This window comes from Halobiforma nitratireducens JCM 10879, assembly GCF_000337895.1.
Classification (GTDB): Archaea; Halobacteriota; Halobacteria; order Halobacteriales; family Natrialbaceae; genus Natronobacterium; species Natronobacterium nitratireducens.
This window is the reverse complement of the sequence record NZ_AOMA01000049.1, coordinates 1-57,671: the sequence shown is the minus strand read 5'-3', so window position 1 is coordinate 57,671 and position 57,671 is coordinate 1. Positions and strand designations below refer to the sequence as shown.

Annotated in this window: 52 protein-coding genes; 40 read left to right on the top strand and 12 right to left on the bottom strand. The window is 65.7% G+C overall.

The features are described from left to right. Positions 1-599 precede the first annotated feature (599 nt). Complete coding sequence (locus tag C446_RS03990) at positions 600-1,607, top strand: transcription initiation factor IIB (RefSeq protein ID WP_006671779.1); 1,008 nt, start codon at positions 600-602, stop codon at positions 1,605-1,607. 176 nt (positions 1,608-1,783) lie between these two features. Here C446_RS03990 and C446_RS03985 read toward each other — a convergent pair whose 3' ends face one another. The 4 genes from C446_RS03985 to C446_RS19235 form a co-directional block, all read right to left on the bottom strand. After that, a complete protein-coding gene (locus tag C446_RS03985) occupies positions 1,784-2,233 on the bottom strand; it encodes a universal stress protein (RefSeq protein ID WP_006671778.1) in 450 nt (149 codons plus the stop codon). A 373-nt stretch (positions 2,234-2,606) separates the two neighbouring features. Then, positions 2,607-3,014 (bottom strand): helix-turn-helix domain-containing protein, encoded by a 408-nt coding sequence (locus tag C446_RS03980; protein ID WP_006671777.1) that lies wholly within the window; start codon positions 3,012-3,014, stop codon positions 2,607-2,609. A 301-nt stretch (positions 3,015-3,315) separates the two neighbouring features. Beyond that, positions 3,316-4,347, bottom strand: a complete 1,032-nt coding sequence (locus tag C446_RS03975; RefSeq protein WP_006671776.1) for a sulfite exporter TauE/SafE family protein — start codon at positions 4,345-4,347, stop codon at positions 3,316-3,318. 3 nt (positions 4,348-4,350) lie between these two features. Then, positions 4,351-4,500 carry a DUF7512 family protein gene (locus tag C446_RS19235; protein WP_006671775.1) on the bottom strand — a complete coding sequence of 50 codons (150 nt, stop codon included), beginning with the start codon at positions 4,498-4,500 and terminating at the stop codon, positions 4,351-4,353. A 355-nt stretch (positions 4,501-4,855) separates the two neighbouring features. Between C446_RS19235 and C446_RS03970 the strand changes: the two genes are divergently transcribed. Together C446_RS03970 and C446_RS19020 are read left to right on the top strand one after the other, a co-directional pair. Continuing rightward, entirely contained in the window at positions 4,856-5,698 is an 843-nt protein-coding gene (locus tag C446_RS03970) for a universal stress protein (RefSeq protein WP_006671774.1), read from the top strand. A gap of 251 nt (positions 5,699-5,949) precedes the next feature. Continuing rightward, entirely contained in the window at positions 5,950-6,087 is a 138-nt protein-coding gene (locus C446_RS19020) for a hypothetical protein (RefSeq protein ID WP_160162953.1), read from the top strand. 335 nt (positions 6,088-6,422) lie between these two features. On the opposite strand, the gene C446_RS03965 is transcribed toward C446_RS19020, so the two are convergent. Beyond that, positions 6,423-11,060, bottom strand: coding sequence for a S8 family serine peptidase (locus C446_RS03965; protein ID WP_006671773.1), 4,638 nt, complete (start codon positions 11,058-11,060; stop codon positions 6,423-6,425). 330 nt (positions 11,061-11,390) lie between these two features. Here C446_RS03965 and C446_RS03960 point away from each other — a divergent pair, with 330 nt between their 5' ends. Next, positions 11,391-12,107, top strand: coding sequence for a DUF2391 family protein (locus C446_RS03960; RefSeq protein WP_006671772.1), 717 nt, complete (start codon positions 11,391-11,393; stop codon positions 12,105-12,107). A gap of 183 nt (positions 12,108-12,290) precedes the next feature. On the opposite strand, the gene C446_RS03955 is transcribed toward C446_RS03960, so the two are convergent. From C446_RS03955 to C446_RS03940, 4 genes are all read right to left on the bottom strand, one after another. After that, positions 12,291-13,100 carry a MaoC family dehydratase gene (locus C446_RS03955; RefSeq protein WP_006671771.1) on the bottom strand — a complete coding sequence of 270 codons (810 nt, stop codon included), beginning with the start codon at positions 13,098-13,100 and terminating at the stop codon, positions 12,291-12,293. A 151-nt stretch (positions 13,101-13,251) separates the two neighbouring features. Beyond that, positions 13,252-14,118: an alpha/beta fold hydrolase gene (locus C446_RS03950; RefSeq protein WP_006671770.1), complete on the bottom strand. Its 867-nt coding sequence runs from the start codon at positions 14,116-14,118 to the stop codon at positions 13,252-13,254. A gap of 259 nt (positions 14,119-14,377) precedes the next feature. Then, positions 14,378-15,997, bottom strand: coding sequence for a uracil-xanthine permease family protein (locus C446_RS03945; protein ID WP_006671769.1), 1,620 nt, complete (start codon positions 15,995-15,997; stop codon positions 14,378-14,380). A 92-nt stretch (positions 15,998-16,089) separates the two neighbouring features. Continuing rightward, entirely contained in the window at positions 16,090-18,300 is a 2,211-nt protein-coding gene (locus tag C446_RS03940) for a VWA domain-containing protein (protein WP_006671768.1), read from the bottom strand. Between the two features lie 34 nt (positions 18,301-18,334). On the opposite strand from C446_RS03940, the gene cobN reads away from it, so the two are divergent. Genes cobN through C446_RS03925 form a run of 3 tightly spaced genes read left to right on the top strand, consistent with a single transcriptional unit; the run spans position 18,335 to position 23,867 of the window. Next, positions 18,335-22,294, top strand: coding sequence for a cobaltochelatase subunit CobN (gene cobN / locus C446_RS03935; RefSeq protein WP_006671767.1), 3,960 nt, complete (start codon positions 18,335-18,337; stop codon positions 22,292-22,294). A gap of 11 nt (positions 22,295-22,305) precedes the next feature. Then, the gene (locus tag C446_RS03930) at positions 22,306-23,049 is read left to right on the top strand and encodes a precorrin-8X methylmutase (RefSeq protein WP_006671766.1); all 744 of its coding nucleotides are present in this window, start codon (positions 22,306-22,308) and stop codon (positions 23,047-23,049) included. Next, the gene (locus C446_RS03925; protein ID WP_006671765.1) at positions 23,046-23,867 is read left to right on the top strand and encodes a cobalt-precorrin-7 (C(5))-methyltransferase; all 822 of its coding nucleotides are present in this window, start codon (positions 23,046-23,048) and stop codon (positions 23,865-23,867) included. Before C446_RS03930 ends, C446_RS03925 begins: the two co-directional genes overlap by 4 nt. Before the next feature lie 4 nt (positions 23,868-23,871). Here C446_RS03925 and C446_RS19230 read toward each other — a convergent pair whose 3' ends face one another. Beyond that, positions 23,872-24,027, bottom strand: a complete 156-nt coding sequence (locus C446_RS19230) for a hypothetical protein (protein ID WP_006671764.1) — start codon at positions 24,025-24,027, stop codon at positions 23,872-23,874. 210 nt (positions 24,028-24,237) lie between these two features. Here C446_RS19230 and C446_RS03920 point away from each other — a divergent pair, with 210 nt between their 5' ends. The 24 genes from C446_RS03920 to C446_RS03805 all read left to right on the top strand — a co-directional run bounded on the left by C446_RS03920 (position 24,238) and on the right by C446_RS03805 (position 49,864). Continuing rightward, positions 24,238-25,587 (top strand): cobyrinic acid a,c-diamide synthase, encoded by a 1,350-nt coding sequence (locus tag C446_RS03920; protein WP_006671763.1) that lies wholly within the window; start codon positions 24,238-24,240, stop codon positions 25,585-25,587. Between the two features lie 310 nt (positions 25,588-25,897). Beyond that, on the top strand, positions 25,898-26,494 hold the full coding sequence (cbiT, locus tag C446_RS03915; RefSeq protein WP_006671762.1) for a precorrin-6Y C5,15-methyltransferase (decarboxylating) subunit CbiT: 597 nt from the start codon (positions 25,898-25,900) through the stop codon (positions 26,492-26,494). Then, entirely contained in the window at positions 26,491-27,405 is a 915-nt protein-coding gene (locus C446_RS03910) for a cobalt-factor II C(20)-methyltransferase (protein ID WP_006671761.1), read from the top strand. The genes cbiT and C446_RS03910 overlap by 4 nt, the downstream gene beginning before the upstream one ends. Further along, positions 27,405-28,304, top strand: a complete 900-nt coding sequence (locus C446_RS03905) for a cobalt-precorrin-4/precorrin-4 C(11)-methyltransferase (protein ID WP_006671760.1) — start codon at positions 27,405-27,407, stop codon at positions 28,302-28,304. Before C446_RS03910 ends, C446_RS03905 begins: the two co-directional genes overlap by 1 nt. Before the next feature lie 30 nt (positions 28,305-28,334). Then, positions 28,335-29,330, top strand: a complete 996-nt coding sequence (gene cbiG, locus C446_RS03900) for a cobalt-precorrin 5A hydrolase (RefSeq protein WP_006671759.1) — start codon at positions 28,335-28,337, stop codon at positions 29,328-29,330. Then, complete coding sequence (locus tag C446_RS03895; protein WP_006671758.1) at positions 29,327-30,202, top strand: precorrin-3B C(17)-methyltransferase; 876 nt, start codon at positions 29,327-29,329, stop codon at positions 30,200-30,202. Before cbiG ends, C446_RS03895 begins: the two co-directional genes overlap by 4 nt. Before the next feature lie 6 nt (positions 30,203-30,208). Continuing rightward, positions 30,209-31,252: a precorrin-3B C(17)-methyltransferase gene (cobJ, locus tag C446_RS03890; RefSeq protein WP_006671757.1), complete on the top strand. Its 1,044-nt coding sequence runs from the start codon at positions 30,209-30,211 to the stop codon at positions 31,250-31,252. 1 nt (position 31,253) lies between these two features. Then, a complete protein-coding gene (locus C446_RS03885; RefSeq protein WP_006671756.1) occupies positions 31,254-31,520 on the top strand; it encodes a ferredoxin in 267 nt (88 codons plus the stop codon). Further along, positions 31,517-32,362 carry a hypothetical protein gene (locus C446_RS03880; RefSeq protein WP_006671755.1) on the top strand — a complete coding sequence of 282 codons (846 nt, stop codon included), beginning with the start codon at positions 31,517-31,519 and terminating at the stop codon, positions 32,360-32,362. Before C446_RS03885 ends, C446_RS03880 begins: the two co-directional genes overlap by 4 nt. Continuing rightward, positions 32,359-33,579 (top strand): CbiX/SirB N-terminal domain-containing protein, encoded by a 1,221-nt coding sequence (locus tag C446_RS03875; RefSeq protein WP_006671754.1) that lies wholly within the window; start codon positions 32,359-32,361, stop codon positions 33,577-33,579. Before C446_RS03880 ends, C446_RS03875 begins: the two co-directional genes overlap by 4 nt. 76 nt (positions 33,580-33,655) lie before the next feature. Beyond that, positions 33,656-34,033 (top strand): DUF3209 family protein, encoded by a 378-nt coding sequence (locus C446_RS03870; protein ID WP_006671753.1) that lies wholly within the window; start codon positions 33,656-33,658, stop codon positions 34,031-34,033. Beyond that, on the top strand, positions 34,030-35,322 hold the full coding sequence (locus C446_RS03865; RefSeq protein ID WP_006671752.1) for an outer membrane protein assembly factor BamB family protein: 1,293 nt from the start codon (positions 34,030-34,032) through the stop codon (positions 35,320-35,322). The genes C446_RS03870 and C446_RS03865 overlap by 4 nt, the downstream gene beginning before the upstream one ends. Positions 35,323-35,404: 82 nt before the next feature. Further along, on the top strand, positions 35,405-36,604 hold the full coding sequence (locus C446_RS03860; protein WP_006671751.1) for a hypothetical protein: 1,200 nt from the start codon (positions 35,405-35,407) through the stop codon (positions 36,602-36,604). Between the two features lie 2 nt (positions 36,605-36,606). Further along, positions 36,607-37,230: a hypothetical protein gene (locus tag C446_RS03855; protein WP_006671750.1), complete on the top strand. Its 624-nt coding sequence runs from the start codon at positions 36,607-36,609 to the stop codon at positions 37,228-37,230. Between the two features lie 27 nt (positions 37,231-37,257). Continuing rightward, positions 37,258-38,220 carry a putative sodium/potassium/calcium exchanger gene (locus C446_RS03850; protein WP_006671749.1) on the top strand — a complete coding sequence of 321 codons (963 nt, stop codon included), beginning with the start codon at positions 37,258-37,260 and terminating at the stop codon, positions 38,218-38,220. 45 nt (positions 38,221-38,265) lie between these two features. Continuing rightward, positions 38,266-39,258 (top strand): hypothetical protein, encoded by a 993-nt coding sequence (locus C446_RS03845; protein WP_006671748.1) that lies wholly within the window; start codon positions 38,266-38,268, stop codon positions 39,256-39,258. A gap of 59 nt (positions 39,259-39,317) precedes the next feature. Further along, the gene (locus C446_RS03840; RefSeq protein ID WP_006671747.1) at positions 39,318-39,818 is read left to right on the top strand and encodes a universal stress protein; all 501 of its coding nucleotides are present in this window, start codon (positions 39,318-39,320) and stop codon (positions 39,816-39,818) included. Between the two features lie 51 nt (positions 39,819-39,869). Beyond that, the gene (locus C446_RS03835) at positions 39,870-40,361 is read left to right on the top strand and encodes a universal stress protein (protein WP_006671746.1); all 492 of its coding nucleotides are present in this window, start codon (positions 39,870-39,872) and stop codon (positions 40,359-40,361) included. Between the two features lie 87 nt (positions 40,362-40,448). Next, on the top strand, positions 40,449-42,422 hold the full coding sequence (gene acs, locus C446_RS03830) for an acetate--CoA ligase (protein ID WP_049920013.1): 1,974 nt from the start codon (positions 40,449-40,451) through the stop codon (positions 42,420-42,422). Positions 42,423-42,546: 124 nt separating this feature from the next. Continuing rightward, positions 42,547-44,880: a bacterio-opsin activator domain-containing protein gene (locus C446_RS03825; protein WP_006671744.1), complete on the top strand. Its 2,334-nt coding sequence runs from the start codon at positions 42,547-42,549 to the stop codon at positions 44,878-44,880. Between the two features lie 311 nt (positions 44,881-45,191). Further along, on the top strand, positions 45,192-47,168 hold the full coding sequence (acs, locus tag C446_RS03820) for an acetate--CoA ligase (RefSeq protein WP_006671743.1): 1,977 nt from the start codon (positions 45,192-45,194) through the stop codon (positions 47,166-47,168). Between the two features lie 66 nt (positions 47,169-47,234). After that, complete coding sequence (locus C446_RS03815; protein WP_006671742.1) at positions 47,235-47,675, top strand: DUF4212 domain-containing protein; 441 nt, start codon at positions 47,235-47,237, stop codon at positions 47,673-47,675. Next, positions 47,675-49,339 carry a solute symporter family protein gene (locus C446_RS03810; protein WP_006671741.1) on the top strand — a complete coding sequence of 555 codons (1,665 nt, stop codon included), beginning with the start codon at positions 47,675-47,677 and terminating at the stop codon, positions 49,337-49,339. Before C446_RS03815 ends, C446_RS03810 begins: the two co-directional genes overlap by 1 nt. Before the next feature lie 66 nt (positions 49,340-49,405). Next, positions 49,406-49,864: a universal stress protein gene (locus C446_RS03805; protein WP_006671740.1), complete on the top strand. Its 459-nt coding sequence runs from the start codon at positions 49,406-49,408 to the stop codon at positions 49,862-49,864. 91 nt (positions 49,865-49,955) lie between these two features. On the opposite strand, the gene C446_RS03800 is transcribed toward C446_RS03805, so the two are convergent. Beyond that, a complete protein-coding gene (locus tag C446_RS03800; RefSeq protein WP_006671739.1) occupies positions 49,956-50,174 on the bottom strand; it encodes a hypothetical protein in 219 nt (72 codons plus the stop codon). 146 nt (positions 50,175-50,320) lie between these two features. Here C446_RS03800 and C446_RS03795 point away from each other — a divergent pair, with 146 nt between their 5' ends. The 5 genes from C446_RS03795 to C446_RS03775 all read left to right on the top strand — a co-directional run bounded on the left by C446_RS03795 (position 50,321) and on the right by C446_RS03775 (position 53,611). After that, positions 50,321-51,058, top strand: a complete 738-nt coding sequence (locus C446_RS03795; protein ID WP_006671738.1) for a tRNA (cytidine(56)-2'-O)-methyltransferase — start codon at positions 50,321-50,323, stop codon at positions 51,056-51,058. 73 nt (positions 51,059-51,131) lie between these two features. Further along, complete coding sequence (locus tag C446_RS03790) at positions 51,132-51,389, top strand: amphi-Trp domain-containing protein (protein WP_006671737.1); 258 nt, start codon at positions 51,132-51,134, stop codon at positions 51,387-51,389. 143 nt (positions 51,390-51,532) lie between these two features. After that, positions 51,533-52,072 carry a transcription factor E gene (gene tfe / locus C446_RS03785; protein WP_006671736.1) on the top strand — a complete coding sequence of 180 codons (540 nt, stop codon included), beginning with the start codon at positions 51,533-51,535 and terminating at the stop codon, positions 52,070-52,072. Beyond that, entirely contained in the window at positions 52,072-52,743 is a 672-nt protein-coding gene (locus C446_RS03780; protein WP_006671735.1) for a DUF2110 family protein, read from the top strand. Before tfe ends, C446_RS03780 begins: the two co-directional genes overlap by 1 nt. Before the next feature lie 94 nt (positions 52,744-52,837). After that, on the top strand, positions 52,838-53,611 hold the full coding sequence (locus C446_RS03775; RefSeq protein ID WP_006671734.1) for a DUF5803 family protein: 774 nt from the start codon (positions 52,838-52,840) through the stop codon (positions 53,609-53,611). 116 nt (positions 53,612-53,727) lie between these two features. On the opposite strand, the gene C446_RS03770 is transcribed toward C446_RS03775, so the two are convergent. After that, positions 53,728-54,273, bottom strand: coding sequence for a chemotaxis protein CheW (locus C446_RS03770; RefSeq protein ID WP_006671733.1), 546 nt, complete (start codon positions 54,271-54,273; stop codon positions 53,728-53,730). Between the two features lie 172 nt (positions 54,274-54,445). Here C446_RS03770 and C446_RS03765 point away from each other — a divergent pair, with 172 nt between their 5' ends. The 4 genes from C446_RS03765 to C446_RS03750 form a co-directional block, all read left to right on the top strand. Beyond that, positions 54,446-55,285, top strand: coding sequence for a chemotaxis protein CheW (locus C446_RS03765; protein WP_006671732.1), 840 nt, complete (start codon positions 54,446-54,448; stop codon positions 55,283-55,285). A 133-nt stretch (positions 55,286-55,418) separates the two neighbouring features. Further along, entirely contained in the window at positions 55,419-55,781 is a 363-nt protein-coding gene (gene cheY / locus C446_RS03760; RefSeq protein ID WP_006671731.1) for a chemotaxis protein CheY, read from the top strand. Then, positions 55,778-57,067: a chemotaxis-specific protein-glutamate methyltransferase CheB gene (gene cheB / locus C446_RS03755; protein ID WP_006671730.1), complete on the top strand. Its 1,290-nt coding sequence runs from the start codon at positions 55,778-55,780 to the stop codon at positions 57,065-57,067. The genes cheY and cheB overlap by 4 nt, the downstream gene beginning before the upstream one ends. Beyond that, the coding region (locus C446_RS03750; protein ID WP_006671729.1) for an Hpt domain-containing protein at positions 57,060-57,671 on the top strand (612 nt) is incomplete at its 3' end. The genes cheB and C446_RS03750, both read left to right, overlap by 8 nt.

Sequence of the window (57,671 nt, the reverse complement as noted above, 5' to 3'; positions counted from 1 at the left end):
GACGGGCTCTCCGGACGCGTATCGGCTGGCGATACTGACCGTGTGCAACGGCTGCCAGGTACGATTAGCCTCGAGCCGAAACTCGGTTGGAGTATTGGTTTGGTGTGAAAAACCGATCTGCGGGAGACGGCACATAGCCGCCAGTAACCGACTGCCGATCCCCGATCGGCCGACAGCGCGGCCCTCACCGTCTGAATCTCCCGGTTACGGCGGCGTGGACCACTCGAGGACCACCATCTGTCGGTCCCGCCGGGGTGATCGCCTGTCAGTCGTCGGAGTAGTCCATTAGACGAGTCGGACCGCGAATACGGCATGTCGGGAGACGTCCCCGACGTGAGACGGACCACGAGGAAAGTATATTCCTCCCTTGGTCCCGGCCATCGATCCCCTGGCACTCGAGCCGTCAGGGACGCTTTCGGACCGAAGTTTCGGGTCCTGAACGCTTCGATCGGTATCCGTCGATATATTTCCCCTATGTGACAAAAGATTTAAACACTTTTCGCCATTACTTGTGGTTAGTAAGAGCGACTTCCGGGTTTCTTCGGGCTTTGCCGTCCGGTAGTCCTCGCCGACCTGCCCTCCACCCGCAGGTGAGTCCCATGACAGAAGCACGTCTCCGAACCGACGACGAGCAGACGCACGAATCGCGTCCCGAATCGACGCGAACGACGACCGACCGCGAACGCGAGAGCCAGGACGACGAGCGACGCTGCCCCGAGTGTCGCGGCCCCCTCGTCACCGACGACGAACGCGGCGAGACCGTCTGTGACGGCTGCGGTCTCGTCGTCGAAGAAAACGAGATCGACCGTGGCCCCGAGTGGCGCGCGTTCGACGCCGGTGAGAGAGACGAGAAGAGCCGCGTGGGCGCGCCAGCGACGAAGCTGATGCACGACGACGGGCTCTCGACGAACATCGGCTGGCAGGACGAAGACGCCTACGGGAAAGCGCTGTCGGGCCGCCAGCGCCGGAAGATGCAGCGGCTACGAACCTGGAACGAGCGGTTCCGTACCCGCGACTCGAAAGAGCGCAACCTCAAGCAGGCGCTCGGCGAGATCGAGCGGATGGGGAGTGCACTCGGACTGAGCGAGTCGGTCCGTGAGACCGCCAGCGTCATCTACCGGCGCGCCCTCGAGGAAGACCTCCTGCCGGGCCGCTCGATCGAAGGCGTCGCATCGGCGGCGACCTACGCGGCGGCACGCCAGGCGAAGACTCCGCGAAGTATCGACGACGTCGTCGCGGCCAGTCGTGTCGACAGGATGGAGTTCAAACGCACGTACCGCTATATCGTCCGTGAACTCGGTCTCGAGGTTCAGCCGGCCGATCCCGAACGGTACGTGCCGCGGTTCGTCTCGGAACTCGACCTCTCCGGGGAGATCGAGCGACGCGCTCGAGCGCTCCTTCGGGCGGCGAAAGAAGAGGAGGTCCACGTCGGCAAAAACCCGGTCGGCCTCGCCGCGGCCGCCGTTTACGCGGCGACAGTCGACGCCGAGGAGACGGTAACGCAGTTGGCGGTCAGCGAGGTATCGGAGATTAGCAAAGTAACCATTCGAAACCGTTACCAGGAACTGCTCGAGACCGAATCGAACGCGGCCCGTGAGAGTGACTGAGCGACAGCACAGCCCCGATCGCACGACGGCAACGTCGAGTGAGCGGGGTGTCGGGCGAACGGAGAGCACCGATCCGTCTGGCGAGCAGGTGCGCACTGACTTGCAGTGTTACTGTAGTGTCTGCATCGCTTCGTGTGTCAGTGAGAGCTTCGATCAGAGTCCACCGAGACGAGACATCAGCGGACGACCGTCACCGGAACCGTCGCCCGCTCGACCAGTTGCTTCGCGACGCTGCCGACCAGCAGTTCGGTTCGCCCGGATCGTCCCCGGTGGCCGACGAAGATGGCGTCGAACCCTTCGTCGTCGGCGAAGGCGGCGATTTCCTCGACCGGGTCCCCGTACAGCAGCTCCGTTCCGACATCGCTCCCGTGTTCTGACGCGAGGTCGACCGCCTCCTCGAGAACATCCAGCCCGCGCTGTTCGGCGTCCTCGACGCTCTCGAGGATCAGCCGCTCGTCGGCGTCGGACGCGGACGCGATGGGATCGCTGCCACCGACGTCGAAGACGGACGGATCGATGGTATGGACGGCAGTGACGGTGCCGTCCATCGCCTCCGCCACGTCGATGGCGTGAGCGAGCGCGTTTTCTGACGCATCGGAACCGTCGACCGCGACGAGTACGTTCATACACGTATCGTCGCTCCGGATCGAAATAAATCGAACGCGCTCTTCTAATTCCGTGGGAAGACGAAATCACGGCAATCGTAGCTGAAAGCAACGGGAAACGCTGACCGCCGTCCGCTCTGCTCTGCTCTGCTCTCGGTCGCCCACCGTCCCGGAGACGACGCTCGAGACGGACCGGTATCCGCACAACTGTGATCGAACGTCGGTCTCGGTCTTTCTCTTACCGAACAAGACAGTTCGGACGAGGGGTGGCTCACGTATCGATCAGCGCGCGTCGAAGCGTCGACGGGGAAGGCCAGACGGACCGAGAACGGTAAAGGGAGGGAGAGACAGTCGGACCCTTCGAGGGTGAACTTCGCGGAGCTGGACACTGTGGTCAGCTTTCGACAGGCGTCGGGTCGTCGGCGTCGACTTGCTCGTACTTGTCCTCGAACTCCTGAATGAGCTGTCCCATCTTCGCGTACCAGTCGTTCAGTTTACGCTGCATGTCGTCGGCGATCTGGGAGGGGTCCGACGGGTAGTAGACGTGGTAGTACCCGCCTTGGTCGTAGTTGATCTGTTCTTTCTGGATGAATCCCGCCTGGAGCAGCCGCTGGATCGAACGGTAGGCGGTCGAACGCTCGCGGTCGACCCGGTCGGCGACCTCGTCGATGGTCAGTGGCTCGTCGCTCTCGACCATCACCCGAAAGCACTCCTTGTCCAGTTGCTTGAGACCGTGAATACACTCCAGCAGCCCCTCGCATTCCATATCCTGCTGGAGTTGCTCCGCCATCGAGTTAGCCATGATCTGTCCGAAGATAGGAGACGCGCCGATAAAAGGATTGTGTGAATATTGTGCAACCCCGAATAGCAGCCGCGGAAAGGCTGATCTGGGCGGATCACACGACGCTTCTGCCACCCAGGTCTGGGTCGGTATGCGAGCACGATCGAAGACTCTGTGCCGTCGCGACACTCGCGTGTGAGCCATCCGGATCGCGGATTCCCTGAAAGAGAGTCGCTTACCGTCGGCCCGGTCGCGCTCGAGACTTCGCCGACCGCGAGACGACCTCGAGAAACACGACGGTCGTGGCAGCCGTCTCGAGCAGCTAATCGTCCCCCCTCGCCGTTGCAGTCGGGTCGATATCGTTCGTTCGAACCGCTTGTGCACCGTAGTAGAAGATGACGACCGTGACGAACGCCGACGAGCCGACGAGCAGGACGAAACTCATCGTATCGAGGATCGGCATCTCGAGCCAGGTTGCAAACTCGCCGAGCGCGACGGCGAAACTCGCCAGCAACAGCATGACGCCGAAGTAGATGGTTACGTCGTCCTCGTCGACGTAGGCCGTCGCCGCCGAACCGATACGGGCACCGAGCGCGCTGCCGGCCAGCAGCCCCGTCACGACTCCGAGGTCGACGACACCGTCGAGTCCGTAGGTGAACGCGCCGACTGCACCGGACATGAGCGCGCCGAAGAGGCTCGTGCCGACGGCAGCAGCGAGTGGGACGCCGACGAGATAGTAGATCGCAGGCATACGGATGAAGCCGCCGCCGACTCCGAGGAACCCGGAGACGACACCGACGCCGCCCCCGACCCCCGAAATCGTCCACATGGAGGCCTTGCTCCCGTCAGCCAGTGTGACCATGGGCGGAAGGTTGTACGACTTGATTTTCGTCGCGATCTCGGGGATTTCCTCTTCGTTTCCGTCACCGCTGCTGTCGTCGGTAACCTCACTTCCCGTCCTGAGCGCGCTCCGAACGAACAGCCCACCGATCGCCGCCAGCAACAGCACGTACGCCGTCCCGACGACGAGTTCGGCTCGACCGATCGCCTCGAGACCGTAGACGAGGACTTTCCCGGCTTCGATCCCGAGGGCGATCCCGACGAACATCAACGCGCCGAGTTTGTAATCGACCTCTCCGACATCGTGGTGTTTCATCGTCGCGATGACGGCCGTGCCGAAGACGAACGCCATCGAACTCCCGATCGCCACCGGTGCGGGGTAACCGAGGATCAACAGCGCAGGGGTGACGAGAAACGAGCCTCCCATTCCGAAGAACCCGAAGAAGACTCCGACCATGAAACCGAAGGCGACGAACAGCGCCAACAGTCCAAGACTCAGTCCGAGTGGCTCCATTGACTATGCGTTTTCGATCGTCTCGATGAGCGGCGGTGCGACGGCCCGTTCGACGACGCCGTAGCCGGCATACAGGGCGACCGCCTCGACGAGAACCACGACGAGGAGTACCGTTGCCTGTACCGCTGGCGAGAGCGACGCGAACTCGATCACGTGTCGATCACCCGGGTCGCCTCCGATCGTGTGCGGATCATGGATTTCTACTCAGTTCTCCCTACCCGAAGAGTGCGTATAATGCTTTTGGGATTGGTACACAATATTACTGCAGAGTATGTAACGGCTATCCAACGAGAATATCTCCATACGTTTTCCGAATATAGCGACCGAGAAAGAGATGAAGAACGGATTCGATACCAGCCAGCGCGCGAAGTTACCGCCGTGGTCTGGTCGGCCCGTTCGGGAAAATGAGTGGCGAGAGACACGACAGCGATCCCGCCCGACCGGAGTCACTGTGGTATTTGTATTGGCCTATGAAAACAATATTATTGTAACAGGGACTACGACGAGTATGAGAGCGGTACTCGCAACCGACCTGTCGGCCGCCAGTGAGGCGACCATCGAGAACGAAACCTGCCTCGCGTGTCTCGGTCGGATCGGTATCGAGGAGATGCATCTGGTGACGGTGATCCCGTCTAACGTCCACGCGGGGATGCCCGGTATCGACTTCGAGAACCGACGCAAGAAGGCGATCGAGACGTATCGACGCGTGATCGAGCGTGCGGAGTTCGACGTCGAGGTACACGTCGTTCGCGGGACCCCCCACCGACGGATCAGGGGGATTGCCGAGACGATCGGGGCGAGTCTCACGGTCGTCGGCTCCCGCGGAAAGAGCCCTCTCGAGAACCGCGTGATCGGATCGACGGCACGCAACCTGGCACGGACGACCGAGACGCCGCTGCTCGTCAATCGAATCGAACGCGGGTCCGAGGAACCGGACGTGCTCAGACAACACCTCTTTCGACGGCTGCTGTACGCGACCGATTTCTCCGAGAACGCCGACCGCGCGTTCGAATCGTTCTCGTATCTTCGTCACGCGACACAGGAGGCGACGCTGGTCCACGTCGAGACGCCGAAAGACCCGGACCCGACCGAAGACGATCCCGAAAGGCGGCTGGCCGAGCTGGCCGAGCGACTCGAGGAGTGGGGAATCGAGACGCGGGTCGACGTGCGACGGGGAGATCCATCCGGCGAGATCCTCGCTGCCGAAAGCGAGTTCGAGCCGACGACGATCCTCGTCGGCTCGCGTGGACACAGCCGGCTTCGGCGTCTCCTGCTCGGAAGCGTCTCCGAGGAGGTCGTCGCTCGAGCGGACGGGAACGTGATGCTCGTCCCGCCGACGCGGACGGCGTAACTGCCAGTCCACACTGCCACGAGGAGAACAACAGACGGCGGGTGATCGACACTTATACTAGCCACTGCAAGTCAGTGTGCACCCGATCGCCAGACGGATCGGCGATCAGTGTGCAAATCGTTGCAGTTGTTACTCGGTGTCGGTCTCTCCCTCACTCCCGTTTGGCCCTCGTGGGTGACTTCAGGGCCTGAGAATCGTCGGAACCTATGATGGACTCGAACGCAAAGAGAAGACCAACCCGAGTCCCGACGATGAGCGAACAGGAACCCACCGAAACGAGACAGTCCCCCCGCGCTTGTGATCGGAACGACCGGCTCGAGGAAGCGACCGATTCGGACGTCGCGAACGCGATCGCGGAACTCGAGAGTAGCGATCCGGACGACGAGTAAGGGCCCGCCGGAGGACTCCCGTTTTCGCCCCGTTTCCGTCGTCGGCCGTCTCGCGAGACTGGGGCTCTCGTCTCCCCTCGCTCCGTCCGGTCTACTTTCGCTGCCGACCGGAACGAGCCGACGTGTACTCCTGTACCCTCGAAAGACAACCAACGCTTCGACGTGGCTTCGATTGGGTCGGACACAACAGTGACCCGAGCAGCGCCAGTTCGGGGTGCTATCGACATCTGTGGCCAGTGCGACCGAGCCCGAAGTGGCTCCGATCGGCGGCTGAAGACTCCAGACTGCCCCTCCTCTCGAAGGGGCACGGAACCACGACGGTCGTGCAGGCCCGCCTACTTCCGGCGGACCTTGTGGAGTGCGAGAGTCACGACCATCGCAACGATTGTCCCCGCGACACCGAAGCCCGGAATTCCATCCGAGTCGTCGGAACCACCATCTACGTCGGACGATGGTTCGTCTCTCTCATCGGAAGCGATATCTTCGGCCTCGGCTTCGGATTCGGATTCGCCGGTCGTGGAGTCGTCAATGGCATCGGTACCGGTATCAGTTTCCGACGGATCGTCCGTCGCTTGGTCGTCAGCTTCGCCTGCATCGGTCGTTTCGTCGGTCTCGTTCGCTTCGTCGGTCTCGTCGCCCCCACCACCGAGACTCCCGCCGCCGCCGATACTACCACCACTGCCGCCGTCGTTGTCACCGCTGTCACCACTATCACCATCGTCGCCACTCCCGTCCCCGTCCCCGTCCCCGTCTTCGTCGTTGTCGTCGTCCGCAGCGACATCGAACATGGTTTCGTAGGTTGCCTCGTTGCCGGCCTCGTCGGCGATCTCGAGGACGATCTCGTACGTCTCGTCCGGAGTGACGGCGAAATCCTCGTGAGTCGTGTGCGTCGACGTGATCTGTGTCCGTTCGCTATCGGTAACGTCCTCGCCGTCGATCGAGAGCGCGATCGACGACGTATCGACGCCGGAGTGATCGTCCGCATACTCGAGTTCGATCGTCCGGGTCTCCGTCTCGGACGCGAGCGTCTCGCCGTCCGCGGGGTCGACGCTGACGAGTTCCGGCGGCGTCCCGTCTTCGGCTACCACCCCGTACGTCGAGAAGTGATCGACGGTCGCGGTCCAGTAGGTGCCCTCGATCGTCTCACCGTCCTGCTCCATGTCGATTTCTCTCGTCTCGAGGTCACGATCCTCCCATTGCTCCGCCGATTCGTTGTACCACTGGAGACCGACCGCGTCGGCGTCGGGGGCGACGCCGTCGGGCAACCGTCCCTCGTCGACCGGCATGCCGATCGTCGCGTTCGAGAGCGACGCATCGAGGTTCTCGGCCAGTTCGGCCGTCAGGAAGTCGACGCCACTGGTGCCGCGATCGAGCGGGTGCGGTGCCGATCGCGTTTCCGAGATCGTCACGAACGTCTCCTCGACGTCCGCGGTCGTGTTGAACGCGACGAACGTGCCCGTCCGCTCGTTGTACACCGTCACGGTCCGGTTCGTCGTGCTCACCGCGTCGATCGTCACCTGGGCGTCGTCGCTACCGGGGTTGCCCGCACGGTCCTCGCCGGTCGCCGTCACCTCGTACTGCCCTTGCTCGGACGCGTCGAACGTGCCTGCCCAGGTGGCGTCGTCCGTTCCGGTGAGCCCTGTCAGGGTCCGCTCCTCGCCGGACGGAGGCGTGACCGTGACGGTCGGTGCCTCGCGGAGCGGCTCGCTCGAGCGCACGCGAACGTCGGCGGTCTCTTCCCCTGGATCGTGATTTCGGATGGTCGCGGCGAGTCGCGGTGCGGTCCGATCGTACCGGACCTGCTCGGTGGCCGTCGTCGCGGCCGTATTGTTCGCTGTGTCCGTGACGGAGACCGCAATGTCGTAGGTCCCTTCGTCGGGGACGGCCTCGAGGTCGACGGTACCGACCCAGGTACCGTCTGCCTCGTGCTCGACGGTGGACGCGTGCCGGTAGTTCGTCTCGGTTGCCCGGAGATCGACGGCGACCGACTCGAGGCCGTCCGGATCGCCGAGTCCGTCGTCGGCCGTGATCGTCACGGAGATGTCGTCCGTCTCGTTCCCATAGCGGCTATCCTCGTCGAGGTGGCCGCCATCGATCGACTCGATGGCGAGCGTCGGTGGCGTCGTGTCGACGGTGGCCGTCTCGTCGACCTGGGCCTCGTTGCCGAGGTCGTCTGCCGCAGTCACGACGATCTCGTACTCGCCGCTCTCGACCGGTTCACCGTCCACGTCGGTGGCGTTCCACTCGAGGGTCGTCAACTCGCCGTCGCCGGTCTCGGCCGACCGGTCCCACTCGCGGACCTGTTGTTCGTCCGGCCCGACCACTACGACGGTCGTCGACGCGTGGCGCGGATCGGTCACACTGACGTCGACCACCGCCGGGTTGTGTGCCCCGATCGAGTCGAACTCGTCGCTCGCGGGGCCGACATCGGCGTCGATGGTGGGGGGGCTCGTCTTGACGGTGACAGTTACGTCGTCGGTCGCCGACGGGAGAGACAGGTCGTCACCCTCGTCGTCGACGAGCCGGAGTTCGATCGTGTAGGTACCGTCCGCGAGTTCCGGCGTCGTCAGGTCGAACGACATCGACTCTCGAGTCGCCTCGAAGTCGGCGCTCGTCCAGTTCCCGACCGGTTCGTCGGCCGCGTCGAGAATCCGATACTCGAGCCCGGCCGCCCCCTCGAGGTCCGTGTGCTCGAGGGTATAGTCGACGCTGACCGATCCGTCGGCGAACGCCGCGCCGTCGTCGGGTGAGTCGACGGTAATGGTCGGCGGAGCGACGACCGTAACGGATTCCGTCACCTCGTGGCTGTGTCCAGCCTCGTCGAAAACGGTCAGCGTCACGGTCCGGTTGCCCGTCTCCTCGTACTCGTGGGTGACGACCGGCTCGTCGGTCGTCGTCTCCGTTCCGTCGCCGAGAGCCCACTCGTAGCGGTCGATCTCGTGGTTGTCCGTCGAATCGCTCGCATCGAACGTCGTCTCCGTGAACGCGACGGCCTCCGGGGGTGCCTCGAGTACGGCCGTCGGCGGCGTCGTATCGACGACCTCGACCGCGATCGTCGCCGTGTCTGCGTTGCCCGATTCGTCGACGACCGTCACCGTGACGGTCCTCGTTCCGGTGTCTTCGAACGTGTGCTCGATCTCGGGCCCGGTCGTCGTCTCGAGCGGCTCGCCGTCGACCGCCCACTCGTAGTGTTCGATCTCGTGGTTATCCGTCGACTCGCTCGCGTCGAGAGCGACCGTCTCGAGGCCGACCTCGACGCTCTCGGTGGCGTTCGCCGCGAGCGCGGCCGACGGCGGTACCTCGTCGACGACGTCGATCGTCGACGAGACGGGGAGCTTCTCGCCACCGATGTCCTCGAGCGTGACCGACACCTCACTCGCACCCAGTTCCTCGAAGGTGTACTCGCGTTCCGGCTCGGTCGTCGTTGCCGTCGTCCCGTCGATCTCCCAGTGGTAGCGCTCGATCGGGTGGTCGGTCTCGACGGTGATCGTCGTCGACTGCGAGACGTTGGCCGTCTCCGGGCCGATCGTCGGATCGAGGGTCTCGCGGGAGTGCTCGAGGAGCGCGTCGGTGACGTTGATCCGACCTGCACCCTGTCTAGTTGGGTCCGCTCCGAGGTCGTCGGCGGTCGTCGCGAGGAGATCGCGGGTTTCGGCCGGGGAGAGGTCTTCGTCCGCGTTCGCGTAGAGGAGCGCAATCGCGCCAGACACGTGGGGAGCAGCCATGCTGGTGCCGTCCTTCTCGGCGTAGGCGTTCCCGGGAGAGGCACTGACCACGTCGACCCCCGGCGCGACGACGTCGGGAACGTCGTACTCGTCGGGCCAGTCTTCGGGCGGGTCGGACCACTCGTCTTTGTGGACGGTTTCGCTGCTCGAGAAGCCCGCGATGGTGGTGTCGTCGCTCGCGCCGATCGAGAACGCGTCGTAGACGTCGCCGGGTGACGTACTGGTTCCTGCTCCCTCGTTCCCGACCGAGGTGACGACGGTCGTTCCTGCCTGGTTGGCGTTTCGGACGGATTCGGCGATGGCGTCGACTTTGCTTCCCCCGCCGAGGCTCAGCGACAGAACGTCCGCGTCGTTCTCGACGGCCCACTCCATGCCGGCAGCGACCGCGGTGAAGGTGCTGCTGTCCTCGCCGAGCACCTTACCGTGCATGAGTTCCGCCTCGGGGGCGACGCCGATCGCGGTTCCAGTCGTGTTCCCGCCGGCGACGGTGCCGCTGACGTGTGTCCCGTGGCCGTCGTGATCGTGTGGCTCCGAGTCGACGTGGGTTCCGCCCGCGTCGAACTCCGCCCAGTTGTCCGCGTCGAACGTGATGTCGTCGTGGTCGGGATCGATCCCGGTGTCGAGGACCGCGATCCGAACCCCCTCGCCGCGGGTGTCGAACGCCGACCACGCGGTCGGGGCGTCGATCGCCTCGAGCCCGTCGGTGTATCCGGATTCCGACCTCGGCATCGGGTCGGTCGTCGACTCGGGAACCGACGGTGCCGGACCGGCCGTAGACGACGATCCCGTGGTCGTCGCGCCGTGGGGTTCGATCTCGTAGTTCTCGTGGATCGCCGTCACGCCGTCGACGGCCCCGAGTCGCTCGAGGTCGACGCGGTCAGTATCGACGTTCACAGCGACAGCGTTGGTGAGCCAGAACTGGCGTTCGATCTCGAGGCCGGGGATGTCGGCGGCGAGTTCCGTCAAGGGTGCCTGCGTATCGCTCGCATGTGTCTGTAGCGATTCGACGCGCTGCTCCTCGGAGAGCGGTTGGAGCGCGTGCTCGGATCGTTCCTCGAACCTGACGACGACGGTCGTCGTGCCGTCGGTGGTCTGGAGCTCAGCGTCGATCTCGACGTCGGGGTCAGCGTCACGATCGTCCTCGAGCGTGGCGGGAGCGGCGTCAGCCACCACGACTCCGGTCAGGCCGAGCGCCAGGAGGGCAATGCCGACGACGAGGATGTGACGGCAAATCCGGCGTGAAGGCATATCTCGTATCACTTACACGGAGTAGTACGAAATCTTTAAACTATGGGCCGAGACAGTTTCCAGTCCGGAGAACAGTTCTACCCGATAACAGATAAGAAGACGTAACACTCGCGATATCGTGGTCGATGGCTACTCGACGCGCTATCGGATAGAGCGGAAAGAAGACAAACACGGAGCGTCGGTCTTCGTTTCCGTCGTCCTCGCTTCCCGGGCCGGACCGACGTGGGAAGGTCGAGCCGGTCCACGAGGGTACTGCGGTCGCTGTCGTCGCCTTCGAAGGACCGTCCGGCTGCGAGGAACGTTTTTGTATCGGCGCTGGTTCGTCCCGGTATGAGCGATTCGGAAGCGGACGCGGGCGACGACTACGGCCCGCGCCGCGATCACGTGGATCGGCAGTCGGGCGAGGTCGATGCCGATGTCGACATCGACGTCGACGACGTTCTCGAGCGACTGGACGAACTCGAACAGTCCGTCTCGAGCCCGTCGGAACGGGCGGACGTCCGCAGCGTCCGACGAATGCTCGAGCACGTTCCCGGCCGCCGGTCCGTCAGTAACGGGATTCAGAAGTACACGACCCGTGACGTAGCCGAGGGGTTCGTCGGGGCCGTGCTCCTGTCGCTGCCACTGCTGGTCGAGGACGGGGTCTTCGAGATCGCCGAGTGGTTCCTCGAAACGACGATCGCCGGGATACCGGTGGCGCTGGTCGCGAACGTCACCTTCATCGTCCTGCTGACGACTGGCCTGCTTTACTGGACCGACTTCAGAGACGTCGGCGTCTCGGAGCCCCTGTTCGGGGTCGTCCCTCGACGGCTCGTCGGCGTCCTGGCGGTGTCGTTTCTCACGTCGGTGTTCCTGCTGGTGCTGTGGGGCCGCCACGCGGAGGAAGACCCGACGCGACTCGAGGCGTTCGGCCGCGTGACGGTCATCTGGGCCGCCGCCGCGATCGGCGCATCGCTCGGCGACATCCTTCCGGGCGAAAGCGAGGGGACCGACGTGACTCTGGAGACCGTCGACGATCTCGTCGGTCGGGATTCAGAGGACGAGTGATACTGTCGGACAACACACTGCACACACCGATCGTCTCGAGACGCGAGCGGGTGTGTACTGACTGTTGTCCGGTAGTACGAGGACCGACTGGATATCCAGTCGCGATTGCAGGTTGGTGCGGTCGTCCGAAAACGAGAAACGAGCCGTCCCGAACAGTCCCTGCTCGACTTTGGTCAGTGGTCACTACTCGGATGGCAGCGGCCGGATCGCGACGACGGCCTCGCCGTCGATGACCGTTCGCCCACCGTCGTCGTCTGTGTCCGCGTCGTCGGCCGCTGTTCCGTCTTCCCGTTCGCTCGAGGACGACTCCGGTGCTGAACGAACCGTCGTTCGTACCCGATAGCGGTCTTCACCAAGTTCCTCGAGGATTTCACACTCCGCCGTGACTCGGTCGCCGATCTCGACGGGTGCGAGGAACTCCAGGTCCTGGGAGAGGTAGATCGTCGTCCCCGGCAGTCGGGCCAGCGCGGCGCTGATCGTGCCGGCGACGAGTGTGCCGTGAACGATTCGCCCGCCGAACTGGGTCTCGGTCGCGAACCCATTCTCGAGGTGGAGTCGGTTGGTGTCCCCGGAGACGGTCGCGAACGCGGAGACGTCGGCCTCCGCGATCCGTTTCGTGAACCGAACGTACTCGCCGACGCCGAGGTCGCTGTGGTCGCCGACGGAGCGTTCCGTCACCCACGCCTGCTCGCCGAACGCGAGTTCGGGGAGAGGGGAGTCCTCGGCCCCCGGCTCGAGGGGGACTCGTCGGTCGGTCGCTGCGTCGCTCCGATCGGCCGGAGACGGCGAGATGCCCATCGTCGCGAGAAGGGCGTTGTTCGCTTCGAGGTAGCTGTTGAACACGTGTTTCGAGATGCTGGACCACTGCTCTCGGCCCGGCGGAACGACCGCCGACTGAGACTGAGACTGAGAGTGAGACTGAGACTGGGTCTGGGTCTGGGACTGGGATTCGGATTCGGGTTCGGGTTCGGACTCCGGACTGTGGCTGCTCATGGTGTGTGGTGGTCGATCGGTCGCCGACCGAACCGATGTCGTGTATTCGTGGCTGTTCTCCTTGGGGTCGTCGCCAAATTCTGTTGCCAGCGTCGTCGTGACTGTCAGGGCAGGAGACGGGTTTCGACCCCGATCAGCACGAAAGAAGCCGTCAGACTGCGGCCAGTCCGCCGAGGAACTTTTCCCCGATGTCGTTGAACGCCCGTGGCCGGTCCTGGTTGACGAGATGACCCGCGTCGCCGAGCGTGAGGTGACGGCCGTCGTCGACTGCCGCCGCGATCCGCTCGCCCTGCCGAACGACGGGTTGGGCCTCCTGCTCGCCGTGAACGACCAGCGTCGGCGTCGAGACGCCGGTCAGCGACGGCGGCTCGTACCGGAACAGCGCGTCGAACACCTTCCGGAACTCCGCACTCGAGATTTCGCCGACGGCGTCCATCGCCGTCGAGCGAACCGCAGGGTCGACCGATAGCCACGGCCCGCCGGTCGTCGCCCGAATCGAGTACAGTAGCGACCGAAAGGTGGTCCGTGGCCCCGCCATCGAGAGGCTCGTCGACACCGCAGGCGTCGGGGACACGAGCGGTTTCATGCCGGCTGGAAGACCCACCGGCGGCATCGACCGGACGGCACCCGCGAGGATCGCGCCGGCGGCACGATCCGGGTGACGGGACAGGAACTCCTGGACGACCATCGACCCAAGCGAGAGGCCACAGAGGATCGGCGCGCCATCGTCCCGGGCTCCATCACGACGGGTCCCGTCGGCCTCGAGTCGGGCGAGCAACCGCTCGAGGTCGTCGGCGAACAACTCGATCGAGTACCGGGTCCGGTCCGTCGCGCCCGTGTTGCCGTGACCCCGGACGTCGATCGTGACGACGCGGAACTCGTCGGCGAAGTGGTCGATCTGGGGCCGCCAGGAGCGGCCGTTCATCCAGCCGCCGTGGACGAACACGAGCGGTCTGCCGTCGCCGTACTCGTCGTACCAGAGGGAGCCGGAGTCGTCCGCGAGCGGGAGGGTTGCCATCACCACTCTCTGTGGGCCCGAGAACCAAATACTATCGGTCGGCTGGCCGGACTCGAGAGTCGGGTCGGATCGACTCGGATCGGAGCGGATCGGGGCAGGGCGGTCGTATCGGATCGGATCGGATGGGCTCGACCTCGAACTCGCCCGTCGTCGCCCGTCGTCACCCGTCGTCGCCCGCCGCTCCCCTCACGGATTCCCCCGACGAGTCGACGACGGAAAAGCAAGCGATGGAAACCACACGCGGTGACAGACGCCGACGTTACCGCGAACGGTCAGTGCCAGGTTCCTCGTCGGCGTCGACCCACCGGTCCCAGAAGGTCTCGAAGTCGGCTTCGTCCTCCGTCAGCCGGCTCCACTCGGCGAGTCCACGTTCCTCTCGAGTGCCCGGGATCGTGTTGTCCAGAAACAGCGCCGCGAGTCCACCGACGGCCATCCCCGTCGAGCCGATGATGAACACGGTGTCGACGGCGGCGATCGCCGCGGCCTCGAGGCTGCTCGCCAGGACCGTGTTGGCGACGAGGTCGAACTCGAGAAGCGGCGCGATAGCCGCCTCGATGCCGACGGCGGTGCGGAACTCGAGGGTGGTCTCGAAGTTGCCCATATACGCCGGGATTGCCAGCCCGACGAACAGCGCGAAGCCGATGACGAACACGTTCCTCGAGGAGTCGAGGTCGACGTGTCTGAGGTTGCCCACGCCGACGGCGACGATCTGGGCGAACATGGCGATGAAGAGCCCGCCGACGATCGGATCGGGGATCGTCGCGATCAGCTGTCCGAAGTAGCCGACGAAGCCGACGACGAGCATGACGAGGGCACCGATCTGGACGACGTATCGGGAGGCGACGCCGGTCAGGCCGATCGCGCCGACGTTCTCGGAGTAGGACGTCGAGCCGCCGGTTCCCATGATCCCGGAGAAGACGTTCATCAGGCCCTCCATGCCGATGCCGTGGTTGATTCGCTTCTCGCTTGGCGCTGCGGAGCCGGTCAGGTTCGCGACCGCGTAGTAGTCGCCGATGCTCTCGACGATCGAGGCGAGAACGCCGGCGAACATCCCGATGGCGAACGCGGTCGTGAACTCGGGTACCCCCCACTGGAAGGGGTAGATCGGCATGAGTAGCGACGCGTCGGCGACTTCTCCGAGCGGGACGTGGCCCGGGTGGTCAGTGCCGAGAACGTCGGCGACCGAAAGGCCCGCCGCAGCGACCCAGGCGATCGCGATCGCCAGGATGACTGGATACAGCCGGAACGCCCTGTGCTTGAGCTCGAGATACTGCGAGAACAGGACGATGAGCACGACCGTCAGCCCAAGCAGCCACCAGCTCTGGTCAGTCCCCGTAATCTGGGGCGCGTCGAACAGCGACAGCCCGATGAGTGCGATCGTCGGTGCGATCACGACCGGCGAAAGGAACCGACGGAGTTTGCCAACCAGGCCGAGATAGCCCAGCAACACCTGGACGGCCGCAGCGACGATGATCGCGCCCTGTAGCTGTACCAGTGCGGCTTGCCAGTCCGGTTGGCCCGCGATGCCACCCGTGGTCACGACCGTGACGATAGCGATCGCCGGGGCGAGCATCGAGAACGGAGCCCCCTGTACGATCGGATAGCGGTTCCCGAAGGTCGTCTGTGCCAGCGTCGCGATCCCCGAGACGACGAAGAACGTCCCGATGAACTGTGCGGTCACCTCGGGGTTCTCGATCATCCCCATCGCGTCCGCCAAGATCAGCGGGACCGCGATGTTCGCACCGACCATCGTCAGGTAGTGCTGGACGCCCAGGACGGCGGATTCGCCCAGCGGCGGTTTGTCGTCGATGCCGTACTCGATGTTGTCTGCACTGTCCCTCTCGCTCCCCTCGCCGGAAGTCGTCCCATCCCCGCTCATGGTCGAGTCATCGTTCTCCCGTCGGAGAACGGCCCAGGCGACTCAAAGGCGTATTGATCCGTGATCGAGCCGGGACGGTGACGACTGTCGGGCTACCCGTCGTCCCCGGCCCGTTCGACCGCCGTTCGAACCGCCTCTCTCGACAGCCCCGACAGGGGAACGGTTCGCCCATCCGTTTCCTCGGCGACGATCCCCGTGACGCCCCCTCGGGCGTCCTCGCCCGCGTCGACGACGAGCACGCGAGTGCCGGTGGCTGCGAGTTCGCGAGCGGCTCGCCGCGTCGCCTTCGTCGGACTCCCGTCGGCGACGTTCGCTCGGCCGTCCGTCACGAGCACGACCACCGCCGCGTCCGTCGTCGCCCCACGGAGGAGTCGCGCCGTGGTCTCGAGGCCGGCCGGCAGCGGCGTCCGATCGCCCGTCGGGAGGTCCTTGAGGTGTCTGGCGGCGAGCGAGACGCTGTCGGTCGGCGGCAGCAGTACCTCGGCGTCGTCGCCCGCGAACGCGACGAAGGCGACCCGATCTCGCTGCTGGTAGCTGTCCCGGAGCAACTCGAGGACGACACCTTTCGCGGTTCGCATCGCGGGCCGCATAGATGCGCTCGCGTCGACGGCGAAGACGATCGTCGCCGCCGTTTCGTCGGTCCTGATCGACCGGCGGAGGTCCTGTTCCTCGACGCTCGAGTCGCCCCGTGTGGCCGCCGCCCGAACCGATGCGGCCGCGTCGATCCGGTCGTCGGGCGACGCCCGCTCCGTTCGAACGCGGGGCCCGCGTGCGTCGCTGTCGGAGGTCGCCGAAGATCGTCGACTTCCGCCGGCGTCGCCGGACCCATCGTCGACTTCGGGGGTGTCGAGATTCGGTGCGGTCGCCTGGCCGATCTCGGGGCGTCGCTGGCCGGGGACGATCGGTGCGGCCGTTTCGGGGTCGCCGTCGGATTCGTTTCCGTCGTCCGTGTTTCCGTCCGAGGGGCTCGAGGGGGGGTCCACAGCGTCGTCGTCCGTCGGCTCGAGTTCCCCACTCGAAGAGGGAGAGGGAGATGGAGAGGGGGCCCCGTCGCGTTCGTTTTGCCCGTCGTCGGTGTCGGAAGCGTCGCCGTCGTCCACCGGGCCGTCACCGTCGCTTTCGGCCCCCGCGTCGTCGCCCGGTTCGGGCGCTTCGCGTTCCGTGGGCGTCTCGTCGTCGTTCGCGCTCCCGTCGGCTCCGTCCCCGTCACCGTCGCCGTCCGCGCCCTCGTCGGCTTCGCCGTCGTTCTCACGTTCTCCGTCGTCACCTCCGTCCTCGTCGAACCGCTCCTCGAGCAGGTCCTCGAGAGCCGGCGTCTCCTCGAACGGCGTCGACCGGAGTCGGTGGGGCAACGCGTAGCCCGCTGCCTCGCGAACGTCTCCCTCGATGACCGTCGTTCGACCCTCGAGTGCGGCCAGCGTCATCGCCGTCCGGGCGATCGCCACGTCACCACGGTGACCGTCGACGCCGGCCTCGAGACAGAGTTCGGCAATCTCCGTCTTGAACTCGTCCGGAAGGGTAACCCCTGGAAGGCGCTCGCGAGCGGCCCGGAGGTCGGCCCGAAGTGAATCGACCTCGTCGCGGTAGGAGTCCGGCGAACTGTCGTCGCTCGAGCGCTCGAGCACGCGGTCGACCACCGTGACGCGGTCTTCGACGTCGCGACAGCCGGCTACGGTCGCCCGCAGCGCGAACCGGTCACGCAACTGTGGGCGGAGCTCTCCCTCCTCGGGGTTCATCGTTCCGATCAGCGTGAACTCGGCGGGGTGTGAGACGCTGACGCCGTCTCGCTCGACGCGGTTGACACCGCTTGCTGCCGCGTCGAGGAGCACGTCCACGAGGTGGTCGTCGAGCAAATTCACCTCGTCGACGTAGAGGAGCCCGCGGTGGGCGCGAGCCAGCAAGCCCGGATCGAAGTCGGCCTCTCCGGCCAGCGCGTCCTCGACGGAGAGCGTACCGACGACGCGATCGCGGGTCGCGCCGAGCGGGAGCGTCACGAGCGGGACGGGCCGCGTTTCGACGGGGACATCCTCGCGATCCCGGTCGCGACACGACTCACACTGCAGGGACGGCTCGTCGGGCGCACAGCCGTACGGACAGTCCGCGACCGCCCGTTGCTCCGGGAGCAGGTCGACGAGCCCGCGGACGGCCGTCGACTTCGCGGTCCCCTTCTCGCCGGCGATCAGGGCCCCATCGAGGTCGTCGTTCGCCGCAACCGCGAGCAGCACGCGCTTGAGCTCCCGCTGGCCGACGATCGCCGGAAAGGGGAGCGACGATAGCTTTTTATCTCCGGCGTTTGCAACCATGGTTGCGCTAATACAACAGAGGTTTAAAAACGCGATGACACGGATCGGGATATACACCGCGACGGAGAACGAACTCGGATCGATCGGTCGTGCGGCCGAACGGCTCGCCGAGGGGATCGGAGGTGAGAACGCTTCCGACCTCGAGTTGGTCGTCCGCTCGGAGAGCGATCTCGAAGCGGAAAGCGACGTCGAGGCGTTCGTAGACACGTTACGCGACGCCGCGGCGGCGGTCTTCTGGCTCCACGGGGCCGAAGACAGCATGCCCGGCTACGACTACGCCACGAGCGCGCTCGCGGAGGCCGGGGTTCCCCTGATCGTCAAGGCCACCGGCGACGCCTTCGCCTTCGAGGATACGACGGTAGCCGAGGACCACCGGGAGCTCGCGTACGACTACCTCGAAAAGGGCGGGACGGTCAACGTCGAGAACCTGTGTCGGTTCCTCGCCGCGGAGTACACGGACCGGGAACTCGAGTACGACGAGCCGACTGCACTGCCGACCGAGGGGGTCTATCACCCCGACTATCCCGGGATCGAGTACGAAGAACTGCTCGCGACCCACGATCCCGAACGGCCGACCGTGGCGATCTGGTTCTACGAGTCCCATTGGACCCACGAGAACACCCGGTACGTCGATCGGCAGGTCCGCGCACTCGAGGAGCAGGGTGTGAATGCCTTGCCGATCTTCTGTAACCCTGCCACCGACAGCGAAAAACAGGAAGACGCCGAGTGGGTCACCGAAAACTGGTTGCTGGACGACGGCGAGGCGTCGGGGACGCCTCGAGACGGCGATGAAACCGCCACCGGTGAACCCGTCGTCGACGCCGTCCTGTCGTCGTTCATGTTCTCGCTGTCGATGGACGAGCGGGGCCGTTCGGCCAGCGACGAGGGACAGTCGGCGGAGGACGTCTTCCTCGACCGGCTGGGCGTGCCGGTGTTGCAGACGGTCACGACGATGCGCTCGCGATCCCGCTACCAGTCGAGCGACACCGGCGTGATGGGCTTCGAACTGGCCCTCTCGGTCGCCCTACCGGAGTTCGACGGCAACGTGATCACCCACCCGATTTCGGGCAAAGAGCGGACCGACGACGAGGCCGGCATCGGCTCCGCGCCGAAACACCACTTCCCCATCGAAGAGCGAATCGACCACGTCACGCGGCTGGCGGTCAACTGGGCACAACTGCGACACACGTCCAACGAGGAGAAACGGATCGCCGTCGTCCTGCACAACTACCCGCCCAGCGACGACGGCATCGGCACCGCCTTCGGCCTCGACAGCCCCGATTCGACGGTGAATCTGCTGGAAGAACTCGAGTCTCGCGGCTACGACCTTGCCGGTGAAATGCCCGACGACGGACAGACCCTCGTCGAGAGACTCACATCGCAGTTGACGCTCGAGGACCGCTGGGTCGCGCCCGAAGACGTCCGTGAGCTGTCGGTCGACGTGGTCTCGCCGGATACCTACGAGGAGTGGTTCGCGGACGCCGACGAACGGTTCCAGGAGAACGTCATCGAGGAGTGGGGCGAGGTGCCCGACCGGCCCTTCGCCATCCCCGGCGTCGAGTTCGGCAACGTCCTCGTCACCGTCCAGCCCCCGCGTGGGTTCGGGATGGACCCCTCGAAAGTCTATCACGACTCCGACCTCCAGCCGCCCCACGACTACTTCGCCTTCTACGGGTGGCTCCGGAACCAGTTCGAGGCCGACGCCGTCGTGCATCTGGGAACCCACGGCAGCCTCGAGTGGCTCCCCGGCAAGACGGTCGGCCTGAACGGCGAGAGCGCGCCCGACCAGTTGGTCGACGATATCCCGAACGTCTACCCCTACATCGTGAACAACCCCGGCGAGGGAACGCAGGCCAAGCGCCGCTCCTACGCCGCCATCGTCGACTACCTCACGCCCGTCATGCGGTCGGCGGGGACCTACGACGAACTCTCGGAACTCGAGGAACTCGCCAACCAGTACCGCGAAGCGGGCATGGAAGACGCTCGGGCGGACGACGGGGAGCATCTCGAGGACCTCATCCGGGAGAAAGTCGAGGAACTGGACCTCGCGGTCGAGTTGGGTATCGAAGGGACGGTCGACGAAAAAGCGGCCGTCCGCGGCCCCGACGAGGCCGGTTCGACCCTCGCCGAGGGTGACGTGGAAGGCGACGAGGTCGGCGTCGACGACCTCGTCGAACGAGTCCACGAGTACCTCACCGACGTCAAGACGACCCAAATCCGGCTGGGGCTGCACACCATGTCCGAGCCGCCCGAAGACGAGCGCCTCGTCGAGTACCTCGTCGCGCTGACCCGGCTCGAGAACCCCGGTGCGCCGAGCCTGCGCGAGAGCGTCGCCGGCGCGCTCGGCGTCGACTACGAGAAGATGCTGAACGCGCCCGGTGAGTACGACGATGACCTCGGGATGACCTACGCCGAGGCCGCCGACGTGGTCCACGAAACCAGCCTCGAACTGGTCGAGACGCTCGCGGCGTACGACTTCGACGTGCCCGAGTCCGAGCGCGAGGCTGGCCCCGAAGACGAGGTGAACATGAACCTGCTCGTCGTCGACCTCGAGACGATCGGCGACGCACGGGCGACGTCGGGAGCCCACGACGACCTCCGGAAGGCACTCGCCTACATCTGCGACGAGGCAAAGCCACGCGTCCAGGGTGCCGAAGACGAGGTTCCACGCACCGCTGACGCACTCTCGGGCGAGTACGTGCCCCCGGGAGGATCGGGCGCACCGACCCGCGGTGGCGTCGACTTGCTCCCGACAGCACGGAACTTCTACACGCTCGATCCACGGAAGGTTCCGGCCAAGCCCGCCTGGCAAGTCGGTCGGGAGGTCGCCGACGGCGTCCTCGAGCGTCACCACTCCGAAAACGACGGCTATCCCGAGGAGATCGGTGTCGTCGCCTGGGGAACGCCGACCGTACGCACGCGCGGCGAGACGATCGCCCAGGTGCTCGCGATGATGGGCGTCGAACCCCAGTGGACCGACGCAGGGCGGATCGACGACGTGGAGCCAATTCCGCTCGAGGAACTCGACCGTCCGCGTATCGACGTGACGACGCGGGTCTCGGGCCTGTTCCGGGACGCCTTCCCGGCCGCTGCGGGAGTCATCCACGACGCGGTCGACGCGGTCGTCGACCTCGACGAGCCACACGAGATGAACTACGTGAAGAAACACGTCGAGGAAGAAGCCGAAGAACTACGGGAGAGGGAGGGACTCGAGGAGTCCGACGCCCGCAAAGCGGCGAAACACCGCGTGTTCACGACCAGACCCGGGGGCTACGGCGCTGGGACGAACAAGGCCGTCGACGAAGGGAACTGGGACGACCGCGGCGACCTCGCTTCCGTCTACGTCCAGTGGGGTGGCTACGCCATGGGCTCGAGAGGGCGTGTCTCTGACGCCCACGACGCGTTCGAACGGCGGCTCTCGAGCGTCGACGCCACCGTGAAGATCGAGGACACGATGGAACAGGACGAGTTCGACTCCTCGGACTGGTACGCGTTCCACGGCGGCTTCATCTCCGCCGTCTCGGAAATCGCGGGCGAGGAGCCGGCCTCCTACGTCGGCGACTCCTCTGACCCCGACAACGTCGACGTCTACACCAACGAGGAGAAGATTCGCAAAGCGATGCGCTCGCGCGTGCTCAACCCGGACTGGCTCGAGTCCATGGAGGAACACGGCTACAAGGGTGCTGGTGACCTCTCGACGACCGTCGACGTGACGCTTGGGTGGGACGCGACGACCGGGGTCGTGAGCGATACCCTCTGGGAGGAGGTCGCTGCAAAGTACGCCTTCGACGAGGACCGCCAAGACTGGCTGCGTGACGTGAACCCGTGGGCGCTCGAGTCCATCACGGACACCCTGCTCGAGGCGATCGAACGGGACCTCTGGGACGCCGACGAGGAGACGGCCGACCGACTGCGTGACCTGAACCTCGAGGTCGAGGGCGACCTGGAAGCACGAACGACCAACGAAACGGTGGGAACACCGACCGACGACTGAGTATCTCTACGATGACGGACAACGAACCCACGGAGTACGCCGATCTGGGAGCAACGACGCAAAACGCGATGGACATCGCGGAGACGAGCATGGACATCGTACGCCAGTTCGTCCCCGACGAGACGTTGGCCGATCGGTTCCGGCAGAAATCGGTCCACTCGATGGGAGACATCGAGTTCCAGCACCTCCTCCGGTTTACCGGCGGAGACGAACGCGAGGCCGGCGAAGACGAACCAGCACGGGCCGGGGCCAGGGCCGTCCTCGAGGAACGCGAGATCATCACTGACATCACGATGGTGAAAGCCGGCGTGACGGGTCGGGGTCACGACTGCGATGTCCGCAAAGCGATCGGACATGGTAAGGAACTCGCCGAGCGGACGGGGATGACCCGCACCGCGGCGGCGATGCTCGAACTCGACAACGAGGGAGCTTTCGAGGACGCGATCGTGACGATCGGGAACGCCCCGACGGCCGCGCTGGCGCTCGCGGACTGCATCGAGCAGGGGACCCGACCCGCCGTCGTCGTCGCGACCCCGGTCGGATTCGTCAAGGCCGAACAGAGCCGCGAGCGAATCCGCGAGGTCAGCCGAGAGTACGGCGTCCCGGCGATCACGCACGTCGGTCGCCGCGGCGGGAGTGGCCTCGCGGCCGCGCTAACGAACGAGCTCGTCCACGTCGCCACGGACGTGCGAGCTGGCGACCTCGAGTTCGAGTTGGATCTCGACCTCGAGGCCACGACGACTCCAGACCGATGAGCGACTACGACCTCGACGCCGGGCCCGATCCGGCGACGTTCGCGGCTGCCAAGCCGGAAGCGGCTCTCGAGTCCACCAGGGCGGAGGAACGGGACCCCGTCCACGTCGTCGGCATTGGCCCCGGGAACCGCGAGTATCTCACACCTCGCGGGGAGCGAGCGATCCGAGAGGCCGACGTGCTCGTCGGGTTCGAGACGGTCGTCGACTACGTCGCGGACGTGACGACTGCCGACTGCGAGCACCTGTCGTGTGGGTACCGCGACGAGGCCGACGCCCTCGAGACGTTCGGTCGCCGGGTCGCTGCCGGCGAGACGGGAGTCGCCGTCGCGATGGGCGATCCGAACCATTCGGGGTACCAGTTCGTCGGAAAAGTTCAGGACGCCGTCGCGAGCGCCGCACCCGGGACGCCGGTCCGGGTCGTCCCCGGTATCTCCTCGCTCCAGGTGGCCGCCAGCCGCGCCCGGACGCCGATGGAGAGCACCGAGTTCGTCACGCTGCACAAAAGCGGCGACCTCGAGGCCGAGATGGAGCGTCTCGCTCGGGCCGTCGTCGACGACGGCCGACACCTGCTTGCCCTGCCACGGCCGTTCGATCGGATGCCCGGCGACCTCGCCGAGTTCTTGCTCGACCGCGGAGCCAGTGGGGACCTCGAGGCGCTCGTCCTCGAGCGGTTGACCCACGACGCGGAGACGATCCACCGATTCACGCTCGCGGAACTCTCGCGGTACGCCGGCGGCGACGGCCAGGACGAGACGCCGTTCTCGGACTTGATCGTGTTCGCCGTTCGACAGCCGACCGACGGCGAGACGCCGTCGTAAAACGCTACTGCCCGTCTTCCTCGTACTCCTGGAGAACTGCGGTGATGGTATCCGACACCTCCTCGACCGCGACGGCGTTGGTCTTGCGCAGGTCGCCGTCTCGAGCGGCTTCGAGGTGTCGAAGCGCCTCTCGGAGGTGGTGTTCGGTGTCGTCGGTCATCGGGAAGCGCAATAGTGGATTCGGCCGGTTAAGTTCGTCGGTGCGCCGAGCCTCGACTCGAGCCGGGGCCACCAACGAGTTCAAGTACGATTGTACGAACGAAACGACAATGGGAGAGACGAACGCGGACGGCGGCTGGGCTCGAGTCCGGCGGCGAACACGAGCGAGAGGCCAAGCGCGAGCGGACAGTCGAACCCGGAGGAAAGACCGATGAAGGGGTTCGTCCTCGGGGGCGTCAGCTCCGGCGTCGGCAAGACCGTCGCGACGCTTGCGGTCCTCCAGGCGCTCCAGGACGCCGGCTACGACGTCCAGCCGGCGAAGGCTGGTCCAGACTTCATCGATCCGAGCCACCACGAGGCGGTCGCGGGCCGGCCGTCGCGGACCCTCGACCCGTGGCTCGAGGGCGAGGACGGTCTCCGGCGCAACTACGCCCGCGGTGGAGGCGACGCCGACGGGTCACACCCATCCGCCCGGGGGAGATCGTCCCCCGCTATCTGCGTCGTCGAGGGCGTCATGGGACTGTACGACGGCGACGGATCGAGCACCGCTATGGTCGCCGAGACGCTCGATCTCCCGGTAATACTGGTCGTCGACGCCAGTGCGGGGATGGAAAGCGTCGCGGCGACCGCGCTGGGGTTTCAGGAGTACGCCGATCGGGTCGGTCGCGATATCGAGGTCGCGGGGATCGTCGCCCAGCGCGCCCACGGCGGCCGCCACGAGAGCGGAATCAGGGACGCGCTTCCGTCGGAACTCGAGTACTTCGGCCGGATTCCGCCGAACGACGACCTCGAGATTCCCGACCGGCACCTCGGCCTCGAGATGGGCGCGGAGGCGTCGCTCCCGCGGGACGCGCTCCGGGAAGCAGCAGACACTCTCGAGACCGAACGGCTGGTCGACGCCGCGGCTGTGCCGCCGGAACCCACAGGTGAGAGGGATACCGAAGCCGTCGACGCCACCGTCGCCGTCGCGGACGACGCCGCGTTCTGTTTTCGCTACCCGGCGACGATCGAGCGGCTTCGCGAACGGGCCGACCTCGTGACGTTCTCGCCGGTCGCCGGCGACCCCGTCCCCGACTGCGATGCCGTCTATCTCCCCGGCGGATACCCCGAACTTCACGCGTCGGCGCTCGAGTCGACAGATACGCTCGCGGAACTCGGTCGGCTGGCGAGCGACGGCCTCCCCGTCTTCGGGGAGTGTGGCGGCCTCATGGCAATGAGCCGGTCGCTGACGACCGCGGACGGCGACCGCTACGAGATGGCGGGTATCCTCCCGGCCGACGTAACTATGCACGACCGGTACCAGGCACTCGACCACGTCGAACTCGAGGCGGTCGACGGCACGCTGACCGCGAACGATGGGGGGCGGCTTCGTGGCCACGAGTTTCACTACTCGAGGGCGTCGGTCGACGACGACGCACGCTTTGCCTTCGAGACGGTCCGTGGTGACGGGATCGACGGCGAACACGACGGACTGACGGAGTACGCCTCGCTGGGAACGTACGCCCACGTTCATCCAGAAAGCGGCGCGTTCGATCGATTCCTCGAAGGCCTCACCGACTGACTGTCGTTGTCCGATCGGCCATCGAGTGACGGATCGCTGCCTGGTCCGGTCGGCCATCGACGCCGAACCGCTGCCCGACGGACCGATCACGATGCTGCGTCCTCGTCGGTGGCTTCGAGCCTAGTCTCTCCGACAGTGCCGTCACAACACCGGCGGCAACGCCGGCCGTCAGTCCGGTTCGCTCGAGAGAGATTCCGGTTATCGAGCCGCCTCACAACGAAACTTTCTCTACTCCAACTCCATCTGGGCAATCCAGATTGTCCTACAACAAACAAAATTGTTTTAGGGCAGGACTCTGTTTCCACAGGTGATGCCACCCATCGCGTTACCACACGATGCGAAGGCCGGCCCGACGAAACCCGAGATACGGGCCGTCGTCCGCTCGAAGCTCGCGCTCGAGCCGGACGACCACGTCGTCGACGTCGGTTCCTGTACGGGTGCCGTGACCGTCGAGGCCGCGCGGGAGGCCGGTCACGTGACCGCGATCGAGCGCAAGCCCGACCGGCTCGAGACGACCGAACGAAACCTCGCGGCCAACGACGACATCGTCGAGGCCACGGTCGAGCTTCGGAACGCGGAAGCGCCCGAAGGGTTGCCCGCCGACGCCGACGCCGTCTTCCTCGGTGGGAGTCGCAACTTCGAGGCCGTGCTCGATCACGCCGTCGAGACGGGCGTCGATCGGATCGTGATGAACGTCTCCCGGCTCGAGGTCGCCGGGAAAGCGGTCACGGCCTTCCGCGAGCGCGGGGTGCTCGAGGAGGTACTGCAGGTACAGGTGAGCCAGGGGTACGAGCTCGCCGGTGCGACGAGTTTCGACGCGAACAATCCGGTGTACGTACTCGTCGGGAGCGCGACCGACGACGGGTCGACGCCGGCCGACGCCGCGGCCGGAGGTGACCCGCAGTGACCGTGTACGGCGTCGGCCTCGGACCCGGCGACGCCGACCTCGTGACCGTTCGCGGGAAGGCGGTCCTCGAGAACGCGAGCGTCGTCTACTCCCCGGGACGGCTCTCCCGATCCGTCGCGCTCGAGCACGTCGACGAGTCGGCGATCGGCGACCTCGAGTTCCCGATGACTCGAGACGAGCAGAAGCTCCGAAACGCCTGGAAAGAGGCCGCGGCGGAGGTCGCCACGGCGGCCGCCGAGGACGACGTCGCGTTCGTCACGCTCGGCGATCCGAACGTCTACTCGACGTTCGGGCACCTCCGGCGAACGCTCGCGACGTTCCATCCAGACGTAGACCTCGAGGTCGTCCCCGGGGTCAGCGCGGTCACCGCGTTCGCGACGGCGCTGGGCGTCGAAGTCGAAGCCGGCGCTGGGTTGGCGCTGCGGGAGGCCGACGGCGGTGCGAGCCCGACCGGCCCGGACCGTCTGATCCTGTTCAAGGTCACCGACGCACCCGCGACTCACGAGGGACTCGTCGACGCCGGCTACGAGGTGACCTACGGCCGTCGGTTGTTCATGGAACAGGGCGAAACCGTCGTCACACACGATCCCGACGAGATCGCCGAACGGGACTACTACACCCTCGCGTACGCCGAACGGGCCGATCTCGAGGTCGAGCCGGCGACGGCGGCGTTCGAAGTCGACGACGACGGCTCAGGTACCCGGGCCGAGTCGGAACGAGAGGCGGGGCCGGCAGCGACCGGTCCCGACTCCCCGGCGGCCTCGACCGACGACCGGGCGGCTCCCGAAGCCGACGTGAGCACGGACTCAAAGCCCGACGAGAGACGATCGGAATCGCCGGCGGACGTGTCCCTCGAGCGGGCCGAAGGCCTCGAGAGCGGCGACTGTGACCGTGACCGGGACTGGTACTGATGATGGGATCGAACGATAGCGACGACGGCAACGACAGCAACGATAGCGCCGACCCCGACAGTATCGACGGTGTCGACGACAGGGTATTCGAACGCAACGCCGGCGACCGAGGCGAGGGAGTGCCGTTCGTCGGCGCTGGACCCGGCGACCCGCGGCTGCTGACCGTCGCGGGGAAGGAACTGCTCGAGGACGCCGATCTCGTCGTTCACGCGGGATCGCTGGTCAACAGCGAACTGCTCGAGGCCTACTGCGACGGGGCCGACCTCGTAAACTCCGTCGGCAAGGACCTCGAGGAGCTCGTGCCACTGATGAGAGACGCCTACGAGGACGGCCGGACCGTCGTTCGGCTCCACAGCGGCGATCCCGCGATCTACGGGGCAGCCCTCGAGCAGATGGACGCCCTCGAGAGCGAGGGCGTCCCGACGTACTTCGTCCCGGGCGTGACGTCGGCGTTCGCCGCGAGCGCGACACTTCGGACTCAGCTCACCCTCAACGAGGTCTCGAATCACGTCGCGTTCACCCGACCCCAGGGGAAGACCCTCAGCGAGGAGCAAGATCACGTCTCCGAGTTCGTCGGTATGGGGGACGTGACGACCTGCATCTACCTCGGGACCCACGCCGTCCGGGAGACGATGGACCGACTGCTCGAGGACGGCCACGACCCCGAGACGCCGGTCGCAGTGATCTACCACGCTTCCTGGCCCGACGAGGACGTGCTCCTCGGAACGATCGACGACATCGCGGAGAAAGTCGAGACGGCGGGGTACCGCGCCTCCGCGCTGGTTGTCGTCGGCGACGCCGTGACGGGGGCGGGCTACGAGCGCTCGTACCTCTACGGCGACTGGGCCAACAGCGGAGCCGCCGACACCACCGACGAAGCGGAGTCGACCGATGACTGAAACCGAATCCACGACGATCGAGATGCGATAATGAGCTCGGAAACAGAGACGACGGACGGCACGGACGACTCGAGTACGAACGACGGCGGTCACTGTTCGACGCCAGACTCCGACGGCGAAGTCGCCGAGGAGATCGCGATCGTCGCCTTCGAGCGGAAGCTCGAGACCGCCGAGGACATCCGGAACGAACTCGCGGACCGCTACGATCTGATCGATATCCTCGAGTACCACGGCGATGTCTTCGAAGAACACTGGGGCGAGTACGACTGTTTCGTCGGGCTGATGGCCTCCGGCATCGCGATGCGCAAGACAGCGGGCCTGCTCGAGGACAAGTGGGACGACCCCGCGATCTGTGTCGTCGACGAGGAGCTGACGTGGGCGATCCCGATCACGGGCGGTCACCACGGTGCGAATCAGGTCGCTCAGGACCTCGCGACGATGGGTGCCGTACCGGCGATGACGACCGCCTCGGAAGCGGCGGGGAAACAGGGCGTCGAGTCCCGGGCGAAGGCGATGGATACCCACGTCGTCAACGGCGACTCGACCGTCCAGACTAACCTCGCCGTCCTCGACGACGATCTGGGTCCAGTCGCGCGGCTCGACGGTCCCCGTGCCGTACTCGTCGGCGACGACGTGACGGTGCTCAAGCGAAACGCCGACGACGGGATCGTTCTCGGGACGGGAAGCGTCTCCGGCGCAGACGCGGAGACGTTCGTCGCCGCCTGGGAAGACACACTCGAGCGAACCGAGTACGGCCTCGACGACGTCGAGTTCGTCGGGACCGCAACCCGAAAAGCCGACGAGGAAGGCCTTCTCGAGGCCGCACAGGAACTCGACCTGGGCGTCGTCACCTTCGACAAGGAAACCCTCTTCGAACACGAGGGGCCGACCCCCTCGAAATCGAAGGAGCTGATCGGCTGGCCCGGCGTTTGCGAGGCGAGTGCGATCGCCGGCGGACGCGAACAGGAACTCGTCCTCGAGAAGTGCAGTTACGAGGACGAGGTAACGGTGGCGATCGGCCGATGAGCGCAGACGACGCCGCCGGTTCCGCCGGCAACGGGACGCCGGACGACCACGGCACCCTCTATGTCGTCGGGATCGGGCCGGGACTGCCGGCCCACATGACTGCGCGAGCAAAGCAGGTCATCGAGTCCGCCGACGTGGTCATCGCCTCGAGTCTCTACCAGGAGTTCCTGCGGGCCGACGGGACGCTCCCGCCGGAGTCGGCCGTCGACGACGACGGCGTCGCGACCCGCGAGGACGGCGCTCGCCAGGAGATCGTCCGTTCCACGATGGGACGCCAGATCGAACTCGCCCGCGCGGCGTTCGATTACGTCCGCGAGGGACGGGACGTCGCTCACGTCTCGGGCGGCGATCCGTCGGTCTACGGCAAATCCGACCTCATCTTCAAGATGGCCGACGAGGACGACGCGACGGACGTTCCCATCGAGGTCGTGCCCGGTATGACCGCCGCGCTCGGTGGCGCTGCCAACGTCGGCGCGCCGCTGTGTAACGACTTCTGTACGATCTCGTTGTCGGACAAGTGGCGCGGCTGGGACGAAATCGAGGAGAAACTGCGGGCGGCCGCAGTTTCGGAGTTCGTCATCGTCCTCTACAACTGCTGGCGCAACTACGAGCGCGCGGTCGAGATCGTCCGCGAGGAACGCACTGACGACGCCCTCGTCGCGATCGTCAACGACGCGGGCCGCGCCGACGCGGGCCGTAACGGCGAGAGCCACCACGTCACGACGCTGGGCGACGCCGCCGACCACGACGACAAAGTGTCGGGGATGGGCACCTCGCTGATCATCGGGACCCACGAGACCGAAACCTGGAGCAACGCCGATCGAACGTACCTCGTCACCCCGCGTGGCGGGCGTGACGTCGACGACTTCTGACCAGACATGAGCACGGAGACAGATACGGAGACGGACGCGGACGCAGACACGGACGAATCGACAGCGAGTTGCGGCGCGACGAGCGCCGAATCCGACCCGGACAGTTCGAGCTCGAGGTGTGGTGCCTCGAGTTCCGACGACTCGAGCGAGTCGGCGTGTGGCGGCTCGGACGGAACTGACGACTCGAGCGGGTCGGCGTGTGGTGCCTCGAGTTCCGACGACTCGAGCGACTCGAACGAACAGGAGGTCGGCGCAACCGTCGCCGACTTCGACGCCGACCCCGGCCAACTCACGGCTGTCGGGCTCGGCCCCGGTCAGCCGGAAGGGATGACCGAGCGCGCGAAGACGGCACTGCACGAGGCCGAACACATCGTCGGCTATACGACCTACATCGAACTGCTGCCCGACGCGATCACCGAGGGTGCCGACGAGATCTACGACACGCCGATGTGTGGCGAAGTCTCGCGGACCGAAGAGGCGATCGACCGCACGCTCGCTGGCAACGACGTGGCGATCGTCGGCAGCGGTGACCCCAACGTCTACGCGCTGGCGGGACTGGCACTCGAGATTCTCGAATCGAAGGGTGCGACGGCCTCGATGGTCAACTTCGAGGTGGTGCCGGGCGTGCCGGCCGCCCAGTCCTGTGGTGCCCGCCTCGGTGCACCACTGGTCAACGACACCGTCTCGATCTCGCTGTCGGACCATCTGGTCCCGATGCCCGAGATCGAGTCGCGGTTGCACGCGGCGGCCAAGGAGGGGTTTACGATTACGATCTACAACCCCTGGAGCCGCAAGCGTCGCGAGAACTTCGAGAAAGCCTGTGAAATCCTGCTCGCTCACCGCGACGAGGAGACGCCGGTCGGGATCGTCCACGGCGCAGGCCGGGACGACGAGGAGGTAGTGATCACGGAACTGGGCGAACTCGAATCGTTCGGCGAACGCGACGTGATCGACATGACGACAACGATCGTCGTCGGCACCGAGGACACCTACGTCTGGGACGATCGGATGGTGCGACCGCGCGGATACGAGACCAAGTACGACTACTGAGATGCCACGATACGAAGTCACGATCGAGAAAGACGCCTGCGACGGGATATTCGCCTGTCTGACCCGCGATCCTCGCTTCGTCGAGGGTGCCGACGGGCTGGCGAAGATCGACCCCGGCGCGGACCCGGTCTACGACTGCGAGGGATCGGTCGACGACGACGCCGAACGCGTCGTCGCCACGTTCGACGACGACCGCCTCGAGGAGGCGAGACAGGCCGCGACGGCGTGTCCGACGGACGCGATCGTCGTCGAGGAGGTAGATGGATGAGCGACGCCGCCGACCCGGAAGGCGACCTCATAGAGGAGCCAGTCGAAATCGAGGTTCCCATCGATCCCCTGGCCGGCCACCCGGCTTCGGCGTACTTCTGGGGACACGTCGCTGGCGGGGGTCGCGTCTCTGAGGGACAACTCGAGATCGTCACTGGCGACGAGCGTGCCGTTCGCGTGCTCGCGGCGATCGCTGGAGGGGGCGACCTCGAGCGAGAGACGACGCGCCGCGAGTATGCCCACGACGCGTCGATCACGCGGACCGAGACGGAGTATACGCTGTCGCTGTCGGTCTCGACTCCGTCCCCGACCTCGACCTCGACCTCGACCTCGACTCCGACCCCGGCCCCGACCGATCCAGACGGTGACGGGGACGACACTGGAACACTCCTCGGTCGCCAGTCTACGCTCGGGTTCCCCGTCGACGGTCGCGGGAACTACCGGTTCGGCGCGTTCGCCGACCATCGGCGTACGCTCCTTCGGGGCCTGCTCGAGAGCTGTGGCACGGTCTGTTTCAAGTCCTCGAGTGGCACCGTCGGGGTGTCGTTCGTCCACGAGGACCCGGCGCTTCTCGAGCGTATCCGGGACCTGATCGCGGACTGTCCCGTCGACGTGCCGGTCGAGGAGCTCTCGGAGACGAGTTCGGGCGGCTACTGGTTCGGCGTCGCCGACCAGGCGGCTCCGGCGTTCGGAACCTGGGTCTACGAGGGCTGTGCGGAAACCGGCCTCTACGCGCGCAGTCGCCGTCGAAAGCTTGAGCGCAGTCTCGAACAGGTCGGCCTCACCGACGGCGACGAGACCGGAAACCGGGACGAGCCGACCGGCAGAGGTGAGCAGCCGTGACGGAAGCGTCGACCCCGTCCAGCGTCGACGACGAAGCCGTGTTGCTGGTCGGGCACGGGTCCCGACGCGAGAAGTCGAACGAACAGGTCCGGGAGCTTGCCGCCGGCCTCGAGTCACGGCTCGGCGTCCCGGTCGACGCCGCGTTTCTCGAACTCGCGAAGCCGTCGATCGAGGACGCGATCGCCGATCTCGCGTCGGTCGTCTCGGCTGTGACGGTCGTCCACTGCTCGCTGTTCGCCGCGGGTCACGTCAAAAACGACGTGCCACTGGCGATCGAACGGGCCCGTGCGAGCCACGACGACCTCGAGATACACAACGGCAGACACCTGGGGATTCACCCGGCGATCCTCGAGGTGCTCGACGACCGCGTCGCGGCCGTCGAAACGGAACTCGGCGTCGACCGGGAGACCGACGACCTCGCCGTCGTCCTCTGTGGCCGAGGCTCGAGCGACCCGGACTCGAACGCCGACGTCCACAAACTCGCGCGGCTGCTCCACGAAGGGCGACCGTTTTCCCGCGTCGAGCCGACGTTCATCGGCGTCACGGAGCCGACCCTGGAAGAGACGCTACACGACCTCTCGAAGCACCGTCCCGACGCCGTCGCCGTGATCCCGTACATGCTCGGCGACGGTGTACTCACTGGCCGCGTTCGGGAGTGGACGGCCGAGTTCGACGACGACTACCCCTACGTCGAGGCCCTCGCCGGTGATCCGCTCGGCACCGACTCGCGGCTCCTCGACGTGTTCGCGGACCGCTGGCAGGAGGCCCGCACCGACAGCGTCGAGATGTCCTGTGACACCTGCAAGTACAAAGTCGGTCTCGAGGGATACGAGGAAGACGTCGGCGGTGCGCGGGCGATGCTCCGGGCACTCACCCACCGGGAGAGTCACGCGGATCGCGAGGACATCGACGACGAACCCCACAGCCACGACGCGCCGGCGAATCACGTCGCAGTCTGTACCAACCGGACGTGTGCGGAGATGGGCGCACCGGCCGTTCTCGAGCGACTTCGACAGGCGGCCCGGGACGCCGACGACTGTGACGCCCGGATCACCCGGTCGTCCTGTCTGGGACAGTGCGGGGACGGGCCGACGGTCGCCGTCTATCCCGACAGCGTCTGGTACGGCGATGTCGACGAGAGCGACGCCGATCGGATCGTCGGGGACCACCTCGTCGACGGACGGCTCGTGAGTGAGTTGGTCCAGGAGACCTTGTAGCGAGATGTATCGATCACACGTACAGACACTCAACGACTCGAAACGCAAACGAAACCGACGACACAACTAAGATCACATGAGCTGCCACGAAATCGAAGCACTTCGACTCGGACTGATGAACGTCTTCGGCGTTGGAGACGACAGCGACCGCGAACACGCGAAAACGGAACTCGAGGGTCACCTCGAGGGACCGATCGAGGGACTCGTCGAGGCCAAGAGCCTCACCGAGATCGAGCGTCATCTCGACGCGGCGCTCGTCGACCTCGAGGAGGAAGTCGCGCGGATGGACAGCGACGATCCCGAATACGACTACACACGCGGTCGATTGCTCGAGGTCCGAAACGGCGAACGGGCGGTGAAACGACTGCGCAAGCAGGGTGAGGGCGTCGTCGATGGACTCGGCGAGGCCCACGACCTGCTCCACGAGACGTTCCCGATCGAAGACGACGAATGAGCGCGAACGGCCACGAGACGAAGCGGGGGACCAACGAACGGTTTCGCAGTCGGTCTCTCGGCGAGATCGAGTCGGCAGGGAGCCGGCACATGTGGGCCCGCTCCGCCGTCCACGTCGACGGCTCGCTGGTCGTGACGGGAACGTGGGACGGGACGGTGACTGCTTACGATCGCCGCTCGCTCGAGGTCCGCTGGACGACGAGCAGACCCGACCATCCGGCGCGGATCGAGACGCTCCAGCGGCCGAACGGGACGAGCGTTATCGTCGGCGGCCGCGGGCAACGGGGACGGGTCGCTGCGTACGACGCCGACTCAGGAACGGAACGCTGGCGATACGACGCTGCCGACGAGGTCGGCGACCCTGTGGGAACCGGCGTCTTCGTCCTCCCACACGTGGTCGCACTCGAGGCCGACCGTGACGGTCGGCTGTACGCTGTGGCGCGGCGCTACGAACGCGACGGCGAGACGCGGCGCTGGGAGAGTGCCGTCTACGCGTTCGCTCCGGACGGAACCGTCCGGTGGCGGTACGAGACCGACGCGTCGCCGATCGCGATCGACCTCGATACGGATGCCGGAGCGACCGGCGCGGATCGGGTCGCGGTCGCGTACAACCGCTGTCCCGGCCGCCACGACAACGGCCTGGTCGTCCTCGAGGCCGAGACGGGCGACCCGGTCTGGACGTGGGACCCAGGGACCGACGGCGAGAGGCGGGTCGGCGACGTTTCCGTCGATGGCGAGACCGCCGCGGTTGCGAGCCACGGCGACCGGCGGGGATACCTCCTCGGCCCCGGCGGCGCTGAACGGTGGCGCATCGACCTCGGCGTCGAGACCGACGTCGGCGAGGAAACGCTGTACGCGTACCCGAATCACGCGTCCCTCTCGGGCGGGATCGTCGCCTTCGCGACCGGGAACACGTACGCGGTCGACCGCCGCGAAACGGCGGGGCGACACCCGAACGAACACCGTCTCGTCGCCGTGGACGCCGAGACGGGTGAGGCCCGCTGGGGTGCCGACCTCGGCGGGTTCGCCCGCGAACTCGCGGTCGACGCCGACACCGGGACGATCGGCGTACCGTGTGCCCAGCACTTCCGTGATCGCGATACGGGGACACACGCCGTCCGGTGGTTCGACCGTGAGTCCGGCGACGGGGGCCACACGTCCCTCGAGGGGATCGCGACCGCGGCAGCCGTCGACGACGGAACGATCGCCGTGATCGAGGAGCCGATCACGTACCACGACGCCGACGAACTAGAGGGCGAGTACGCCGTCTTGGTAGGATCGATCGGCTGAGGGGTGGTCCGATCGCGAGGGAGCCGGCGCACACGCAAGCGAAACCACGACAACGCTGTCTCCTGTCCCCACTATACCAACGATGGGCTCAGGAGACGGCTCCGGGGAGCGTTCGGATGCCGCGCCGATCGGCGATCCGCAACGACCCCGACACCTACGCGGCGATCGGGAGGCGAAACTGGGCGATAGATTACTGACCGACGGTGGGCAGGCGGAAATCCAGGAGCGAGAAGCGGCCAGCGGAAGCGACGGCGAGTCCGAGTCGGCAGCAGAGACCGACGAAGGCGAGGGCCTCGAGAGGGACGATCCCGAGGGCGAAAACGGACACGAGGACGAGGTCGAACCCGAGGACGACAGCCACGCGGAGTCGGAACCTGACGAAAACGAAGACGAAAACGAAGACGAAGACGAAGACGACGACACACCGGCGGAGACGGCAGAGCACGAAGGCAAGGGAGACGACGAAGACGAGACCGACGAAGAGACGGCTCCCGAAGAGGGCGAGACCAGCGAAGAAACGGCTCCAGAGAGCCCCGAGAGCGACGACGACTCAGAAGACGACCGCGAGGACGGTCACGCCGACGACGCCGAAACCGTCTACGAGAGCGAGGACGCTTCCGGCGTGCTCCACCTCGATCTCGACGGGCTGTATCTGGACCTGCTCGGCCTCGAGGTCAACCTGAACCCGGTGACGCTCGACGTATCGGCTCGTCCCGGCGAGAACAACCTGCTCGGAAACCTGCTTTCGGCTGTATCGGGACTGCTCGACGGGCCGAGAGCGCTGCTGAACAAGGCCAAGTCGTTGCTCGGAAAGCCCAAGGAGTGGCTTCGTTCGCTGGCAGGTGGCGTCACCGAGCGGCTGCGCTCCCTGGCGAGCAAGCCGGGCGACCTGCTCGCTCGACTGACGAGCACGCCCGCGAAACTGCTTGGCCAACTGTGGCCCGGTGATCGGGACGGCGAAGCGGAGGCCGAGGAGGAAGCCGAAGCGGACGAAGAGTCGCCGGAGCCGGACGCGGAGGGCGAAGGTGAGGATGAGGAGAGGGCCGGCCCCCTCTCCCGTGCGGTCGGCAGGATACGGCAGCGTCTCTCCGGGGCTGCCGGCTGGGCAAAGGAGAAACTTGCTGGCGTCGTGCCCGGGCTGCCGATCGAGGAACTCATCGCGACGGCAGTCAGTCAGGTCGTCAGGACGCTACTCGAGCAGGTCGAAGAACAACAGGGACAGAGACAGGATCGTGACCAACAGGACGAGCCGTCGGGCACGGAATCACAGGCCGAAGCATAAGTATGAGTGACGAAGCCAGCACTACGACGGAGGCGGGTTCGACTACGGAATCGTTAGCCGGACGAATCGACTACGAGGAAGTCGCCGAGAACATCGACATCGCCGAACTCGTCGACGGAACGCAGTGGGAAGACGAGATCGACGACGACCAGCCGCTGGGTGAGGCGCTCGGCGGGCTGATCGGTTCGGTCGTCGGGAGAAAAGTCGGTGAGAGTATCGGCCGCTCGGTTGGCGAGTTGACCGTCGACGAGTTGCTCGGGACGGAAGAAGACGAAGCGGAGCCGGAGCCGGAACCGGAACCGGAACCGGAACCGGAACCGGACTCGGTAGACGCGGACGAAACCGACGACGAGGAAGACGCCGACGGCGGAGAGGAGAAAAACGAGGAGAGCGAAGAGAGCGAAGACGAGAAAAAAGAAGCCGAGGAGAAACCGGAAGAGAGCGAGGAAGACGAACACAAAGAGGAGACAGCCGAGGGCGGCAGCGACGAGAGCGAACCCGAGGCCGAAAGCGAAGGCGACGACCCCTCGAGTTCGGAGTCCGAAGAAGGGGCGGAGGAAGAATCGGAATCGGAGACGGAATCGGAGGCGGAAACAGACAACGCCGACGAAAACGATGCAGAGTAGCGGTATCGCCGTCGTACGACACTGTCGATGTCGAGCCCACGCGGCCCCGAGGTGGTCGCCGTGAGCGACGGGACGGACCTGAAAGGGGTCGTCGCCGACGAGGTGAGCAATCAGGTCGGCGTCGAGGAGTTGCTCGGCGACGGGAGTCTCGAGGACGAGATCGACGCAGACGAGATCGGCGCGGCTGTCGGCCGGCGGTTCGGCGAGCGGATCGGCCGCGAGTTCGGGGCCTCGATCGGCCGGAACGTCCACGAGACGTTGTCCCGGGAGCTGGGAGAAACCGCCGATGACGACGGCGAGACAGCTTCGGAGTCGACTCCAGACGAGGGTGAAGACGAGGACGAAGCGCACCAGGACAGCGAAGGCCAGGCGCTTCGGTCCGCACTCACGTCGGCGATCCGTGACGGCGTACGCGAAGCGTTTCAGGAGGCACGCGTTCGGGAGTCACTCGAGTCGGTGGCGGAAGATGCAGCCGGTGAGACGGCGTTGGTCGATACGGACGAAGAGGTGGACGAGAGAGAAACGGACGAAGAGATGGACGAGAGAGAAACGGACGAAGAGATGGACGAGGGAGAACCCGAAGACGAGAGCGGCGACAGCGACGCCGAACCCGCCGAGGAGGCCGACGCCGCGGACACAGCAGAAGTGACAGACGAGGCTGACGAACCGGAGGCGGCCGACGCCGACGCAGCGCCAGCCGAGGAGAAACAGGAAGGGCCGTCCGCCGACGAACTCGAGGACCTCAGACGCGAGACCCTCGCGGACTTCCTCGGAGTGATGGCCTACGAGGACCTGCAGTCGGTCGCGAAAGACGTCGACGTGAAAGCGAACCTGAGCCGGGCGGAGATGACCGACGAGATCATCGAGACGGTGACGGAAGACGACGGTGAGAGTGAGAGTAAGGGCAAGGGTGAAAGCGGTGGCGAAAACGACAGTGATGCAGACACGGACACGGACGAAGAGGCAGATGCGGCCGCGAACGCGGGCTAGCTCACGGACGAGACGAGACAAAGCGCGGCGAGCGCGGTATCCGATATGAACCAGTCCCGGACCGAACCCACGGACGAGCGAGTGGCGGAACTTCTCGAGGCGGCCGACGCAGTCGGCGAGCGGCTCGTTTCGAGCGACCGCGATAGTGCGACCGAACGCGACGCGGAAAGCGGGGGCGAGCCAGCGGCGGACCCCCTCCTCGAGGCGGCCGAGCGTGCCGACACCCTCGTGGCGACTGCCGATCCGTCGGCGTTGCTCGAGGCAGTCGGACTCGACACGCTCCCGGACGGGTCGGAGCCGGCGTCGATGCCGGATGCGATCGCCAGGGGCGATCCGGACGCGGTCGAAGACCTGGAGCGATTGCTCAGTCTCGCGCGCCTCGCGGATCGGTCCGACGAGGAGGAAGCGGAGATCGGCGCGGCCACGTCGGGGCTGCGAGCGGTTACCGAGGACGACGAGGGTGACGAGGGCGACGATGGCGACGAGTTCGGCGACAACGAGGCCGGGAAAGCAGAACACGACCGATCGGTGGAAGACGAACGGAGAGGGGAGTCGGTGGACGACGAACCGACGGCTGGCGACGACGGTGACGGAATCGACCCCGAAGTCGAAGACACAGAAGACGAAGCGACGACCGGCCCTGAGGTGGAGGTCGAGGATCGACTCCGCGACGCACTCGAGTCGGACATCGCTAACTTCGGTGACGGGGTCGAACGCCTCCAGGAGGGACTCGAGGCGATCGGCGGGGGAGAAGCTGACACGGAGGGAGAGGGCGACAGGGACGACGCCAGCGAGAGCGACCCAGAGGCAAACGAACTCGACCACGAGGGTCGACTCGGTGGTGAAGGCGCGACGGCCGAGAGCGAAGACGACGACCTCCTCGACCCGGACTTGGGCTCGAGCGGACGAGAGTCGCCGGACGGCGCGGCTCGTCACTCCACGGTCGCGCCCTCACCCTCGAAGCGAGCGGATATGTCGGCCGTGCGGCGGTTCTCGACGATGCCGGACAGCAACGACGGCACGGGCGACGAGAAGTGAGGACGGTGACGTGACACTGTGGGAACAGGGCTTTCACGTTCGCGCTCGGAGGCCTCGATATGTACGACGCGATACTCGTCGCGACCGACGGGAGCGACACCGGAACGGCCGCCGTCGAGCACGCGATCGGTCTCGCCGAGCGGTTCGACGCCGATCTCGTCGGCATGACCGTCCTCGAGAGTCGCACCGAGTACGACAACGCGATCGTCGATCCCGAAGAGGTCGCCCGTCGTCGCGAGCAGCGGGCCGACGAGATCGTCGACGACCTCGAGGCGGCCGCGACCGACGCCGGGATTACCGTAGAGACGACCGTCGAGTCGGGCGTCCCACACGAGGAGATCGTCGCGGCTGCGACCGAGCGGGCCGCGGACGTGATCGTCGTCGGCTCGCGCGGCCGCTCGTCGTTCAAACGTGCGCTGTTGGGTAGCACGGTCGAGGGCGTGGTCCGGTTCGCCGACAGGCCGGTCGTGGTCGTCGACGGGTCGGAAGCGGGAGATGTCGACGTCGCTGCCGATCACGATACTGGCACCGACACCGACGACGGTCCCGAAGCGCGATGAGCGATTGCGGAAGGGCGAAGGTTTACTTTGGCTGTCGTATCATACCGTGGTATGTCACTACTTGTTCCGTTCGACGGGTCGTCGCTCGCGGAAAAAGCACTCGAGCGGGCTGCAGCCCTCGGCGCTCACCTCGAGCAGGACGTCGTCGTCCTGACCGTGATTCCCGACGATCCGGAGTACGCTCGGGAGCGCAACTGGATCACCCGTGGAGAACCGTTCGATCGTGACGCGATCGAGGCAGGGATAGAGAAGCGGGCGATGGCTATCGCTCCGGAGGCGACGTTCCGGACCGAGCGCGTGAGCTCGGACGAGCCGACGGCGACCTCGACGACGAACGTCGTCCGTGAGATTCGGCGCGTCGCCGCCGAGATCGACGCGAGCGTCGTGTTCATCGGTTCGGAGAACGCTGGCTCGGTGATCTCGCCCCAGTCGAGCGTCGGCAGCCCGGTCGCGAGCGACCACCGGTACGACGTGTACGTCGTGCGCCACCCCGACGAGGAGGTCACCGACGACGACGTGACGGATGTCGACTCGCTCGAGTGACGGGCCGAAAATCGACGTGCGGCGGCCCCCTCCGCGGGCCGTTCCGGAGGAACGTTTATCCGCTTGACCGACCTCGGTCCGAACGACATGGTCGATCGGAACGGGTGGGGGCGGGATCGCCCCGCCCCTGCCGGGTCGCCCCGAGACCCTCCCGCGGCGTTCGTCGAGCAGGCGAACGTAAGCGACGAGGACATCTACGAGCGCTTCGCGGCCGAGTGGCCGGACTGTTGGGAGCGTGCCGCGGCCCTCCTCTCGTGGAACCGTTCGTACGAATCGGTACTCGAGGACGGTGATGCGCCTCGTTATCGATGGTTCACCGGCGGCCAGCTGAACGCCGCGTACAACTGCGTGGACCGGCACCTCGAGGAAGGGCGCAAGACCCACGCCGCGATCCGCTGGGAAGGAAAGCAAGGCGAACGCGAAACCCACACCTACCGGGATCTGTACGTCGCAGTCAACGAGTTCGCGGCCGCGCTTTGCGATCTGGGTGTCGACGAGGACGATATCGTCACGATCTACCTGCCGATGATTCCCGAGTTGCCGATCGCGATGCTCGCGTGTGCTCGCATCGGCGCGCCACACAGCGTGGTCTTCGCCGGGCTCTCCGCGGACGCGCTGGCGGCGCGGATGGATGCAGCAGACAGCGAGTATCTGATCACCTGCGACGGCTACTACCGGCGTGGGGACGCGTTCAACCAGAAGAGCAAGGTCGACAACGCCCGCCTCGAACTCGAGCACGATGTCGAGACGGTCGTCGTCGACCGGCTGGGAGAGGACCTCCCTCACGTCCTCGGCGACGACGAGTGGGACTACCACGACCTCCGGGAAGCGTTCGCCGGCGAGACCGTCGAACCAGTCTCCCGCGACGCAGAGGACATGCTGTTCCTGATGTATACGTCGGGAACGACGGGAGAGCCGAAGGGGGTCGTCCACACGACCGGCGGCTATCTCGCTCACGTCGCCTGGACTGCCCGTTCGGTTCTGGACGTCGAACCCGCGGACACCTACTGGTGTGCGGCCGACATCGGCTGGATCACGGGCCACTCCTACATCGTCTACGGACCCCTGGCGCTGGGGACCACGACGGTGATGTACGAGGGGACGCCGGACTACCCCGATCGGGATCGGCTCTGGGAAATCATCGACCGCAACGCCGTCGACGTCTTCTACACCGCACCGACCGCCGTCCGGGCGTTTATGAAGTGGGGCGAGGAGTACCCCGACCGTCACGACCTCTCCTCGCTACGGCTACTGGGCAGCGTCGGGGAGCCGATCAATCCTCGCGCCTGGGAGTGGTACCACGAACACATCGGCAACGAGGAGTGTCCGATCGTCGACACCTGGTGGCAGACCGAAACCGGCGCGATCATGGTCTCGACGCTGCCTGGTGTCGACGAGATGAAACCCGGCGTTGCCGGGCCCGGACTTCCCGGGATCGACGTTCAAGTCGTCGACGACGACGGCGAGCCGGTCGAGCCCGGCGGAACCGGTTACCTCACCGTCGACAGACCGTGGCCCGGGATGGCCCGCACGCTCTACGACGACGACGATCGCTTCCGAAGCGAGTACTGGGGCCGGTTCTCGACCCCCGAGAACGACGACTGGACCTACTTCAGCGGCGACGCCGCCTCCGTCGACGAGGACGGCTACGTCACCGTCCTCGGGCGGGTCGACGACGTGATCAAGGTCGCCGGCCGACGACTGAGTACGATGGAAATCGAGGGCGCGGTTACCGACGCCAAGGGCGTCGCCGAGGCCGCCGTCGTTGGTCGGTCAAGCGAGGCCGCAGGGACGGACATCTACGCCTACGTCAGCACGGAGCGCGACTGCGAGCCGGACGACGATGTCCGTCACGGGATCGAAACCGCAGTCGAATCGGCCATCGGTGAACTGGCCGTCCCCGAACGGATCGTCTTCACGCCCGAACTCCCAAAGACGCGATCGGGCAAGATCATGCGCCGACTGCTCGAGGACGTCGCTAACGGCGAGGAACTCGGCGACACGAGCGCCCTACGAAACCCCGAGATCGTCGGGGAGATTCAAAGCGAGAGCGACGGATAGGTTTCGGACTTTCAAACAACGCGAAACCGAATAGATCGTTTCGATTCGATATTCTACGCCGACTGGCCGAGCGTGCCGTTCTTAGTCGGTAAGGTTATATTCGTGCCACCAGATAGCGCGAAACATGAATGTCGAGTCGGGGGGTGACGGCGTCCTCTCGAGGCGGCAGTACGACTCGCTGCTAGACGCCGCCGAAACGTATCGTGAGGCCCTCGTGGTTCGGCTGTGTGGCGACGTGGGGCTCCGGCCGGCCGAACTCGCCCGACTCACCATCGACGACGTCGAACAGGCCCGGATCGATCCGCCGCGGTATCTGGTTCGGGTTCCGCCCGCCGAAGAGACCCGCGACGGCCGGACCGCCTACCTCCCGACGAGAGTCGAGCGTGAACTACGACGCTACGCCAGGAGTAACGACCTCTCCCCCGAGGATCGGATCTTCTCGGTGACGCCACGCCGGCTCCAGATGCTCGTCTCCGGCGTCACGGATCGTGCGGCCGAGCTGTTCGACGATCCGTCGCTCGCCGACATCTCGACTGGCGATCTCCGTCACTACTTCGCCCATCGGTCGCTGGTCGAACGCGGGATCAACCCCCGTGTCGTCAAGGCCGCGGGCGGCTGGCGCAGCTTCGAGGCCCTCGAGTCGTATCTCCCGGAACCGACCGAGGCCGAGATCGTCGACGCCTTCGAGGCCGTCGAGCGACCGTCCGACCCGCGGGGCCGCGACCGGCAGCGCGCGGGCGAGGGGGCAAACGCGGCGGCCGTCGCGGACGACAGCATCGTCCGCCTGCTGCTCGCCGCGAGCGACCGATACGCCCTCGTTCGCCTGGACGAGGAAGGGTACGTCGAGCGCTGGAACCGCAGCGCGGCGGCGATGTTCGACTATCGGGCCAGCGAGATCGTCGGGACCCACGTCTCGGCGTTCTACCCCGACGACGCCGTCGAGGAGGGACTCCCCGAGCGGGTCCTCTCGGCCGCCCTCGAGGAGTCGGGTTACGAAGTCGACGGCTGTCGCGTCCGCAAGGACGGGTCGACGTTTCGCGCGACCGAGGTCGTCTCCCCGCTTCGGGACGACCGGGGCCGCCACACGGGGTTTGCTCTCTTCGTCCGGGACGTCTCCTCGTACTACGACGAACTCGAGACGCTCCGACAGCGCCGGACGGAACTCGAGCGCCGATACACACTCGCCTGGCAGCAACGGGCACTCACCGAGTCGCTGCTCGAAGCAGCCGATCACGAGGCGGTCGAGACCGAAACCTGCGAGACGCTCGTCCGGGACGCCGTCTACGAGTTCGCCTGGATCGATCGGACGACGATGGCCGACCGGCGGCGAAACTGGCGCGTCGCGAGCGGGATCGGGCCCGACGACGTCGACCGAATCGAACCCGACGGGGACGAGTGGGAACGGCCCGATGGAGGAGCAAACGGGAGCGGGGACGCCGTCAGGGGTGGGGCCGAAAGCGGTGACGGAGCCAGTGACGACGAGATAGCGGTTCGGGTCGCCGAGCTCGCGACCGACGGCGAGGGTACCGCCGACGTTCCGGAGACACTCGAGGGAGTCGACGGGGGTCTCGTGCTCGCGCGGGTCCCCCTCGCGTACGGCGAGACGACGTACGGAACACTGACCGTCGCGGCCGGTCGGGAGCCGGCGTTCGACGCGGACGAGCGCGCCTGGCTCGAGACCATCGGCCGACAGGTCGGGTACGCGATCACGGCCGTTCGTCGGCGAAACCTCCTGTTGTCGGATCGCGTCGTCGAGTTCGACCTCACCTGTCGGGACGACGGGTCCTTCCTCGTCGCGGCGTCCGACCGGCTGGACTGTCGGTTCGAACTCGACTCGCTGGTCCCGACCTCCGAGTCGACCCAGCTGTACTACCTCCGACTCGAGGGTGCCGAGCCGGCTGCAGTCTTCGATCTCGCCCGGGAGAGCGAACGCGTGACGGAGTTCCGGCTGATCGAGACCTACGAGGACGGCTGGCGCGTCGAGTTCGTCGTCGAGGGGTCCTTGCCCCTGTTGACGCTCTCGGAGTACGGCGTTACCGTCCGCGGGGCGACGATCGAGTCCGGGACGGCGACGATCACCGGCGAGTGTGCCGGCGACGCGGACCTGCGGACGATCGTCGACGGGTTTCGGGCTGCTTACCCCGACTCCGAACTCGTCGGGAAGCGAGAGGCCGAACGGACCGTACGGACGGCCCGCGAGTTCCGCGAGGGACTCGAGGATCGGCTCACTGACCGACAGATCGCGGCCCTGCGTGCGGCGTACTTCGGCGGCTACTACGACTGGCCCAGAGAGAGTACGGCCGAGGAAGTCGCCGACGCGATGGGAATCTCCTCGCCGACGCTACACAACCACCTCCGCAAGGGCCAACACGAACTGCTTCGGACCTTCTTCGACTATCCGTCCGGGGCGGAGGGGAGCGAACCCGTCGGGACCGAACCGACCGGCGAGAGCGGTTGACGATGGCCACGGGAGTCGTCGCCGACCGTAACGCTGGTGACCCGATCCGACGATTCTCGAGCGGAGTCGCGCCGGGTCCCCTAAACCTCTAGAGGGCGGGGCCGTCGACTCGAGGTCCGCGTCGGTCGTCGCTCCGAGGCGGCGTTCGAAATTGTGCCGCGTGGTCGAACGGGTTCGGTTTTTGCCGTCGATCGGGATAGTTTCGACCTACTCGAAGAGAAATATTCTCAGTAACGGGTGTTTCGACGGCTGGATTTGGTACAGCTAGAGGCCGGCTTTACTACGGTAGTTGCATATTGGTTGGGTGTACCATGTCACAGGAGGATGCCAGTCTCGAGGCGCGACTCGAGGAGCAAGAGACGTTCGAGCCTCCCGAGTCGTTCGTCGAGCAGGCGAACGTCTCCGATCCGGGGATCTACGAGGAGTTCGAGGAGAACTGGCCGGAGTGTTGGGAGCAGGCGGCGGAGTTTCTCGACTGGGACGAACCCTACGACGACGTCTTAGACGAGTCGGAGGCTCCCACGTATCAATGGTTCACGGACGGCAAACTGAACGCGTCGTACAACTGCCTCGACAGACACGTCGAGGACGGCGCAAAAAACCGCGCGGCGATCAAGTGGGAGGGTGAACTCGGCGAGACACGGACGTACACGTACGGGGACCTCCTCAACGAGGTCAACGAGTTCGCGGCGGCGCTGCGGGACCTCGGCGTCGAGGAGGACGACGTCGTCACGATGTACATGCCGATGGTCCCCGAGTTGCCGATCGCGATGCTTGCCTGTGCTCGTCTCGGCGCACCACACAGCGTCGTCTTCGCGGGCTTCTCGGCGGACGCGCTCGCGACGCGGATGAACGCCGCCGACAGCGAGTACCTGATCACCTGTGACGGCTACTACCGGCGCGGCGACGCGCTCGATCACATCTCGAAGACCAACGAGGGTCTCGAGGACGTCGACCACGAAACCGAGACGGTCGTCGTCGATCGGCTCGGTGACGACCTCGAGCACTCGCTGTCCGCGGGCCAACACGACTACGACGAACTGGTCGAGACCCACGCGGGCGAAACGGTCGAGCCCGTCTCCCGCGACGCCGAGGACATGCTGTTCCTGATGTACACCTCGGGGACGACGGGCAAGCCGAAAGGCGTCAAGCACACGACCGGCGGCTACCTCTCGTACGTGACCTGGACGAGCCACTCGGTGCTCGATCTGAAACCGGCGGACACCTACTGGTGTTCAGCCGACATCGGCTGGATCACGGGCCACTCGTACATCCTCTACGGGCCGCTAGCGCTGGGGACCACGACCGTGATGTACGAGGGAACGCCGGACTACCCCGATAAGGATCGGTTCTGGGAGATCGTCGAGAAGAACCGCGTCGATGTCTTCTACACCGCGCCGACGGCGATCCGCGCGTTTATGAAGTGGGGCGAGGAGTACCCCGAGCGCCACGACCTCTCCTCGCTGCGACTGCTGGGGACGGTCGGGGAACCGATCAATCCCCGTGCCTGGAAGTGGTACTACAAGCACATCGGCAGCGAGGAGTGTCCGATCGTCGACACCTGGTGGCAGACCGAAACCGGCGGTCACATGATCACGACGCTACCGGGCATCTGCGAGATGAAACCTGGTTCCGCCGGACCGGGGCTCCCCGGCGTCGACGCACAGGTCGTCGACGGCGCTGGCGACGAAGTCGACGCCGGCGAAGCCGGATATCTCACCGTCCAGAAGCCCTGGCCGGGAATGCTCCGGACCCTCTACCGGAACGACGACCGGTTCGTCTCCGAGTACTGGCGGGAGTACTCCGACCCCGACGAGGACGAGTGGGTCTACTTCCCGGAGGACGGCGCGAAGATCGACGACGACGGGTACATCACCGTCCTCGGGCGCGTCGACGACGTGATCAACGTCTCCGGTCACCGGCTGGGGACGATGGAGATCGAATCGGCCGTCGTCGGCGTCGAGGGGGTCGCCGAAGCCGCGGTCGTCGGCGGCGACCACGACGTCAAAGGCGAAGCCGTCTACGTCTACGCAATCCCGGAAGACGGCTACGAGGGACAGGAAGCCGAACTCGAGGAGCAGGCGATCGAGGGCGTCGTCGACGCGATCGGTCCGATCGCGAAACCGGAGAACGTGATCTTCACGCCCGAACTCCCGAAGACGCGATCCGGCAAGATCATGCGCCGACTACTCGAGGACATCGCGAGTGGCAACGAACTGGGTAACACGTCGACGCTCCGGAACCCGGATGTCGTCGACGATATCGCAGAACAGGTCGAGGGCGACTAGTTCGGCGGGTGTCCGCTTTTCCGTCGACCGCTCACGAACGACGAAGAACACGACACGACATCACATATGGCAGACAATAACAGCCACGATTCGGACCGTGATTCGGACGATGCCGCCAGGACCGATGGCGGCGTAGCCACGGAGGCGTATCTCGAGGAGGAAATAAACATTTTCAAGCCAGCGACGCCGTTCATGCGGGATCACCTGCGGGTGATCTGGCTGTCGTTCGTCGCCTGGGCGATCGTCGTCTTCGGACCGACGACGGCGCTGCTGTTCGCACCGGAGTTTATGACGGGGACGACGATCCTGGGCGGGTACCCGCTGCACTTCTTCCTGACGGCGATCGTCACCCCGCTGGGGGCACTGTTGCTGTCGGTAGCGTACGCGATGCAGCGCGATCGCCTCGACACGAAGTACGGCATCTCACACGACGCTGGGACCGAAGCCGAGACCGATACCGACGCGGAGTCGGGAAGCGGCGTGACGGCCACCGGGGGTGAGGACTGATGATCGAAGCCATCGATCCGGTCGTCCTGCAGGAGACGGCACTCGACGTCGGGGACTTCAAGCTCGTGCCGGCGCTGACGGTCGTCGCGATGCTCGTGTTGTTCCTCGGGGTCGGGTACTTCTTCCGGGTTGCTGCAGTCGACGAACTGTGGGTCGCCGGTCGCTCGATCGGCTCGATCGAGAACGGGATGGCGATCGGAGCCAACTGGATGAGTGCAGCGTCGTATCTCGGTGTGGCGGCGCTGATCGCGACGCTCGGGTACTTCGGGCTCGCGTACGTCGTCGGCTGGACGACGGGGTACTTCATCCTCCTGATCTTCATGGCGGCGCAGTTCCGCCGGTTCGGGAAGTACACTGCGCCTGACTTTGTCGGCGATCGGTTCTACTCCGACTGGGCTCGCGGTATCGCCGCGTTCACGACGCTCGCGATCGCGTTCGTCTACGCGATCGGCCAGGCAAGCGGGATGGGCCTGATGGCACAGTACATCTTCGGCGTCTCCTACGAGATCGGCGTCGTGTTGCTGATGGCAGTGACGATCGGCTACGTCGCCCTCTCAGGCATGTTGGGGACGACGAAGAACATGGCAATCCAGTACGTCATCCTCATCATTGCCTTTACGCTCGGGCTCTACGCCACCGGCTGGGCCGAAGGGTGGTCCACCGCGTTGCCGTACCTCGAGTACGGCAGCCAGATGGCCGAGGCGGCGAGCCTCGAGGCACAGTTCGTCGAGCCGTTCGCCAGTGCCGGCTACTACGGCTGGATCGCGCTTGCGTTTAGCCTGATCGTGGGTACCTGTGGCCTCCCGCACGTCCTCGTACGGTTCTACACCGTCGACAACGAGCGGACTGCCCGCTGGTCGACCGTCTGGGGTCTGTTTTTCATCTGTCTGCTGTACTGGGGGACGGCGGCCTACGCCGTCTTCGGGGGCCTGCTGTACAACCGCGAGGTCTCCGGCGGTGACGGATTCACCGGCATGGCCGGACAGGAAGCCGACGCGCTGGTCGTGTTGACGACGCAGTTGGCCGAACTCCCCGAGTGGCTCGTCGGCTTCGTCGCCGCGGGTGCGGTTGCGGCGGCACTTGCGACCACTGCGGGCCTGTTCATCACTGCGTCCTCCGCAGCGGCACACGACATCTACACGAACCTGTACAAGGAGAACGCGACCCAGCGCGAGCAGATGATCGTCGGCCGCTCGACGATCCTCGGCATCGGCGTCCTGGTGACGCTGATCGGGCTCAATCCGCCCGCGCTGATCGGCGAACTGGTCGCGATGTCGTTCGCCATCGCCGGCTGCGTGTTCTTCCCCGTGTTCTTCCTGGGTCTCTGGTGGGAGAACACGACGAGGGAGGGTGCACTCGCCGGCATGGTCTCCGGGATCGTCATCTCGTTCGGCGCGATCCTCAACGACACCGCTATCCCGATGTACACGGGCCTCGAAGAGGCCGTTATCCCGGCGCTGGCGACGTGGCTTCCCGGCACGTCGTCCGCGCTGGTCGGCGTCCCGGTCGTGTTCGCCGTGATCATCGTCGTCTCCATCGTGACCGACGAACCGCCCGAAGATGTCAAACGACTCGTCCGGCAGTGTCACAGCCCCGAACCGATGCAGCAGATGGAAACCGCCGAAGACGTTGCCACCGACGGTGGGACGACGGCGGACGACTGACTATCCAGGCACACGCCACAGCACACCACAGCACACCACAGCACACCACAGCACACCACACCACTCATGTACGACACCATCCTCGTTCCGACCGACGGAAGCGACGTCGCCGAGAACGCGATCGACCACGCGATCGACCTCGCGACGAAATACGACGCCGACATCCACGCGCTGTACGTCGTCGACCTCGACGCGATGGACGTCGCCGTCGGCACCGAACAGATCGACCGGTTCAAACAGGGCGACCTGAGCGACCTGCCGGAACTCGAGCAACGCGCTAAAAACGCCACCCGAAGCGTCGTCGACCAGGCGGCCGACGCCGGCCTCGAGGCCACGGAAGCGATCGTCGCCGGCAACCCCCACGACCGGATCGCCGACTACGCGGAGGAGAACGGTATCGATATGATCGTGATGGGGTCGGCCGGTCGCGGCGGCGTCCGCCGAGTACTGCTGGGGAGCGTCGCCGAACGGACCCTCCGCTCGACGCGGGTCCCGGTGCTGGTCGTCGACATTCACGAGGAGTAACGCGTCTCGGTTTCTTTCCCGTCGTTACGAACGACGCCCACACAGTGTAACTCGAGTCGGATCGGCAGACGGCCGGTCGGAGAAGGCGTGGCTACTCCTGGTCGGATCGTGCGGCCTCGAGGCTCGCAAAGAACCCGAAGTAAGCGACGATTCCGGCGAGCATGAACGTGTAGTACGCCAAGTCTGGCCCCTCGAGAATTCGGAAGAGTACGTCGACCATCGTCACCCACACGACCGCGAACACGAGGTCGACGAGCAAGCCCCACCGCTCCTCTCGTGCCGTTCGAATCCACTCGCGGACGCCGGTCATCGCCGTGTCGCACCTCCGCCGACGGCTATCGCGACCATGGCAAGTAGTTCCACAGGGAGGTGAAAAAAGCCTGTCGACCCCCGTGGGCCTGCGGCAGTATCGAGCGAAACGAAACCCCCTAACGCGTCCCGGGACTGCGTTGGGGTATGGACGACGAATCCGACGGGACCGACGGGACCGACGGGACTGACGCGACTGACGCGGCCGACACCGGCAACGAAGCAACCGCCGGCCACGCTTCCGGCTCCCGTCCAGGGTCACGTCCTCACCCCGACGCCGACCCAGAAGTCGCCGTCCTCCGGCTCGGCCACCGTCCCGGCCGGGACGACCGGATGACGACGCACGTCGGCCTGACCGCACGGGCGCTGGGTGCCGATCGCGTGCTCTTCCCGGACAACGCCGGCCAGTCGCTCGAGACGGTCACGGACATCACGGATCGGTTCGGCGGCCCCTTCGAGGTCGAGCTTACGGATTCGCCGACGGCCGTCATCCGAAACTGGGAGGGCCGGGTCGTTCACCTGACGATGTACGGCGAGCGGGTCCAGGACGTGGAATCCGAAATCCGAGATGCCTACGACACGGCTGGCGAGCCGCTGTTGCTCGTCGTCGGCTCCGAAAAGGTCTCGTTCGACGTCTACGAGCGGGCCGACTGGAACGTCGGCGTCACGAACCAGCCCCACTCCGAGGTGGCCGGCCTGGCGGTCTTTCTCGACCGTCTGTTCGAGGGACGAGAACTCGAGGCCGACTGGGAGGAGGCAAAGCGACGGGTGATCCCGATGGAGACGGGAAAGCGTGTCGAGCCGACGGGTGAGGGTAAAGAGGAGGAGACTGATACGGATGCGGATATGGATACGGATGCGGATACCGAGGAACGTAATCAATGAGTCGACGACCGGACCCACGGTGACCTGACAGTTCCCGGGCAGCCTATTTGGGGCTGGCCGGTGGCCGTGTGGTATGGCCGAAACGACGACTCACGAGGAGGAACTGTCGCGCGACGAAGCGGCCGACCTGTTACAGGAGATCGCACGCGAACTCCGTGGAAACGGCCCCGCGGACGTACGGATCGGAAATAAGACCCTCACACTCCAGCCGAGCACGGCACTCGAGTACGCCGTGGAGGTCGAAGAGCGATCACCCATGCTCGGTGGAGACCGAGAAGAGCTGACGGTTTCGGTCAACTGGGAAGTCGAGAACGCGGAGAGAGACGAATAGCTGCGCACACGGTCGACGGCGACTCGGCGGGCTCGTCGATGTCGCTCACTGCACCGCCGACCGACGGCGACCGGCGACGGGAGACGAAAACCGAGAATCGTCCCTCAAAAGACTTAATGGCGACATGGCGTTACGCATAGGTAATGGCTTTTGAGGACCTGCTCGAGGACCCGGTCGTCCAAAAGTACCTACACGAGCTGGTCGGTCCCAAAGGGATGCCCGTCGCGGCCGCGCCGCCGGACGGGGAAGTGACCGACGAGGAACTCGCGGAGGAACTGGATCTCGAGTTGAACGACGTTCGCCGGGCGCTGTTTATCCTGTACGAGAACGACCTCGCCAGCTACCGGCGGCTGCGCGACGAGGACTCCGGTTGGCTGACGTACCTCTGGACGTTCGAGTACGACAACATCCCGGAGAACCTCGAAGCGGAGATGCACCGACTCCACGACGCTTTAGAACAGCGCCGGGAGTACGAACGCAACCACGAGTTTTACCTCTGTGAGATCTGCTCGATCCGCTTCGAGTTCGGCGAGGCTATGGACTACGGCTTCGAGTGTCCCGAATGTGGATCGCCGGTCGAATCGATGGACAACGATCGGCTGATCGACGCGATGGACGACCGCCTCGATACGCTGGAGGACGAACTCAACATCGAAACCGAACCCACGGACGCTGGAGCCTGATGGTCGTACTCGCAACCAAACTCTACGTCGAGGGCGATGCACGCGAGCGAGCGCTGGATTCGCTGCGCTCGCTCGTCGACAACGAGATCGGCGAGTTAGCCGTCGAGTACGAACTCGGCGTCCGCCACGACGACTTTCCCTCCGTGACGATCGAGGGCGAGGACGCGCCCGTCGCTCGCAACGTCCTCCGCGAGGAGTTCGGCGAGATCGTCCCCGACCTCGAGGACGGCGACACCGCCATCGGTACCCTCGAGTCCTGGGACGACGAGGGGGTCGTACTCGATGCCGGCGAGGAAGTCCGAATTCCCGCCGACGAACTCGGTCTGGGGCCGGGTGACCCGACCCAGCTCCGCGAGCGGTACGGGCTCGTCCAGCACATGCCACTGCAGTTCGTCTACGCGGAGGACGGACCGTCCCGGCTGGCCGACGAGGAGCGCGACCGACTCTACGAGTGGACCCGCGGCGAGGGGCGGCTCAACGTCAACAGTGCCACCCGTGCCGAAGTGCGGGCGACGCTGAACCGTGCTGGCCACGCCCAGGACTACGTCACCGTCGAGCGACTGGGACTGCTCGAGCAGAGCGTGATCTGTACCGAAGATACCGACCCGCCGGGGCTGCTAGCGAGCGTGGGGGAGTACCTTCCCGCGGAGTTGCGCTGTGTGGTGCCGTAGAAGCAGCTTCGACACGATACGATACGATCCGATACGACGTGACCTTCGAACCGACATTCAATCCGATGCAGACGCCTATCTCGTCTCCACACGCATGAACCGACGCCTCCTCCTTGCCGCCATCGCGGTCGCGCTGCTCGTTGGATTAGCCGGCTGTACGGCTATCTTCGGGGGGATATCGGACGAAGAACTCGATCGCGAGGCCGAGTACGACGACCTCCGGGACAGCGACGCCGACGTCGCGATGTCGATCGACGACGCTGGACTGATCACGAGCGGCGAGTTCCGCGCGGTCTACGATCTGAACGAAACCGACGAACTGTCCCTCTACCGGTCGTCGTTCTACCGCGACCGGGCACTCGATGTCCACGGCGTCCGGTACTGGCACCCAAACGGCACCGAACTGACCGGCTCTGAACTCGAGGTCGACCAGGGCCGCTCGAGTACCGAAATCACCGTTCCGGACGGAAACGGAACCCTCGCGTTCTCGGGCGGGTCCGGGAGTCGGACCTTCCGTCTGCCCGCGTTCACGGAGGGGTCCTACGAGGTGATCCTGCCCGAGGGATACCGCACGTCGAACTTCCTGTTCGGCGATGTCAATCCGAGCGGATACGAGCGCGATATCGTCGATGACCGGGAGCATCTCACCTGGGAACACGCCGACAGCACGGTCGCACTGCGGTTCTTCCTGCCGCGGGACATCACGCTGTTTACCGGGCTGATCGGGGCAGTCGTGTTGCTCGGTGGCGTCGGGATCGGCTACTACTACCTCCAGGTCAAGCGGCTCCGGGAACAACGCGAGGAGATGGGCCTCGATGTCGAACTCGAGGACGATTCGGACGACGGGCCGCCGCCGGGGCTCAGATAGCCGACGATCGGTAGGGAAAGCGCCGTTCGGTTCGTTGGTTTCGATCGATGGCGGGGCGGTTGGGTCGGTTTCGATTGATCGCTACGTCTGGTACTCTGGCACTCTCGCAACCCCATTCAGCCCAGCATCACCCGCTCGTCGACCAGAATCGCGTCGCCGTCCTCGAAGACGAACCGTCCTTCGACGTGGCTGGTCGTCACTCGGGTCGGCTCGAGTGCATCACGTGTGACGGTCTCGGTAGTGCCAACGCGGTCGACGAGCCAGCCGTAGTAGCGGCCGTCCCCGTCGGTGTGGCCGAGGACGAGCAACTTCGGATCGGTCGGCGGAGTATCACTCGCCGACGACGTGGCAAAGACCCGTGCAAGATGGACGACGCGGACGCGTTCCCCGTCGACGGAGATGGAGGCGGCGTTCCACGGGTCGTCGGCGCGGACGATCGGCGCTGCGTCGGAAACGCCGAGGACGGTCGCGACGGCGTCGGTTCGAACGCAGTATCGCTCGTCGCCGAGAGTGAAGGTGAGAATCTGGAGCCGCTCGGGCAGGGATTTCGGGTCCGAACCGTCACTCGAGTCCGAGCCGGAGCACGATTCCGACTCCGGTTCAGCCCGCGGTTTCCGGCCGGAGCTGGACGGGGTGTCGTCGACATCGGAGGGCGATGGCATTCTGCCGTGGGTAAGCGAATTCCGAAGATAAGAGTTGGGTTCCCGTACTGGTTCCGTGGGCGGTCACTCGTGGCGTTCTCGAGGGCGCGATCCGTGAGGAGCTTCGGGAACGAGTACCGTCGATCGGCGGTCAACGTTTTTATCGCTGGGCTCGGATACTCCAACGAAAGCAATGGCGGAGCTACCTGACAACCTTCTCGGTATCGACGGGGCCGACGGTCCCGGGTCCGGGCGGAACCGAACGGCCGATTCGGACGGCGAACGCGACTCCGAAGAGGAGATTCGAGCCGTCCTGTTCCGGCTCGGCGACTACCGGTTCGGTATCCCGGTCGACGACGTTCGTACGACGACCGACCTGCAAGAGGACGTGACGCCGGTTCCGCGGGCCGCAGACGCCATCGAAGGCGTCGTCGACCTCCGTGGCGAGATCACCGCAGTAATCGACCCGTCGGTCCACTTCCCGCCGGCGGAGTGTGATCCCGACGGCGAGAAGCTGCTCGTCTTCGAACGGTCCGCGGAGCAGCAGGCGGCGGCGATCAGAGTCGACGAGGTCCTCCGTGTCGAACCCGTCCCGGAGTCGAACCTCCACGACCAAGACAGCGTCGCCGACTCCGAACTCTCCGGCGACGTTCTCGAGCATCCGTTGGTCGACACGCTTCTGGAACTGGAGCGACGACCACGACGGCGGCTGGACGAGCAGGTCGTCAGTCCAGAACCGGTCGACGAGAGCGATGACGGTTCCGATTCCCTCCTGGACGGCACGACGGGCGACCCGGACGACGACGAGCCCGTCGTCGAATCGTTCGAACTCGAGGACGACGGCGAATCGGACGCCGCGACGACCGACTTCGACGACGACTCCACGACCTCGAGTCAGGGATTCTCGCCGAACGACGCGGCGACCGAACGGATCGTCATCGAGGGAATTCCGTTGATCGATGTGGAGAAGTTCTTGACAGCCTCGGGCCACCGAGTCGAGGCCCAGCGCAGTTTCGACACCGAGCACAGCTAAGCCCGCTCGGTGACGTTCGTGGTACCGTCAACCGTACGACCCACGGTCCCGGTAAAGAACCTTATCACGTCTGATAATGGAGAGACAGCATTTATGGTAATCGTATATCTACAGAAATTTGGTGTACTACTGAATGTCGACAGGGGTGCTCATCGTGGACGACTCACATTTTATGCGGAATCTACTGCGACAGATACTCGAAGAGGATTACCGCATTCTCGGCGAGGCGTCCAACGGTGCCGAAGCGGTCAAACTGTACAAGGAACACGAACCCGATATCGTCATGATGGACATCGTGATGCCGAAGTGTAACGGCATCAAGGCGACGGCGGCGATCAAGAAGATCGATCCGGACGCGCGAGTCATCATGTGTACGAGCGTCGGACAGCGAGAGAAAATGAAACTGGCCGTCAAGGCCGGCGCGGACGGCTACGTGACGAAGCCGTTCGAAGAACCGAGCGTCAGAAAGGCGCTTACGGACGTCGTCGCGGCATGACGCGTGCACTCGTTGTCGACGACTCGCAGTTCATGCGAACAGTCATCGGCAACGCGCTCGCCGACGCCGGCTACGAAGTCGAAACCGCGACGAACGGACGGGACGCACTCGAGGCGGTCGATTCGTTCGAACCGGACGTCGTCACGATGGACGTCGAGATGCCCGAAATGGACGGCATCGAGGCAGTCGAACGCATCATGGCGGCGGACCCGGTCCCCATTCTCATGCTGAGTGCGTACACGGAAGAGGGGGCCCGAGCGACCTTCGAGGCGCTGGACAGCGGTGCCATCGACTTCCTCCGGAAGCCCGACGGATCGGGGTCGCGAAACGTTGGCCACCTCGCGACCGAGGTCGTCGAGAAGGTGACCGAACTCGCAAACGCCGACGTCTCGTCGCTTGCGGTCGCCAAAACGACGGCGACCGCGCGGGCGACCGCCACTGCGACGGCGTCCCGTTCGAGCTCTGCCGACCGTGCAGCGGCAGGTGCGGGCGGAGCCCCACTCGCCGCCGATCGCGACGCCACACAGGCTTCCGACCCCGCATCGATGTCCGGTGACGGCGACGTCTCGACCCCAAGCTGGGCACTCGGCCCCACAGACGACTCGAGTGTCGCGGAGTCCGGGCCGGTGGACGTCACCGGCCAGCTGGCGGGGACGCCGACCGTCGTCGTCGGTGCCTCCACGGGTGGGCCACGCATCGTCGAACAGCTGTTCGAGCGTCTGCCGGCAGCCCTCGAGGCGCGAGTCCTCGTCGTTCAACACATGCCCGCGGCGTTTACCAGCCGCTTTGCCGATCGACTCGACACCGTCGGGGAGTACACGGTCTCCGAAGCCGCCGATGGGGGACGGATCGGACCCGGCGAAGCCGTCGTCGCACCTGGCGACGCGCACCTGACGGTGACCGGAGAGACGAGCCAATCGATCGGCCTCGCTCTCGAGAACGGCGAGCGCGTCCACGGTGCTCGGCCGTCGATCGACGTGACCATGGAAAGCGTCGCGAACCGCGTTTCGGAGCCGCTCTGTGGCGTCGTCCTCTCCGGGATGGGCCGTGACGGCGCGGCCGGCGTCGAAGCGCTCGAGGCGGCCGGCGGGTACACGATCGCACAGGACGAGGCGACGAGTCCCGTCTTTGGCATCCCCTGTCAGGCGATAAAAACGGGTTGCGTCGAGGAGATCGCTCCCCCCGCGGAGATCGTCGATGGGATCGTTGCGGCCTGTACGGTCGACGATCAGGAACGGGCGGATTCCGATTCCGATTCCGATTCCAGAGGTGAGACCGATGACTGAGTACTGGCCCGACTTCGTCCGGGAAAGTCAGGACCGAATCACGGAACTGAACAACGCGTTGCTGACGCTCGAGCGGCACCCGGACGACGAAGAGGCCATGGAGAACATCTTCCGGATCGCCCACACGCTCAAGGGCAACTGCGGCGCGGCCGGCCTCGAATCGGCAAGCGACCTCGCCCACGCGATCGAGGACGTGCTCGACGCCGTCCGTGGCGGCGATCTCGAGGTCTCGGCGGAGTTGATGGACGCGATCTTCGACGCCGTCGACGAACTCGAGACGATGGTCCGGGAGGTCGACCGGTACGGCGAGGTCGAGACGGACCCGACCGACCGGATCGAAGCGCTCCGCGATCACCTCGACGAGCCGGTCGGCCTCCGTTCACCGACCGAAACCGAGATCGATGCAGTCGTCGGCGACCTCGAGCCGCCGACCAACGACGGCCACGACGCCTACCTCGCACGGCTCGCGATCGCCGACACTGGCGAGGGCGTCAACGACGGAATGCTCGTCGTCAAAGCGCTGATCGACGCGTTCGAGCTGATCGGAACCGATCCGTCGCAAGCCGAGATCGAACGCGAAGAGTACGGCGATCTGATCGATGCC

Excerpts from the sequence above, each read along its gene's own strand:
- C446_RS03990 (WP_006671779.1), top strand. The coding sequence starts at position 600 with ATGACAGAAGCACGTCTCCGAACCGACGACGAGCAGACGCACGAATCG.
- C446_RS03985 (WP_006671778.1), bottom strand. The coding sequence starts at position 2,233 with ATGAACGTACTCGTCGCGGTCGACGGTTCCGATGCGTCAGAAAACGCG.
- C446_RS03980 (WP_006671777.1), bottom strand. The coding sequence starts at position 3,014 with ATGGCTAACTCGATGGCGGAGCAACTCCAGCAGGATATGGAATGCGAG.
- C446_RS03975 (WP_006671776.1), bottom strand. The coding sequence starts at position 4,347 with ATGGAGCCACTCGGACTGAGTCTTGGACTGTTGGCGCTGTTCGTCGCC.
- C446_RS03970 (WP_006671774.1), top strand. The coding sequence starts at position 4,856 with ATGAGAGCGGTACTCGCAACCGACCTGTCGGCCGCCAGTGAGGCGACC.
- C446_RS19020 (WP_160162953.1), top strand. The coding sequence starts at position 5,950 with ATGAGCGAACAGGAACCCACCGAAACGAGACAGTCCCCCCGCGCTTGT.
- C446_RS03965 (WP_006671773.1), bottom strand. The coding sequence starts at position 11,060 with ATGCCTTCACGCCGGATTTGCCGTCACATCCTCGTCGTCGGCATTGCC.
- C446_RS03960 (WP_006671772.1), top strand. The coding sequence starts at position 11,391 with ATGAGCGATTCGGAAGCGGACGCGGGCGACGACTACGGCCCGCGCCGC.
- C446_RS03955 (WP_006671771.1), bottom strand. The coding sequence starts at position 13,100 with ATGAGCAGCCACAGTCCGGAGTCCGAACCCGAACCCGAATCCGAATCC.
- C446_RS03950 (WP_006671770.1), bottom strand. The coding sequence starts at position 14,118 with ATGGCAACCCTCCCGCTCGCGGACGACTCCGGCTCCCTCTGGTACGAC.
- C446_RS03945 (WP_006671769.1), bottom strand. The coding sequence starts at position 15,997 with ATGAGCGGGGATGGGACGACTTCCGGCGAGGGGAGCGAGAGGGACAGT.
- C446_RS03940 (WP_006671768.1), bottom strand. The coding sequence starts at position 18,300 with ATGGTTGCAAACGCCGGAGATAAAAAGCTATCGTCGCTCCCCTTTCCG.
- cobN (WP_006671767.1), top strand. The coding sequence starts at position 18,335 with ATGACACGGATCGGGATATACACCGCGACGGAGAACGAACTCGGATCG.
- C446_RS03930 (WP_006671766.1), top strand. The coding sequence starts at position 22,306 with ATGACGGACAACGAACCCACGGAGTACGCCGATCTGGGAGCAACGACG.
- C446_RS03925 (WP_006671765.1), top strand. The coding sequence starts at position 23,046 with ATGAGCGACTACGACCTCGACGCCGGGCCCGATCCGGCGACGTTCGCG.
- C446_RS19230 (WP_006671764.1), bottom strand. The coding sequence starts at position 24,027 with ATGACCGACGACACCGAACACCACCTCCGAGAGGCGCTTCGACACCTC.
- C446_RS03920 (WP_006671763.1), top strand. The coding sequence starts at position 24,238 with ATGAAGGGGTTCGTCCTCGGGGGCGTCAGCTCCGGCGTCGGCAAGACC.
- cbiT (WP_006671762.1), top strand. The coding sequence starts at position 25,898 with ATGCCACCCATCGCGTTACCACACGATGCGAAGGCCGGCCCGACGAAA.
- C446_RS03905 (WP_006671760.1), top strand. The coding sequence starts at position 27,405 with ATGATGGGATCGAACGATAGCGACGACGGCAACGACAGCAACGATAGC.
- cbiG (WP_006671759.1), top strand. The coding sequence starts at position 28,335 with ATGAGCTCGGAAACAGAGACGACGGACGGCACGGACGACTCGAGTACG.
- C446_RS03895 (WP_006671758.1), top strand. The coding sequence starts at position 29,327 with ATGAGCGCAGACGACGCCGCCGGTTCCGCCGGCAACGGGACGCCGGAC.
- cobJ (WP_006671757.1), top strand. The coding sequence starts at position 30,209 with ATGAGCACGGAGACAGATACGGAGACGGACGCGGACGCAGACACGGAC.
- C446_RS03885 (WP_006671756.1), top strand. The coding sequence starts at position 31,254 with ATGCCACGATACGAAGTCACGATCGAGAAAGACGCCTGCGACGGGATA.
- C446_RS03880 (WP_006671755.1), top strand. The coding sequence starts at position 31,517 with ATGAGCGACGCCGCCGACCCGGAAGGCGACCTCATAGAGGAGCCAGTC.
- C446_RS03870 (WP_006671753.1), top strand. The coding sequence starts at position 33,656 with ATGAGCTGCCACGAAATCGAAGCACTTCGACTCGGACTGATGAACGTC.
- C446_RS03865 (WP_006671752.1), top strand. The coding sequence starts at position 34,030 with ATGAGCGCGAACGGCCACGAGACGAAGCGGGGGACCAACGAACGGTTT.
- C446_RS03860 (WP_006671751.1), top strand. The coding sequence starts at position 35,405 with ATGGGCTCAGGAGACGGCTCCGGGGAGCGTTCGGATGCCGCGCCGATC.
- C446_RS03855 (WP_006671750.1), top strand. The coding sequence starts at position 36,607 with ATGAGTGACGAAGCCAGCACTACGACGGAGGCGGGTTCGACTACGGAA.
- C446_RS03850 (WP_006671749.1), top strand. The coding sequence starts at position 37,258 with ATGTCGAGCCCACGCGGCCCCGAGGTGGTCGCCGTGAGCGACGGGACG.
- C446_RS03845 (WP_006671748.1), top strand. The coding sequence starts at position 38,266 with ATGAACCAGTCCCGGACCGAACCCACGGACGAGCGAGTGGCGGAACTT.
- C446_RS03840 (WP_006671747.1), top strand. The coding sequence starts at position 39,318 with ATGTACGACGCGATACTCGTCGCGACCGACGGGAGCGACACCGGAACG.
- C446_RS03835 (WP_006671746.1), top strand. The coding sequence starts at position 39,870 with ATGTCACTACTTGTTCCGTTCGACGGGTCGTCGCTCGCGGAAAAAGCA.
- acs (WP_049920013.1), top strand. The coding sequence starts at position 40,449 with ATGGTCGATCGGAACGGGTGGGGGCGGGATCGCCCCGCCCCTGCCGGG.
- C446_RS03825 (WP_006671744.1), top strand. The coding sequence starts at position 42,547 with ATGAATGTCGAGTCGGGGGGTGACGGCGTCCTCTCGAGGCGGCAGTAC.
- acs (WP_006671743.1), top strand. The coding sequence starts at position 45,192 with ATGTCACAGGAGGATGCCAGTCTCGAGGCGCGACTCGAGGAGCAAGAG.
- C446_RS03815 (WP_006671742.1), top strand. The coding sequence starts at position 47,235 with ATGGCAGACAATAACAGCCACGATTCGGACCGTGATTCGGACGATGCC.
- C446_RS03810 (WP_006671741.1), top strand. The coding sequence starts at position 47,675 with ATGATCGAAGCCATCGATCCGGTCGTCCTGCAGGAGACGGCACTCGAC.
- C446_RS03805 (WP_006671740.1), top strand. The coding sequence starts at position 49,406 with ATGTACGACACCATCCTCGTTCCGACCGACGGAAGCGACGTCGCCGAG.
- C446_RS03800 (WP_006671739.1), bottom strand. The coding sequence starts at position 50,174 with ATGACCGGCGTCCGCGAGTGGATTCGAACGGCACGAGAGGAGCGGTGG.
- C446_RS03795 (WP_006671738.1), top strand. The coding sequence starts at position 50,321 with ATGGACGACGAATCCGACGGGACCGACGGGACCGACGGGACTGACGCG.
- C446_RS03790 (WP_006671737.1), top strand. The coding sequence starts at position 51,132 with ATGGCCGAAACGACGACTCACGAGGAGGAACTGTCGCGCGACGAAGCG.
- tfe (WP_006671736.1), top strand. The coding sequence starts at position 51,533 with ATGGCTTTTGAGGACCTGCTCGAGGACCCGGTCGTCCAAAAGTACCTA.
- C446_RS03780 (WP_006671735.1), top strand. The coding sequence starts at position 52,072 with ATGGTCGTACTCGCAACCAAACTCTACGTCGAGGGCGATGCACGCGAG.
- C446_RS03775 (WP_006671734.1), top strand. The coding sequence starts at position 52,838 with ATGAACCGACGCCTCCTCCTTGCCGCCATCGCGGTCGCGCTGCTCGTT.
- C446_RS03770 (WP_006671733.1), bottom strand. The coding sequence starts at position 54,273 with ATGCCATCGCCCTCCGATGTCGACGACACCCCGTCCAGCTCCGGCCGG.
- C446_RS03765 (WP_006671732.1), top strand. The coding sequence starts at position 54,446 with ATGGCGGAGCTACCTGACAACCTTCTCGGTATCGACGGGGCCGACGGT.
- cheY (WP_006671731.1), top strand. The coding sequence starts at position 55,419 with ATGTCGACAGGGGTGCTCATCGTGGACGACTCACATTTTATGCGGAAT.
- cheB (WP_006671730.1), top strand. The coding sequence starts at position 55,778 with ATGACGCGTGCACTCGTTGTCGACGACTCGCAGTTCATGCGAACAGTC.